The sequence below is a fragment of the Bacillus paralicheniformis genome (assembly GCF_001042485.2).
GTDB classification, from domain to species: Bacteria; Bacillota; Bacilli; order Bacillales; family Bacillaceae; genus Bacillus; species Bacillus paralicheniformis.
In genome coordinates this window covers 1-55,740 of sequence record NZ_LBMN02000034.1, presented here as the reverse complement: position 1 = coordinate 55,740, position 55,740 = coordinate 1, and the positions used below count along the sequence as shown (strand labels likewise).

Annotated in this window: 58 protein-coding genes, 2 tRNA genes and 1 pseudogene; 1 reads left to right on the top strand and 60 read right to left on the bottom strand. The window is 44.9% G+C overall.

Annotation, left to right across the window (positions count from 1 at the left end):
* Nucleotides 1-284 precede the first annotated feature (284 nt).
* The 47 genes and pseudogenes from lysS to metG all read right to left on the bottom strand — a co-directional run bounded on the left by lysS (nt 285) and on the right by metG (nt 45,222).
* A complete protein-coding gene (gene lysS, locus ACH97_RS16845; protein WP_026578986.1) occupies nt 285-1,784 on the bottom strand; it encodes a lysine--tRNA ligase in 1,500 nt (499 codons plus the stop codon).
* Nucleotides 1,785-1,868: 84 nt separating this feature from the next.
* The gene (gene dusB / locus ACH97_RS16840; protein ID WP_020449833.1) at nt 1,869-2,870 is read right to left on the bottom strand and encodes a tRNA dihydrouridine synthase DusB; all 1,002 of its coding nucleotides are present in this window, start codon (nt 2,868-2,870) and stop codon (nt 1,869-1,871) included.
* Nucleotides 2,871-2,886: 16 nt separating this feature from the next.
* Nucleotides 2,887-3,096 (bottom strand): helix-turn-helix domain-containing protein, encoded by a 210-nt coding sequence (locus tag ACH97_RS23090; protein WP_031304995.1) that lies wholly within the window; start codon nt 3,094-3,096, stop codon nt 2,887-2,889.
* Entirely contained in the window at nt 3,048-3,548 is a 501-nt protein-coding gene (gene folK / locus ACH97_RS16835; RefSeq protein WP_020449832.1) for a 2-amino-4-hydroxy-6-hydroxymethyldihydropteridine diphosphokinase, read from the bottom strand. Before folK ends, ACH97_RS23090 begins: the two co-directional genes overlap by 49 nt.
* Nucleotides 3,545-3,907 carry a dihydroneopterin aldolase gene (gene folB / locus ACH97_RS16830; RefSeq protein ID WP_023855968.1) on the bottom strand — a complete coding sequence of 121 codons (363 nt, stop codon included), beginning with the start codon at nt 3,905-3,907 and terminating at the stop codon, nt 3,545-3,547. Before folB ends, folK begins: the two co-directional genes overlap by 4 nt.
* Nucleotides 3,900-4,757: a dihydropteroate synthase gene (gene folP, locus ACH97_RS16825; RefSeq protein ID WP_020449830.1), complete on the bottom strand. Its 858-nt coding sequence runs from the start codon at nt 4,755-4,757 to the stop codon at nt 3,900-3,902. The genes folB and folP overlap by 8 nt, the downstream gene beginning before the upstream one ends.
* A gap of 5 nt (nt 4,758-4,762) precedes the next feature.
* The gene (pabC, locus tag ACH97_RS16820) at nt 4,763-5,632 is read right to left on the bottom strand and encodes an aminodeoxychorismate lyase (protein WP_020449829.1); all 870 of its coding nucleotides are present in this window, start codon (nt 5,630-5,632) and stop codon (nt 4,763-4,765) included.
* A complete protein-coding gene (gene pabA, locus ACH97_RS16815) occupies nt 5,629-6,213 on the bottom strand; it encodes an aminodeoxychorismate/anthranilate synthase component II (RefSeq protein WP_020449828.1) in 585 nt (194 codons plus the stop codon). Before pabA ends, pabC begins: the two co-directional genes overlap by 4 nt.
* Nucleotides 6,210-7,640: an anthranilate synthase component I family protein gene (locus ACH97_RS16810; RefSeq protein ID WP_041817136.1), complete on the bottom strand. Its 1,431-nt coding sequence runs from the start codon at nt 7,638-7,640 to the stop codon at nt 6,210-6,212. The genes pabA and ACH97_RS16810 overlap by 4 nt, the downstream gene beginning before the upstream one ends.
* Nucleotides 7,641-7,837: 197 nt before the next feature.
* Complete coding sequence (gene cysK / locus ACH97_RS16805) at nt 7,838-8,761, bottom strand: cysteine synthase A (protein ID WP_020449826.1); 924 nt, start codon at nt 8,759-8,761, stop codon at nt 7,838-7,840.
* A gap of 75 nt (nt 8,762-8,836) precedes the next feature.
* Nucleotides 8,837-9,727 (bottom strand): peptidyl-prolyl cis-trans isomerase, encoded by an 891-nt coding sequence (locus tag ACH97_RS16800; RefSeq protein WP_020449825.1) that lies wholly within the window; start codon nt 9,725-9,727, stop codon nt 8,837-8,839.
* 52 nt (nt 9,728-9,779) lie between these two features.
* Nucleotides 9,780-10,649, bottom strand: coding sequence for an Hsp33 family molecular chaperone HslO (gene hslO / locus ACH97_RS16795; protein WP_020449824.1), 870 nt, complete (start codon nt 10,647-10,649; stop codon nt 9,780-9,782).
* Between the two features lie 11 nt (nt 10,650-10,660).
* Nucleotides 10,661-11,437, bottom strand: a complete 777-nt coding sequence (locus ACH97_RS16790; RefSeq protein ID WP_003178242.1) for a type III pantothenate kinase — start codon at nt 11,435-11,437, stop codon at nt 10,661-10,663.
* 200 nt (nt 11,438-11,637) lie between these two features.
* Nucleotides 11,638-13,557: an ATP-dependent zinc metalloprotease FtsH gene (gene ftsH, locus ACH97_RS16785; protein ID WP_020449823.1), complete on the bottom strand. Its 1,920-nt coding sequence runs from the start codon at nt 13,555-13,557 to the stop codon at nt 11,638-11,640.
* A 96-nt stretch (nt 13,558-13,653) separates the two neighbouring features.
* Entirely contained in the window at nt 13,654-14,193 is a 540-nt protein-coding gene (gene hpt, locus ACH97_RS16780; RefSeq protein WP_003178236.1) for a hypoxanthine phosphoribosyltransferase, read from the bottom strand.
* Entirely contained in the window at nt 14,177-15,607 is a 1,431-nt protein-coding gene (gene tilS / locus ACH97_RS16775; protein WP_020449822.1) for a tRNA lysidine(34) synthetase TilS, read from the bottom strand. The genes hpt and tilS overlap by 17 nt, the downstream gene beginning before the upstream one ends.
* A gap of 102 nt (nt 15,608-15,709) precedes the next feature.
* The gene (locus ACH97_RS16770; protein ID WP_020449821.1) at nt 15,710-16,744 is read right to left on the bottom strand and encodes a protein kinase domain-containing protein; all 1,035 of its coding nucleotides are present in this window, start codon (nt 16,742-16,744) and stop codon (nt 15,710-15,712) included.
* Complete coding sequence (locus tag ACH97_RS16765) at nt 16,713-17,450, bottom strand: vWA domain-containing protein (protein WP_020449820.1); 738 nt, start codon at nt 17,448-17,450, stop codon at nt 16,713-16,715. The genes ACH97_RS16770 and ACH97_RS16765 overlap by 32 nt, the downstream gene beginning before the upstream one ends.
* Nucleotides 17,451-17,526: 76 nt before the next feature.
* On the bottom strand, nt 17,527-20,016 hold the full coding sequence (gene spoIIE, locus ACH97_RS16760; protein WP_020449819.1) for a stage II sporulation protein E: 2,490 nt from the start codon (nt 20,014-20,016) through the stop codon (nt 17,527-17,529).
* Between the two features lie 210 nt (nt 20,017-20,226).
* Nucleotides 20,227-20,298 (bottom strand) — tRNA-Glu (locus ACH97_RS16755).
* Between the two features lie 10 nt (nt 20,299-20,308).
* Nucleotides 20,309-20,382, bottom strand: a tRNA-Met gene (locus ACH97_RS16750).
* A 150-nt stretch (nt 20,383-20,532) separates the two neighbouring features.
* On the bottom strand, nt 20,533-20,931 hold the full coding sequence (locus ACH97_RS16745; RefSeq protein ID WP_003178226.1) for a S1 domain-containing RNA-binding protein: 399 nt from the start codon (nt 20,929-20,931) through the stop codon (nt 20,533-20,535).
* A 79-nt stretch (nt 20,932-21,010) separates the two neighbouring features.
* A complete protein-coding gene (locus tag ACH97_RS16740) occupies nt 21,011-21,388 on the bottom strand; it encodes an FtsB family cell division protein (protein ID WP_020449818.1) in 378 nt (125 codons plus the stop codon).
* Between the two features lie 16 nt (nt 21,389-21,404).
* Nucleotides 21,405-22,031: a spore cortex biosynthesis protein YabQ gene (gene yabQ, locus ACH97_RS16735; protein ID WP_020449817.1), complete on the bottom strand. Its 627-nt coding sequence runs from the start codon at nt 22,029-22,031 to the stop codon at nt 21,405-21,407.
* The gene (gene yabP, locus ACH97_RS16730) at nt 22,028-22,336 is read right to left on the bottom strand and encodes a sporulation protein YabP (RefSeq protein ID WP_011197470.1); all 309 of its coding nucleotides are present in this window, start codon (nt 22,334-22,336) and stop codon (nt 22,028-22,030) included. The genes yabQ and yabP overlap by 4 nt, the downstream gene beginning before the upstream one ends.
* A 76-nt stretch (nt 22,337-22,412) precedes the next feature.
* Nucleotides 22,413-22,676 carry an RNA-binding S4 domain-containing protein gene (locus ACH97_RS16725; protein ID WP_020449816.1) on the bottom strand — a complete coding sequence of 88 codons (264 nt, stop codon included), beginning with the start codon at nt 22,674-22,676 and terminating at the stop codon, nt 22,413-22,415.
* A gap of 6 nt (nt 22,677-22,682) precedes the next feature.
* A complete protein-coding gene (gene yabN, locus ACH97_RS16720; RefSeq protein WP_020449815.1) occupies nt 22,683-24,152 on the bottom strand; it encodes a bifunctional methyltransferase/pyrophosphohydrolase YabN in 1,470 nt (489 codons plus the stop codon).
* Nucleotides 24,142-25,734 (bottom strand): putative polysaccharide biosynthesis protein, encoded by a 1,593-nt coding sequence (locus tag ACH97_RS16715; RefSeq protein WP_020449814.1) that lies wholly within the window; start codon nt 25,732-25,734, stop codon nt 24,142-24,144. Before ACH97_RS16715 ends, yabN begins: the two co-directional genes overlap by 11 nt.
* Before the next feature lie 224 nt (nt 25,735-25,958).
* Nucleotides 25,959-26,495, bottom strand: a complete 537-nt coding sequence (gene spoVT / locus ACH97_RS16710; protein WP_020449813.1) for a stage V sporulation protein T — start codon at nt 26,493-26,495, stop codon at nt 25,959-25,961.
* Between the two features lie 137 nt (nt 26,496-26,632).
* Nucleotides 26,633-30,166 carry a transcription-repair coupling factor gene (mfd, locus tag ACH97_RS16705; RefSeq protein WP_020449812.1) on the bottom strand — a complete coding sequence of 1,178 codons (3,534 nt, stop codon included), beginning with the start codon at nt 30,164-30,166 and terminating at the stop codon, nt 26,633-26,635.
* Between the two features lie 64 nt (nt 30,167-30,230).
* Nucleotides 30,231-30,461, bottom strand: a complete 231-nt coding sequence (gene fin, locus ACH97_RS16700) for an anti-sigma-F factor Fin (protein WP_003178210.1) — start codon at nt 30,459-30,461, stop codon at nt 30,231-30,233.
* A 56-nt stretch (nt 30,462-30,517) separates the two neighbouring features.
* Nucleotides 30,518-31,084 carry an aminoacyl-tRNA hydrolase gene (pth, locus tag ACH97_RS16695; protein WP_020449811.1) on the bottom strand — a complete coding sequence of 189 codons (567 nt, stop codon included), beginning with the start codon at nt 31,082-31,084 and terminating at the stop codon, nt 30,518-30,520.
* A gap of 116 nt (nt 31,085-31,200) precedes the next feature.
* A complete protein-coding gene (locus tag ACH97_RS16690) occupies nt 31,201-31,827 on the bottom strand; it encodes a 50S ribosomal protein L25/general stress protein Ctc (protein ID WP_020449810.1) in 627 nt (208 codons plus the stop codon).
* Nucleotides 31,828-31,907: 80 nt separating this feature from the next.
* Nucleotides 31,908-32,858 (bottom strand): ribose-phosphate diphosphokinase, encoded by a 951-nt coding sequence (locus tag ACH97_RS16685; RefSeq protein ID WP_020449809.1) that lies wholly within the window; start codon nt 32,856-32,858, stop codon nt 31,908-31,910.
* A gap of 20 nt (nt 32,859-32,878) precedes the next feature.
* A complete protein-coding gene (gene glmU, locus ACH97_RS16680; RefSeq protein ID WP_020449808.1) occupies nt 32,879-34,249 on the bottom strand; it encodes a bifunctional UDP-N-acetylglucosamine diphosphorylase/glucosamine-1-phosphate N-acetyltransferase GlmU in 1,371 nt (456 codons plus the stop codon).
* 301 nt (nt 34,250-34,550) lie between these two features.
* Nucleotides 34,551-34,844: a septation regulator SpoVG gene (gene spoVG, locus ACH97_RS16675; protein ID WP_003178198.1), complete on the bottom strand. Its 294-nt coding sequence runs from the start codon at nt 34,842-34,844 to the stop codon at nt 34,551-34,553.
* 180 nt (nt 34,845-35,024) lie between these two features.
* The gene (gene ridA, locus ACH97_RS16670; protein WP_020449807.1) at nt 35,025-35,402 is read right to left on the bottom strand and encodes a 2-iminobutanoate/2-iminopropanoate deaminase; all 378 of its coding nucleotides are present in this window, start codon (nt 35,400-35,402) and stop codon (nt 35,025-35,027) included.
* Nucleotides 35,400-36,253, bottom strand: a pseudogene (gene purR, locus ACH97_RS16665) (pur operon repressor); the annotation flags it as partial. The gene ridA and the pseudogene purR, both read right to left, overlap by 3 nt.
* Before the next feature lie 56 nt (nt 36,254-36,309).
* Nucleotides 36,310-37,179, bottom strand: a complete 870-nt coding sequence (ispE, locus tag ACH97_RS16660) for a 4-(cytidine 5'-diphospho)-2-C-methyl-D-erythritol kinase (protein ID WP_025809574.1) — start codon at nt 37,177-37,179, stop codon at nt 36,310-36,312.
* Between the two features lie 295 nt (nt 37,180-37,474).
* Nucleotides 37,475-37,660: a small, acid-soluble spore protein, alpha/beta type gene (locus ACH97_RS16655; RefSeq protein ID WP_003178189.1), complete on the bottom strand. Its 186-nt coding sequence runs from the start codon at nt 37,658-37,660 to the stop codon at nt 37,475-37,477.
* A gap of 156 nt (nt 37,661-37,816) precedes the next feature.
* Nucleotides 37,817-38,077 (bottom strand): biofilm formation stimulator Veg, encoded by a 261-nt coding sequence (gene veg / locus ACH97_RS16650; RefSeq protein WP_003178187.1) that lies wholly within the window; start codon nt 38,075-38,077, stop codon nt 37,817-37,819.
* Nucleotides 38,078-38,301: 224 nt separating this feature from the next.
* Complete coding sequence (yabG, locus tag ACH97_RS16645; RefSeq protein WP_023855980.1) at nt 38,302-39,183, bottom strand: sporulation peptidase YabG; 882 nt, start codon at nt 39,181-39,183, stop codon at nt 38,302-38,304.
* 159 nt (nt 39,184-39,342) lie between these two features.
* A complete protein-coding gene (gene rsmA, locus ACH97_RS16640) occupies nt 39,343-40,221 on the bottom strand; it encodes a 16S rRNA (adenine(1518)-N(6)/adenine(1519)-N(6))-dimethyltransferase RsmA (RefSeq protein WP_020449803.1) in 879 nt (292 codons plus the stop codon).
* Nucleotides 40,214-40,774 carry a ribonuclease M5 gene (rnmV, locus tag ACH97_RS16635; RefSeq protein ID WP_020449802.1) on the bottom strand — a complete coding sequence of 187 codons (561 nt, stop codon included), beginning with the start codon at nt 40,772-40,774 and terminating at the stop codon, nt 40,214-40,216. The genes rsmA and rnmV overlap by 8 nt, the downstream gene beginning before the upstream one ends.
* 167 nt (nt 40,775-40,941) lie before the next feature.
* Nucleotides 40,942-42,138 (bottom strand): G5 and 3D domain-containing protein, encoded by a 1,197-nt coding sequence (locus ACH97_RS16630; RefSeq protein WP_020449801.1) that lies wholly within the window; start codon nt 42,136-42,138, stop codon nt 40,942-40,944.
* Between the two features lie 244 nt (nt 42,139-42,382).
* Nucleotides 42,383-43,150, bottom strand: a complete 768-nt coding sequence (locus tag ACH97_RS16625) for a TatD family hydrolase (RefSeq protein ID WP_048350204.1) — start codon at nt 43,148-43,150, stop codon at nt 42,383-42,385.
* Between the two features lie 83 nt (nt 43,151-43,233).
* Entirely contained in the window at nt 43,234-45,222 is a 1,989-nt protein-coding gene (gene metG / locus ACH97_RS16620; protein ID WP_020449799.1) for a methionine--tRNA ligase, read from the bottom strand.
* Between the two features lie 507 nt (nt 45,223-45,729).
* Between metG and ACH97_RS16615 the strand changes: the two genes are divergently transcribed.
* Nucleotides 45,730-46,020, top strand: coding sequence for an AbrB/MazE/SpoVT family DNA-binding domain-containing protein (locus ACH97_RS16615; RefSeq protein ID WP_085959887.1), 291 nt, complete (start codon nt 45,730-45,732; stop codon nt 46,018-46,020).
* 49 nt (nt 46,021-46,069) lie between these two features.
* On the opposite strand, the gene rsmI is transcribed toward ACH97_RS16615, so the two are convergent.
* The 13 genes from rsmI to ACH97_RS23080 form a co-directional block, all read right to left on the bottom strand.
* Nucleotides 46,070-46,945, bottom strand: a complete 876-nt coding sequence (gene rsmI, locus ACH97_RS16610; protein ID WP_041817399.1) for a 16S rRNA (cytidine(1402)-2'-O)-methyltransferase — start codon at nt 46,943-46,945, stop codon at nt 46,070-46,072.
* Complete coding sequence (locus tag ACH97_RS16605) at nt 46,920-47,213, bottom strand: GIY-YIG nuclease family protein (protein ID WP_020449797.1); 294 nt, start codon at nt 47,211-47,213, stop codon at nt 46,920-46,922. Before ACH97_RS16605 ends, rsmI begins: the two co-directional genes overlap by 26 nt.
* Nucleotides 47,200-47,943: a tRNA1(Val) (adenine(37)-N6)-methyltransferase gene (locus tag ACH97_RS16600; RefSeq protein WP_020449796.1), complete on the bottom strand. Its 744-nt coding sequence runs from the start codon at nt 47,941-47,943 to the stop codon at nt 47,200-47,202. The genes ACH97_RS16605 and ACH97_RS16600 overlap by 14 nt, the downstream gene beginning before the upstream one ends.
* A gap of 64 nt (nt 47,944-48,007) precedes the next feature.
* Nucleotides 48,008-48,370 carry a DNA replication initiation control protein YabA gene (gene yabA / locus ACH97_RS16595; protein WP_020449795.1) on the bottom strand — a complete coding sequence of 121 codons (363 nt, stop codon included), beginning with the start codon at nt 48,368-48,370 and terminating at the stop codon, nt 48,008-48,010.
* Between the two features lie 14 nt (nt 48,371-48,384).
* Nucleotides 48,385-49,212, bottom strand: a complete 828-nt coding sequence (gene ricT, locus ACH97_RS16590) for a competence/sporulation regulator complex protein RicT (RefSeq protein WP_020449794.1) — start codon at nt 49,210-49,212, stop codon at nt 48,385-48,387.
* Nucleotides 49,213-49,214: 2 nt separating this feature from the next.
* Nucleotides 49,215-50,204 carry a DNA polymerase III subunit delta' gene (holB, locus tag ACH97_RS16585; RefSeq protein ID WP_020449793.1) on the bottom strand — a complete coding sequence of 330 codons (990 nt, stop codon included), beginning with the start codon at nt 50,202-50,204 and terminating at the stop codon, nt 49,215-49,217.
* Nucleotides 50,205-50,215: 11 nt separating this feature from the next.
* Complete coding sequence (locus ACH97_RS16580) at nt 50,216-50,656, bottom strand: YaaR family protein (RefSeq protein ID WP_020449792.1); 441 nt, start codon at nt 50,654-50,656, stop codon at nt 50,216-50,218.
* Between the two features lie 11 nt (nt 50,657-50,667).
* Nucleotides 50,668-50,997: a cyclic-di-AMP receptor gene (locus tag ACH97_RS16575; protein ID WP_003178156.1), complete on the bottom strand. Its 330-nt coding sequence runs from the start codon at nt 50,995-50,997 to the stop codon at nt 50,668-50,670.
* A gap of 74 nt (nt 50,998-51,071) precedes the next feature.
* Nucleotides 51,072-51,710, bottom strand: a complete 639-nt coding sequence (gene tmk, locus ACH97_RS16570; RefSeq protein ID WP_020449791.1) for a dTMP kinase — start codon at nt 51,708-51,710, stop codon at nt 51,072-51,074.
* Nucleotides 51,707-53,149 carry an aminotransferase class I/II-fold pyridoxal phosphate-dependent enzyme gene (locus ACH97_RS16565; RefSeq protein ID WP_020449790.1) on the bottom strand — a complete coding sequence of 481 codons (1,443 nt, stop codon included), beginning with the start codon at nt 53,147-53,149 and terminating at the stop codon, nt 51,707-51,709. Before ACH97_RS16565 ends, tmk begins: the two co-directional genes overlap by 4 nt.
* Nucleotides 53,150-53,288: 139 nt before the next feature.
* The gene (locus tag ACH97_RS16560) at nt 53,289-54,482 is read right to left on the bottom strand and encodes a toxic anion resistance protein (protein ID WP_020449789.1); all 1,194 of its coding nucleotides are present in this window, start codon (nt 54,480-54,482) and stop codon (nt 53,289-53,291) included.
* A 16-nt stretch (nt 54,483-54,498) separates the two neighbouring features.
* The gene (locus ACH97_RS16555; RefSeq protein ID WP_020449788.1) at nt 54,499-55,116 is read right to left on the bottom strand and encodes a 5-bromo-4-chloroindolyl phosphate hydrolysis family protein; all 618 of its coding nucleotides are present in this window, start codon (nt 55,114-55,116) and stop codon (nt 54,499-54,501) included.
* A gap of 212 nt (nt 55,117-55,328) precedes the next feature.
* The gene (locus tag ACH97_RS23080) at nt 55,329-55,520 is read right to left on the bottom strand and encodes a sigma factor G inhibitor Gin (RefSeq protein WP_020449787.1); all 192 of its coding nucleotides are present in this window, start codon (nt 55,518-55,520) and stop codon (nt 55,329-55,331) included.
* Between the last annotated feature and the right edge of the window lie 220 nt (nt 55,521-55,740).

The window sequence follows — 55,740 nt, the reverse complement described above, 5'->3', positions numbered from 1 at the left end:
ACTACGCACATTCGCATGTACGATTTATTTAATGAATTAACAGGTACGTTTGTCTTGTTTAGTTTTCAAAGATCATTATTAAAGCGACTTTTGTATTATATCCAATCTCGGATATTAAGTCAAGAACTTTTTTTAAGTTCTTTTTTTCTTTCGCCGCCGTTTTGCGGCAACGAATAATAATATACCACCGTATTTATGATTGTGCAATACTTTTTTGAGAAAAAATTTAATTTGTTTTAAATACGCAGCAGCCGCTTGTTACACGGCTGCTGCCCAAATGTCATTTAACGATGTCTCATTTGCGGGAATAGTAAAACGTCCCTGATTGAAGGAGAATTCGTCAAAAGCATAATCAGTCTGTCAATGCCGATTCCAAGACCGCCGGTAGGAGGCATTCCGTACTCCAGTGCTTCGACAAAGTCTTCATCCATCATATGCGCTTCATCGTTTCCTTCTTCACGTTCTTTTAATTGAGCTTCAAAGCGTTCTTTTTGGTCGATAGGATCATTTAATTCAGTAAATGCATTCGCGTGTTCACGGCCGACGATAAACAGCTCAAAACGGTCTGTAAATCGAGGGTCTTCAGGGTTTTTCTTAGCAAGCGGAGAAATCTCCACAGGGTGTCCGTATATAAAAGTAGGCTGAATCAACGTTTCTTCAACTTTTTGCTCGAAGAACTCATTAATGATATGTCCTACTGACATGCTTTCAGAAATTTCAATTCCGTGTTCTTTCGCGAATGCTCTTGCTTCTTCTACCGATACTTCTTTCCAGAAGTCTACACCGGTGGCTTCTTTAACAGCATCGACCATATGAAGTCTCTTCCATTCAGGCTTGAGGTCAACTTCATAATCTCCGTATTGAACGGTTGTAGTGCCAAGCACTTCTTGTGCAATATGAGCGATAAGGTTTTCCGTCAAGCTCATAATATCTTTATAGTCAGCATAAGCTTCGTAAAGTTCGATCATCGTAAATTCAGGATTGTGCCGTGTGGAAACTCCTTCATTTCTGAATACACGTCCGATTTCATAGACTTTTTCCAATCCGCCGACAATCAGCCTTTTCAAATGGAGCTCGATAGCGATCCTCATGTAAAGCGGCATATCAAGCGCATTATGATGCGTAATGAACGGACGGGCAGACGCTCCGCCCGGAATCGCGTGCATCGTAGGCGTCTCAACTTCTAAGTATCCGTGGTCATCTAAGTATCTTCTCATCGATTGAATGATTTTGCTGCGCGTAATAAACGTATTTTTGCTTTCCGGGTTTACGATCAAGTCCAAATAACGCTGACGGTAGCGCTGTTCGATGTCTTTTAATCCGTGATATTTGTCCGGAAGCGGACGAAGTGCTTTTGTTAATAAATCAAAGGATGTAGCTTTGACAGACAATTCGCCAACATTCGTTTTAAACATGACGCCTGTAACGCCGACAATGTCCCCGAGGTCAGAGCTTTTAAACCATTCGTACTGCTCTTCACCGACACTGTCTTTCCTGACATAGATCTGAATCTGGCCCTTTAAATCCTGAATGTGCGCGAATCCCGCTTTTCCTTTTCCACGCTTTGTCATCATCCGGCCGGCAATCGTCACTTCAATTGCTTTTTCCTCTAATTCTTCTTTTGAGAATTCATTATATGATTCAATGAGATCAGTTGATTGATGGGTGCGGTCAAAACGCTGCCCGAAAGGATCTTTCCCGTTTTCTCTCAATTGATTCATTTTATCGCGTCTGACTTGCAGCTGGTCGTTTAATTCTTCATGGTTATGCTCTTCATGACTCATCATATATCACTCCGTTACTTTTAGTCTTTCAGGAAAAAAGCAGAAAAACTGCCAGTGAAAACTGGCAGTGAGCAGAGGTCGGATTTATCCTACTTTTGCATCCTGAAGCTCTTTTGCCTCGGCTTCAATCGTAAACGCGTCTAAAAGCTGAACGAGCTCATCCCTCGTTTCGCAATGATTAATTTCATTCCGGACCTTTGCGTTTCCTCTTATGCCTTTTAGATACCAGGCTGCGTGCTTTCTCATTTCGCGAACCGCAACATTTTCGCCTTTCAGTCCGATTAATCGGTCAAGGTGAAGTTTGCAGACAGACATTTTCTCACGCACTTTCGGCTCATCTTTCAATTCGCCTGTTTCTAAATAGTGAACCGTACGGTAAATCATCCACGGGTTACCCAGCGCTGCACGGCCGATCATGACACCGTCAACCCCTGTTTCATCAAGCATGCGTTTTGCATCTTGCGGAGTTTTGACATCACCGTTTCCGATTACCGGTATTGAAACGGACTGCTTCACTTCTTTGATAATATCCCAATTTGCCGTTCCTTCGTACATTTGCACGCGGGTCCGCCCGTGAAGAGCGACCGCTTTTCCGCCTGCGCGCTCTACAGCTTTCGCATTCTCAACGGCAAAGATATGGTCTTCATCCCAGCCCATTCTCATTTTTACGGTCACCGGCTTGTCAACAGCCTCCACTACTGCAGAAACCATTTCATAAATTTTATTCGGATCAAGCAGCCATTTGGCTCCTGCATCACATTTTGTAATCTTTGGCACCGGACATCCCATGTTTATATCAATAATATCCGCAGTTGTGTTTTGGTCAACAAACCTCGCCGCTTCGACAAGCGTTTCTTTTTCGCCGCCGAAGATCTGCAGGCTGAGCGGTTTTTCACGTTCATCGATATAAAGCATTCCCATCGTTTTTGCATTATTGTAAAGGATCGCTTTATCGCTGACCATTTCGGCGCAGACCAAACCCGCTCCGAATTCCTTAACCGTCAAGCGGAAGGCGGAGTTGCAGACACCGGCCATCGGCGCAAGCACAACCCTGTTTTTTAATTCTATATCACCGATTTTAAACATTTTTAGTCCTCCTTTCTTATTCTTCTGATGGAGATAATTCCTCCACTGTTATATTTAAAGTATTGGCTACATCCCTGAGCATGCTCTCCGACGGCATACGATTCCCGCGTTCTACTTCACCAAGCACAGAAACGGATATACCCAATGCTTTTGCAAACCCTTCTTGAGTATAACCCTTCAGCTTTCGATATGCACGAATTCGTCTACCCCAGATTTCTGCTTCCATACTCTTACACCTTCTTGATTTTTCGCATGATTGACAGCTCCCTCAAGCTCGGGATAAATCTCCAGCAGCGGGATGAGCACAAACAAACGTTCATGCATTCTAGGATGAGGAACGATAAGTTGCTCTGTCTCAATATTTTCACGATTATACAACAAAATGTCAAGGTCTGCAGTTCTCGGCCCCCATCTGATGTCGCGTTTGCGGCCGAGTTCTTTTTCAATACGCTGAGTCAAATCAAGCAATTCAAACGGTGAAAGAGATGTTTTAACAGCTGCAGCCATGTTTAAAAATAGATCTTGGTCTGTATACCCGACAGGATCTGTTTCATAAATCGACGAGATGTCTGTCACCTGTACAGACGGATGTTGATGGAGGAGAGAGACAGCTTTTTTTAAATATTCTTCCCGCTGGCCGATATTCGAGCCGAGCGCTATATATGCCGAATTGTTCATTGTCGTTTCCTCGTCATCTCGATGGCCACCGATTTATAGTGTCCCGGTATAGGCGGGTCAGGCTTGACGACTTTGACCGTGCATTCCTGAACCGCTTCAAAATGCTTCAGCACTTTTGCGGCAATCGTTTCTGCGAGGGTCTCCACAAGGTTGACCGGCTCTCCCTCCACAACCTCTTTGCACAGCTTATACAAATCAGCATAATTAATGGTGGCATCAATACGATCCGTTTTTCCGGCTTCGCTTAAGTCTAGAAATGCTGTCAGATCAACGCGGAATCTTTGGCCAAGTTTGTTTTCTTCTTTGAAAACACCGTGATATCCGTAAAACTCCATGCCCTCTACATACACTTTATCGATGATAAACGCCTCCTTTATCAATCATGGCATCCATCATTTTTGCCATCCTGGAAATTTGCTTGACGTCATGCACCCTGACGATATCGCACCCTTTTTGAATACCGAGGCATACCGTCGCGCCCGTGCCTTCCGCCCTCTCCTCAGGCGGCAGATCCAGAACGCGGCCGATAAATTTTTTGCGTGACGTCCCCAATAAAACCGGGTATCCGAGTTCGCTGAATTTCTCAAGCTGGTTCATGACCGCCAGATTGTCATGATACGTTTTGGCAAAGCCGATACCCGGATCAAGTACGATGTGATGATCTTGAACGCCTGCTGATTTTGCAATGCTCACACATTCCATCAAATCAGACAGCATGTCCGGGATCAAGTCCTTATAATTCCGTTCCTCGCGGTTATGCATCAAGATAATCGGCACATTATGAGCGGCCGCAACCCGGGCCATGTCATGGTCTGCTTTTGCTCCCCAGACATCATTGATAATCGCTGCACCGGCCTTAAGGGCTTCATCCGCCACTTTTGCTTTATAAGTGTCAACAGAAATCGGCACGTCGATTTCCTGAACAAGTTTTTCAATTACAGGTATGACCCTTGACAGCTCCTCATCAAGAGAAACCTTTTCCGCCCCCGGCCTCGTTGATTCTCCTCCGATATCAAGGATATGGGCGCCGTCTTCGATCATTTGCTTTGCATGAATAACGGCGCGGTCGATGCTGTTATATTTTCCGCCGTCTGAAAAAGAATCGGGCGTCACATTTAAAATCCCCATGATCAATGTTTTATCTTCATAAGACAATGTGTATTGCTTTGCGGTCAACTTCTTTGAACGCACCGCTGTTTGAAGCGCCATATCCTTCACCCTTTAATTGAAATATAGTCTTTTGCTGCTTTTCTATCGTTAGTGTATGCCTCTTGCAGACGTTTCGACAAATTTCCATCCTTTCCCGGAAATTGAGTGCTGCCGATTCTCCGGAATGGAACGATTTCCTGAACGGAATTGGTCATCCATGCTTCGTCCGCAAAGAGAAGCTCCTTTAAAGGGTATACCCCCTGCATAACTTCGATTCCCATATCTGCAAGGCGCTCGATGACATAACGCCGGGTGACGCCGCCTAATATGCCGGTATCAAGAGAAGGTGTATACACACAACCGTCTTTTTCCCAAAAAATGTTGGAAATGATCCCTTCGGCTACAGCTCCGCCTTCGGTAAGAAAAATCCCTTCTTTGGCAGCGTCTGGTCCGAGCTCTCTTTTTCCGAACAGATTATTTAAAAAGTGATGTGATTTCAAGCGGAACGGACCTTCTGGCGTATTGCGTCGGACCTGTAAAATGACACCCTCCTTTTCAACCGGAACCGATTCAGGATGAAAAGGATTCATCATCACCATAACACCGGGTTTTTTGTATGAATCAGGAAAAAGACCTGAGTCACCGGGACCGGCAGATATATTTAACCGGACCTTGGCATCCAGATTTGGGGGCTGATTCAACTGAAGCAGCCTGTCAAGAATGGCAAGCACTTCGCTTTTTGTCAGCTCAAGCTCAATTCTCAGCTGTTCCAAAGCGTTGTTCAGTCTGTCCATATGCCAGTCTAAAAGGAAGGGCTCCCCTTCATAAAGGCGGAACGTTTCAAATACCCCGATTCCGTATAAAAAACCATGGTCAAAAGGAGAAAGTCTTGCTTCCTCCTCCTTCACATATTGACCGTTCAGGTAAATGATCATGTGTTCACTTTCTTTCGGTAAGTCTCAATAAAATTCTTCAGCATTTCTTTTCCGGAGGCAGTCATAATCGACTCCGGATGGAACTGAACGCCTTCAATAGGCAGTTCTTTATGCCTGATGGCCATAATCTCCCCTTCTTCCGTCCAAGCCGATGTCACAAAACAACCGGGCAGCGTATCCGGTTTGACGATCAACGAATGATACCTCGTGGCCGTGAGCGGATGTTCCAAGTCTTTAAAGACCGTCAACCCGTCGTGCAAGATCTCGGAAGTTTTCCCATGCATTAACCGTTCCGCCCTGACGACATCGCCTCCGAAAACCTGGGCGATCGACTGATGTCCGAGACAGACCCCGAAAATCGGTATCTTCCCGGCAAAATGGCGGATCACTTCAAGGCTGATCCCGGCCTCATCCGGACTGCAAGGACCGGGAGATATCATCAAAAAGTCAGGCGACATATCCTCTATTTCCTGAAGCGTGATCTCATCGTTCCGCTTGACGACTAACTCCTCGCCAAGCTCACCTAAATACTGAACCAAATTGTACGTAAATGAATCGTAATTGTCGATCATTAGAATCATATCTCAGCTCTCCTCTGCTCTTTTTTCTCTTCTTCACTCAACTGCAGCGCCTTTTTCATCGCCAGGGCCTTTTTAATTGACTCTTTATATTCATGCTTAGGGTTGGAATCGATGACGATTCCAGCTCCGGACTGCATGAACGCCTGGCCCGCTTTCACATATATCGTTCGGATAACGATATTAAAGTGCATATCCTGATTATATCCGAACCATCCTATAGAACCAGTATAAAGCCCCCGTCTCGTCGGCTCAAGCTCCTCTATAATTTCCATCGTTCTAACTTTCGGCGCTCCTGTAATCGTACCGCCGGGAAACACGGCATGGATGACATCCACGGCATCGCATTCGTCCCTTAGTTCCCCGCACACATTAGAGACGATATGCATGACATGGGAATACTTCTCAATCACCATGAATTCATCGACCCTGACCGAACCGTACTTGGAGACCCTGCCGAGGTCATTACGCTCTAAATCAACGAGCATCACATGTTCGGCGCGCTCTTTTTCATTCATGATCAGTTCGTTCGCGAGCGCTTCATCCTCCGCTTCATCCGCCCCGCGGGATCTCGTCCCGGCAATCGGTCTTGTCTCAAGCCTGGTGCCCTTTTTCTTAATGAGCAGTTCGGGCGACCCGCAGATGATTTGAAAATCCGGGGTTTCCAAGTAGGACATGTACGGCGAAGGGTTGATTTCTCTTAACATTTTGTATACCTCATAAGGAGGCGCAGACAGGCGCTCCGACTGGCGAACAGAAAGGTTCACCTGAAATACGTCGCCGCTTGCAATGTATTGCTTCACCTTCTCAACGGCCTGAGAAAAGCCGGCTTCTGTAAATGAAGCTGCGAATGACGGGCTTTTATTATCATTTGTTTGATGACCGCCAGCGGTCTTCGGATGTTCCGTCTTCCACATTTGCTCAAGCCTGTCCAGTTTCTCTTCCGAAGCGGCCGGCGATTCTTCAACGGTGTGGGTAATCACCCAAAGCTGCTGCTGCTTATGATCATAGACGGCTATATCATCAAATACGAGAAAGAATAAATCCGGCGTTTGCAGATCATCGATAGACAGGATTTTGAATTTCTCAATATATCGGGCATAGTCATAGCTTAGAAAACCGACAGCCCCGCCCTGAAAGTCGGGAAAATCTGCAACCGTCTCCGTTTTCAGCGTTTCAAACCACTGAGAAAACTGCTGAAACGGATCCCCCTCTTTGAATATGATGTCCCCTTTGTATTGAATCGTCGTGATGCCGTCTTTCCCTTTTGCTATTGCGACAGGGTCGAGCCCGGCTATGCTGTATTCTCCGCCTCTCGCACTTTCGAGCAGAACGCGGTATTGCTTTCCTTTCGACAGGCTTTCAAATTGCTCTAAAAACCGTTGATTGGAAAATGGGAACGCTCTGGCTACAGGCCTTCGTTGTCTCATCATATCATTCCTCTGCCGTTAGTCTAATGTCCTTATTGTAATGCATATCTTTTTTCTAGGAAAAGAGAATTTCATTTCCAATATAGAAAAAAGTCCTTGAGCATGTTCACTCAAGGAGACCGAGCTTTTAAAAGGCTTCGCCCGCGAAAAACAAAAGGCCGCCGACATTGTCGGCAGCCTTCTGTTTCAACTGGAGCCTATTCAAATTGATAAAGAGGCGTGCTTAAGTATCTCTCTCCGTTACTAGGAAGAACAGCGAGAACTTTTTTGCCTTTCCCAAGCTTTTTAGCGACTTGAAGAGCAGCACAGATCGCAGCACCCGAAGAAATTCCTCCGAGAATTCCTTCTTCTCTCGCCGCTTTACGGGCAAATTCAAAGGCTTCTTCGTTTTTCACTGTGATGATTTCATCGTAAATTTCCGTATTCAAGATTTTCGGAACGAATCCCGCTCCGATTCCCTGAATTTTGTGCGGACCTGGTTTTCCTCCGGAAAGAACAGGAGAATCAGTCGGTTCCACCGCGAAAATCTTGATGGACGGATTTTTTTCTTTCAGGACTTCTCCGGCACCTGTTATCGTTCCGCCGGTTCCGATACCTGCAATGAATGCATCTAAACCGTCTCCGAATTGTTCGGCGATTTCTTTTCCCGTTGTGCGGCGGTGAACTTCTGAGTTCGCAGGGTTGTTAAATTGCTGAGGCATAAAATAGCCGTGCTCCTCAGCCAGTTCTTCCGCTTTTTTAATCGCGCCTTTCATTCCTTCAGCACCCGGAGTCAGCACAAGCTCAGCTCCATATGCACGCAGAAGGTTGCGGCGCTCAGAACTCATTGTATCAGGCATAACAAGAATCGCTTTGATGCCCTTCGCTGCAGCGACCATGGCAAGTCCGATTCCCGTATTTCCGCTGGTCGGTTCAATCAGTGTATCTCCTTCTTTCAGAAGGCCTTTCTCTTCAGCATCTTCTATCATGGCAAGCGCAATCCGGTCTTTTACGCTGCTTCCAGGGTTCATATACTCCAGTTTCACATATACTTCAGCACTGTCTTCATCAACTAGTCGATTTAATTTAACGACAGGTGTATTTCCGATTAAGTCATAAACAGAGTTTGCAACGCGAACCATTTGAACACCTCAATTTCCGAGTAATTTTATTGGGATTATATCTAATTTATCAATATCAAAATATTTTGTCAATCTTTATTTTTTATCGTCATAAAACCAAGATACTTTCGCATCTTTCCAAAGTGTCTTCACCGAAGCTTTGTCGCCTAATTGATCCATCGCGATCTGCCTTCTGATTTGATTTTTCACTTCGCTGTAAGTGAAAGCTTGCCCCGGGAGCTTTTCTTTGAGCTGGATGATTGCATAGCCTTGGCTCGTTTTAATCGGTTCATCCACCCATTGATTTTCCTTTAGCTGCTCAGCTTTCTCTAAATATTCGGCCGGAATGTTTTCGTGCTGATCATTGACGAACCCGAGGTCGCCGCCGTAAGGAGACGTATACCGGTCAATCGAATGTTCAGCCGCGGCCGCTTCAAAGCTGGATCCTTCCTTCAGCTCTTTAAGAACTTGTTCTGCTTCGTCTTTATCTTTGACAACGATATGCTTGAGGCGATAAGAATCATCGAATTTATATAAGTCCTTATTTTTGTTATAGAATGACTTCAATTCGCTGTCAGAAATGACAATATCTTTTGTCAGGAGCTCTTCTAGAAGAATATTATGCTTGATCTGCTCTTTCCATTCTTTTTCTGTTGTGGCTTCGTCTTCGTAGAAGGAATTGTATACAGCTTTAATCAGCAGAAATTCTCTTTCAATGTCTTCATCAGACACTTTGATCTTATTTTTTTCGGCCATTTGGGTAACAACGCGGTCGTTGATCATATCTTCAAGCGTTGATTTTCCATAGCGCTCTTCCATTTCGCTCAGCCATTCTTCACGCGTGATGCCGTTTTTTCCGATATGTGCAATGACTTCTTGAGCGGACGGTGAAGAAGCAGTCTGCGATTTCGTCAAAACATACGCGATCACGATACAGTTGACAAAGATCGCACCTAAAATAATCGGCCAAAGTGTTCTTGATTTCAATATGGTGTCTCCCCTTTCCCCATTGTAAAAGACCCGCTACTGCATAGCGGGCTTATATTTCATCTCGAAGCGCTTCAAGCTCTTCCTTTGTAAACAGATACTTTTCATTGCAAAAATGGCATTGAGCCTCAGCTTGGCCATCTTCATCAATCATCTGTTGAATTTCATCTTTGCCAAGACCGATGATGCCTCCTGAGAAACGCTCTTTTGAACAATTGCATGTAAACCGGACAGGAACGGTTTCCAGTATTTCCGGTTCTTCTCCCAATACCGCAGCCAGCACTTCCTCAGGTGTCAAACCTTTCTGAATCAGCTTTGAAATGGGCTCCACTTGAGAAAGGTTTGTTTCAAGCTTCGTGATTGTTTCATCGTCCGTGCCCGGCAGCAGCTGAAGGATAAATCCGCCTGCAGCTAAAATCGTATTGTCGGGGTTGACGAGCACCCCTACCCCCACCGAAGAAGGAACCTGTTCAGAAGATACGAGATAATATGTAAAATCCTCGCCGATTTCTCCGGAAACGATCTCAACCTGGCCTGTAAATAAATCGCGGAGACCGAGATCTTTTACTACGCTTAGTGTGCCGGACGTACCGACGGCTCTTCTGACGTCCAGTTTGCCGTGTTCATTTAAGTCAAAATGAACGTGCGGATTGGACACGTAGCCCCTGACATCTCCTTTTGCATTTCCGTCAGCGACAATCGCGCCGATAGGTCCGCCTCCTTCAATCTTGACGGTAAGCTTGTCTTCGCCTTTCAGCATGGCACCGAGCATGACAGCCGCCGTCATCGTTCTTCCTAAAGCGGCGGAAGCGGTAGGCCATGTGTTATGCCTTCTTTGGGCTTCATGAATCGTTTCTGTTGTATTCGCTGCATATGCTCTCACTTTGCCGTCATATGCGATGGCTTTCACTAAATAATCCATACCTCATCCTCCTATACACTTTCAACACGATTCCGTTCATAAATAAGCTCTAGTCCCTTCAATGTAAGGAACGGGTCAACGATATCGATGCAGTCCGATTCGTCTGCTATCAAGGAAGCAAGACCTCCCGTCGCAATGACTTTCGGATTTTTCTTGGACTGCCATTTCATCCGTTTGACAATGCCTTCAACCTGTCCGACGTAGCCGTAAAGGATTCCGGACTGCATCGCGCTGACCGTACTTTTGCCGACAATATGATCGGGCCGTGCAATTTCAATTCTGGGAAGCTTGGCAGCTCTCGAATAAAGCGCTTCAGTTGAAATCGTGATGCCCGGCGCGATCGCACCGCCCATGTACTCCTTGCGCTCGTTAATATAACAGTACGTCGTAGCGGTTCCAAAATCAACGACAATCAGGGGGCTCCCATAGAGATGAATAGCCGCCACTGCATTTACAATGCGGTCTGCTCCGACTTCTTTCGGATTATCGTATTTTATGTTTAATCCTGTTTTCATTCCCGGACCGACAATCTGAGGCTCGATCTGAAAATATTTAATACACATTCTTTCGAGGGAGAACATGATCGGAGGTACAACTGATGAAATAATAATTCCTTCGATCTGGTCAAACATCAGTCCGACATAATCAAATAAAGAACGAAGAAGCATGCCGAATTCATCTTCCGTTTTATGGCGGCTTGTCTCAATCCGCCAATGATATTCGAGCTCTCCTTCGTGGTAGATGCCAAGGACGGTGTTTGTATTTCCCACATCTATAACAAGCAACATTCTGATCACCACTTTTGACTAGTTTCTCTTACTTGGGCATAAAACATTCTACCATCATACAATACACGATGCCGATTCTGTTTGTAAACGAATCAAATCGTAGTGAACAAAGATTTTCCAAAGAGGTTTTTTAACCATAAAAAAAGAAAACTGCCAAAAGCAGAGCTTGGCAGTTTTCCTGAAGAGGCGGAAATAAGTCGTTATTCTTTCTCATCCTCGTTTTTTTCTTCGTCATCTCGTTTATTGATGTTGACTTTCACATCGTCTGTCTTTTCCTGATCATCCGAATATGTGCGATCAGGAAGTCTTCCGTGCTCAGACAAATGTTTGATTTGCTCAGCGTCGAGCGTTTCAACTTCCAGCAATGTTTGAGCGATCAGCTCAAGTTTGTCGCGATTTTCAGTAAGGATTGTTTTTGCACGTTCATAACATTCCTTAATGAAGCGCTGAATTTCTTTATCGATTTCATACGCAATCGCGTCGCTGTAGTTTTGGTCATTGTTGAAATCGCGTCCCAAGAACACTTGCCCGCCTTGCGATTGTCCGAATTGAAGAGGACCGAGCTTTTCAGACATACCGAATTCAGTTACCATTCGTCTGGCAATGCCTGTAGCGCGCTGGAAGTCGTTATGGGCACCCGTGCTGACCTCACCGAAGATGATCTCTTCAGCTACACGGCCTCCAAGCAAGCCGACGATCTTATCGAGAAGTTCGGGTTTGGTTTGGAAATAACGGTCTTCCTTAGGAAGCATAACGGCGTATCCGCCCGCTTGGCCGCGCGGTACGATCGTTACTTTATGCACCATATCCGCTTCATCCAAGACAAGTCCGATTACAGTGTGTCCCGCCTCGTGATAAGCCACGATATTGCGTTCTTTTTTCGAAATGACCCTGCTTTTCTTTGCAGGTCCGGCGATGACGCGGTCTGTCGCTTCATCGATGTCTCGCATATCGATCTTTTTCTTATCTTGACGCGCTGCTACGAGAGCCGCTTCATTTAAAAGGTTTTCAAGATCTGCACCTGAGAATCCAGGCGTCCGCATCGCGATCGCTTTTAAGTTTACGGATTCATCAAGAGGCTTGTTTCTTGCGTGTACTTGAAGTACAGCTTCACGGCCTTTAACATCTGGGCGGTCAACTGTAATTTGACGGTCAAAACGTCCCGGACGCAGCAATGCAGGGTCTAAAATATCGGCGCGGTTTGTCGCAGCGATAATGATGATTCCTTCATTGGCGCTGAATCCGTCCATTTCAACAAGAAGCTGGTTGAGCGTCTGTTCACGTTCATCGTGCCCTCCACCAAGACCTGCTCCCCGCTGGCGTCCGACAGCATCAATTTCATCGATGAAAATCAGACACGGTGCATTTTTCTTAGCGTTTTCGAATAAGTCGCGAACACGTGATGCACCAACCCCGACGAACATTTCAACGAAGTCAGAACCGCTGATGCTGAAGAAAGGCACCCCTGCTTCTCCGGCACAAGCTTTCGCCAGCAATGTTTTACCGGTACCCGGAGGTCCGACCAAAAGCACGCCTTTCGGAATCCTTGCTCCGAGTTCAGCGAACTTGCGGGGATCCTTGAGGAAATCAACGACTTCCACAAGCTCTTGCTTTTCTTCATCCGCTCCTGCCACATCTTTGAATTTGACGCGCTTCTTTTCTTCTGTATAGAGCTTCGCCTTGCTTTTTCCAAAGTTCATAACACGGCTTCCGCCGCCTTGAGCCTGATTAAGCAGGAAGAAGAAAAGAATGAAGATAATAACAAAAGGGATGATGGTGGTAAAGAACGTCATCCATCCATTTGCTTCCTGTGCAGGTTCTACTTGTATCTTCGTTTTTTTCACTTGATCAATGATTTGATCTGCCCCTTTTCCTTCAGGAACATGGGTCAGGAAATATTGATCTTTCTCATAGGTCGTCAGCTGTCCCCGAACCTCGTACACGCCCCTGACAGGCTGGATGGAGACATTTTCAACCTTCCCTTTATCTAGGTTTGAAACAAAGTCACTATACGTCATATTTTCTGTTTTCGGATTTGCGGTTTGGAAGTAGCTCACAACTCCGATCACAACTAATAAAATAAGTAAATAAAAAATGGTATTACGGAAGACCCGATTCATTCCTTACCTCCTCCCACAGTAAGCACAACTATGTTCAATAGTATCATAGAAAATCGTTCCAATACAACAGATATCCCTTTCGCTAACAAGCCCGAATCAGCTCTCATAAACCGCAGGTTTCAGCACTCCGATGTACGGAAGGTTACGATAGCGTTCAGCATAATCGAGACCATATCCGACAACGAATGCATCGGGAACTTCAAAGCCGACGTAATCCGCTTTGATATCCGCTTTTCGTCCGCTTGGTTTATCAAGAAGGGTTACGATCTTAATCGATTTTGCTTTGCGGTATCGGAAAAGCTCTACAAGATAACTCAAGGTCAGCCCACTGTCGATGATATCCTCAATAATTAAGATGTCACGGCCCTCTACAGATGTGTCCAAATCTTTAATGATTTTTACCTCTCCGGAAGAAACCGTTGAACTGCCGTAGCTTGATACATCCATGAAATCCATTTCCAAATATGTATCAATATGCTTCAAAAGATCAGCCATAAACGGCATGGCTCCCTTTAACACACCGATTGCCAGCGGAAACTTGCCGCTGTACTCTTCTGTCAGAGTTGCGCCCAGCTCCTTGACTTTCTTTTGGATCTCTTCTTCTGAGATCAAGATATTTTCAATATCCTGTTTCATTCTTTGCTAGCCCCCTACACTTTTCATGCTGTCTATATTGTAATACAATGCGATCATTGTTTGTAACATCAAGTTCCTCAAAAATGGTTTTTTTCAGACCAGGTATCCAAATAATGTTTCCAACCGCGTCTGTTACAATGGGCCAGCTGTCTCTTTTCGCAAGAGGCACTTTTTCATCAATAAATATATCTTTAACCTTTTTTGAGCCGTTCATCCCTTTAAGTTTGATTCGGTCTCCGTTTTGCCTTGTCCGTACATAAAGGGGGAATTGAACCTGCTTGGGACTTGTTGCAAAAACATCGTTTCCTTGCAGCTTCCGGGTTGAACCGGGTCCGCTCACATGAAGGGAGGAGCCGTCGGGAAGCTTCAGTTCTTCTTCGTCTGCCCCGCTTATTTCATAATGATAGGAAACATTTTCACATTGTAAACGCTGAAATGTAAACAAACATGTATGATAAGATTTTGCAACTTTTAGCCCATTCGGAAAATCAAGGGAACCGGATGGTCCACCTTGTGAAATCCAATCCAGAAACACTTGAATATGATGGGCTGAAAACGCTGATGGAACGTTTTCATAAAGATAGTTTAATATTAGATGAACTCCCCTTCTTTGTAAAGGCATAGGGAGCGCAAGAAGCCGATCGATGCTGATTTCGACACCGGAACTTGACTTGCTTGTGATTACTGTATTCATTTTGTCTTTCGTTAATGCCTGTAAGTATAATTCGTCTTCTGTCAGGAATTCACTGACGGATTGAAACCTTTTATGGACATCTTCCGACTCTTTCTTCAGAAAAGGGAGAACATGGTGCCTGAACCGGTTCCTTGTGTAATCATCCTCACTGTTGCTCGGATCGGTTCTATACGGTATTCGATTCTCTTTGCAGTAAGCCAAAAGATCATCCTTTGACAGCCTTAGAAACGGCCTAAGCAGCCAGCCGCTGTCAAAACGGCGCTTTGGCTGAATTCCAGCAAGCCCGAGCCCGACAGTGCCTTTTGCCATCTTCATCAGCATCGTTTCCACCTGATCATCGCCATGATGAGCCAGAACCAGGTATTCAGCCCGGCGCCTTTTCATTAATTCTTGAAAAAACGCATACCGGCATTCTCTCGCAGCAGCCTGTTTATTCAGATTGTTTTCCGCGGCAAATGTCTGGACATCGATTTGCACCGCCTCGCATTGTATGCCTTCCGCCTCGCAGTAGTCCTGAACGAACCGCATATCATGCTCAGACTCTTCGCCTCTGAACATATGATCGACGTGTGCGGCAATCAGCGTCGCCGAGGCAGGAACCGTACGTTGCAGAGCATGCAGCAGCGCCATCGAATCAGGCCCGCCGGAGACGCCTGCAACCAGTGTCGCTCCATCAAATGACAGTTCGTATTTTCTCATGAAATCTTCAATACTTTTCACAATGTCCTCCCACTAAGAGCAGGGTGTATTTCAAAAGATATAAATATCCTAACACTTTCAATCGGTCCCTGCAAAGAAGAGCTATCCGCCAGCAAAGCAGAGCTAAATAAAAAAGAGAACGATATACGCAAAGTAAAGGGCAAGAACGCTTACGACGATCAGCAGCGTTTCAAAAACACCGCCGGATTTAGAACTGTTTCTTTGCTTTCTGCGCCCGCTTCTTAACATTTGCTGCTGAGGCGTCCCCCGCTTATGCCGCGGGCCTTGAGACGGGGCGGATGCCGATGAAGAGCGGGCGGTTCTCGACTGGCGGCTGCTTTGCATTCTGGCCGGCCGTCCGATTGCCAGGAGGTCTCCCTTCATTTCATCAGCTGTTCGATAGCTTCCTTTTAAAGCAGAAGCAAGAACCGGCTTATACCGCTTTAAAAACGGCTGTCCGTCGATGACTGACATAAGCTGTTCCTGAGGTCTTGCTGTCTTTTTAAATTCTTTTTTCACCGCACAGTTCACCATAATCATGGCGACTGAAAACAGATCATACGAAGGCTCAGCCTTACGGGTTCCAAATTCCCAATAGCCTCTGTCAAAAAACTCTGTATATTCCTTGATTGCCCGGCCTTCTTTTGTCGTCCCGCCCACATCAATGCAGCGGATTTGCGGCGGCGGGCCCGTCACGATTAAATTCTCGGGCTTTAAATCTCCAAACACCCATCCTTCGCGATGAATGGCCGACAAACTTGAGAGAAGCTGGCTGATTAGCACCGGTATCCATTCCTCGCCTTTTTCGTTTACATATCTTAAAAGAAGCGGACCTTCAATATATTCCATGACATAAAATGAAAGTTTTTTGCCCGCACCCGCAACCATCATGTCATCCACATCAAAAAAAGAAGGCCCCATTGCTTTTGCCTGGGCCTTTGAGAAAGATTTCAGAACATTCACTTCCGAGGTAATGGACAGGCTGTCATCGCTCACTTTTAATGCAACGCGGCCCTTTCCCGAATCGGCCAGATATACAACGCCATTCGCCCCTTTTCCAAGCTGTCTGATGATCTTGTAGGAATGATTGTTCCACTTTCCAACAACGGCTGCACCCGGCTTTAGACTAGCCGCCAAACTCGTCGAAGTGTTTTTCATCGTCTTCTAACATTCTCCTTCTTGAGCCGATTTTGTTAAAATGCTGAATCGCCTCTCGTATTGCGGGTCCTGTCGGCGTAATGCCGCCGGCTGAAAGCTTGGAAAATATTGAAGAAAGAGATTCAAACTTCGGGGTCCAATCAAGCACAAGCTCGACCTCTTGTTTTTTCCCGGGAAATATAAGCATCGCAAATTCATTTTCGCCGATTCTTGAATTGAGACTGATGGAAAGGTCTATCAATGCTTCTTTAACAGTCGGCAGCTTCGGATTCATGCTCGCGCTTGTATCGACAAGAACCAATACATGAAGATGTACGGTCTCGCCGAGCTCATCTACGACTTCCATAACTTCACCGCGTTTATCAGGAGGCAGTTCATCCATTTCGGTATGCTTGCCGAGAATTTGTTTGAGCTCACTATTGACAACGCCTTGAAGGGTTTGCGTCATCGCCTTTTTTGTCACCATTTGAACAGTCTGCGACAGCTGCGACGCGTAAACAACCTGGTGAACTCCCCCGCCTGCGAGGGCGATCCCTTCAACTTCTTTCATCGCCTCCTGATCCATTTCATGCTCGTCCATAATCCCAATCACATTCACGGTAATTCCCTGCTCCTTCGCAAAGGCGGCCATGGCCTGCGGGTCTTCGCCGCGGTTTGAACAGCCGTCCGTCAAAAGCAGGATTTGATTCAAGTGCCCCTTTTTCATCGTTTTTATTCCTCCTGGACAAAGATATCTTGATTTAGTTCCATCATCGCCAGAAGAAATTTGATTTATACGAAGGCTAAGAAATCTCTTGATTCTTTTGGAAAAAAGACGGCGCCGGAATGGAGGCCCACTTTGGCGTATTATGGTCCAGCTTGATAACAATCACCGTCATATCGTCCTCAATCAGACCCGACCTTGTCCGAATCACTTCTTCCATGATCAAGTCGGCGATTTCCTGCGGCTCCTCGGTTTTCAGAGATTTCAATTTACGCTTCATCCACAGATCATGATTTTCAACATGTCTAGGCCCTTCAAAGATTCCGTCGCTCATCATGATCAAAAGGTCTCCCGCTTTTAATTGCTCGCTGACTACATCAACATCGAATTCTGTAATGATGCCGATCGGCAGATTGCTGGCCTGCACTTTGATAATCTGATCGCCTCTTTTAATAAAGCTCGGGGTGGAGCCGATTTTCAAAAACTTGCAGCTCGCATCCTGAAGATCGATGACCGATAAATCCAATGTCGAATATATTTCATCTGTCGTCCTTAATGAAAGAATGCTGTTGATCGTTTTAATCGCCACTTTTTCGTCGATGCCCGACTGAAGAATCTTTTCCAACAGCTTGATCGTCTCATTGCTTTCAAAATGGGCCCTTGCGCCATTTCCCATACCATCGCTGATGGCGGCCGCATATTTGCCGGTGCCGAGCTCCATCATATTGTAGCTGTCGCCGGAGACAAGCCCTCCTCCTTTTGCTGCATGTGCGGCTCCCGTCACCACCCTGTATGACTTCGCCGAACCGAAAGCAACATGACAATATCCATTCGGATGGCCGGCGCACTGTTCCGCTTTGACGATAATTTGTTCTTCCAAAATATCGGACAGCATCGGAGCGATGATTTTTTCACACTCCCCGTGGCCGTTGCAATACGGGATACTCATTTCGATATCGATATTTCCCTGCTCTAGGCTGTAAATTTCGACTTGTTGAATTTCAATGCCGAAATGCTGCAGCGCATCCCGAATTTGTTCTTCTTGAATAAAATGCTGCTCCCTCTCCCTTTTTATTTCCCGAGAAAAGTCCGCCATGACCTGAGAAACCCCGAGCAGTTGCTCTGCGACGAGACGCCTGCTGTCATGCACCTTTTGTTTTAATGTCTGGTTTGCCCTAAAATGAGACAGCTCGTCTTCCATCAGCGCTTCTACTTGCTTTGATTTGGAGCAGTGCTGATGAAACTCCTTTTTCAGCTTGCGGTTTTTAAAATATTGCTTTTCTTCTGTTTCCTGCATAACTCGTTTCATCAAGTCATATGTTTTATCAAAGTTCTGAACCCAGCACTTGTTTTTTTTATAACAGGACTGGCAGGAGTGTTCTGTTACAGTGCTCAAAAACAGATCGATCTCTTTTTCTTTTCCTTCATCATCCGGAACCGAATGATAAAAGGTAGCGAAGCTTTCGGATAATGCGTGAAAAACACTCGAAAACTGATCGACCTTCTGCGCGGTGACATCGCGGATTTTTCTTGCATATTGCTGCTGTTCCTGAGCGTGTTCAGTCGTTCCCGGTATATACTTAGCCACTTTTTTCGTAATCGACTGAGGGGTTAAAAGGAACAGACCGATTGCAATCAGTGATTCATAAAGCGTCGGCACAAGTTCAGCTGAACCTTCTCCGTACAGAGAAATCAATAGAGATCCGATCAATAAGCCGACCGCAGCACCGAACTTTTTTCCTTCTTTTAACAAACCGCCGAGAAGGCCTGAAAAAGCCAGCAGGCTCATCTGATATAAATTGCCGATATTTGAAAGGCTGAGGATCAGCCCGGTCACAACACCGACTGTACAGCCGATGCTCGCGCCCCCGATGAACGCGAAAGCGAGCACGACATAACGGGCCAATATCAGTTCAGCCTGCATGCCTTGAAAAGAAACGCCTGTCAAACCTGTGAGAACAGAAGCGATTAAAATCATAAAACAAATGATCTCTTCAATTTTCAGCGACTGTTTCGCCCGCTTTGATGTAACAATCGGCAGGCTTTGCAAAAAAATCAGTGTGAGGATAAACGATAACCCGGCTTCAACAAAAGCCATAATATAGTGATAACCCGAAACCGTTCCGTATTCGGCATATACGAATCCGCATCTTGTCACAGCCATCGCTAAAAAGACGACGACAGGCAGCGTTCTGACGCGATCTTTTATAATAAGAGACGTCATTTTGGAACATATCGCAAATGCAAACAGAGCCGCAAGCACGAACAGCGAATGCTGAGGCGATATGCTCAGAGCCCCGGCAAGAAGTGCCAGGCATGCAAGAAAAGCTTTATCTTTTTTAATTAAAAGCATCGCTCCGAAAAATGGAAGGGCAAAGGGAATGACCTCTGACAGAATGAAGGCTCGTCCCAATAAAAAACCGATGATCATATAGATCAGCCCTTTATAAAAAAAGAGGGAATATAAATGCTGCATTACAAGCTTCGTCGTGCTGCCAATCCATGAATACAATTTTTGAACAACAGGTCCAGCTATTGGGCTGTTCACTCTTCTTTCCGCTTTTTCCATGCTCTCATCTCCCACTCGTTTATTCGTTGCTTGCCATTATAACGAAAGATGAAATAGGATTTTGTCAAAAGAAGGTAATGAATTCAAAGAACTGTTCGACGCTTTTTGTAGCATGCTTCAATCACTCTTGATAAGTCGAGTCCATTCCCGTTATTTTGCGTATTTTTATGCAGCAAAAAAACCGGCTTCAGAAGAAGCCGGTTTCCGGAATGACCCGTACGGGATTCGAACCCGTGTTACCGCCGTGAAAGGGCGGTGTCTTAACCACTTGACCAACGGGCCTTCATATAAGTAGCGGCGGAGGGGATCGAACCCCCGACCTCACGGGTATGAACCGTACGCTCTAGCCAGCTGAGCTACACCGCCATGTTGTTGATTTCTTTTAACGCACAAGTTCTATAATACAAAGGATTGTCCTATCCGTCAATAGAAATTTTAATAAAAATTTTATAAGACAATAAAAAGGCATCCGTTGGGATAAGACGAATGCCTTTCGTATATATAGAAAGCAGCAAGTTAACCTCTTCTTGCTCCGCGCCCTCCACGTTTTGATTCCGTGTTGCGTTTTAGAGACGATAAGCGATCTTCACTGTCTTTTAAAAACTTATTCATTTTCTGTTCAAACGTTTCTTTAGAGCGGAAATCATTTTTAGGTCTCGCAGGTCTTGATGATTGAGGACGGTCTACAGCCTTTTTGATCGACAAGCCGATTTTCCCATCTTTCTCAACATTGATGACTTTAACTTCTACTTGATCACCAACCTTCAGATGATCATTAATGTCCTTCACGTAGTTATCGGCTACTTCGCTAATATGAACAAGACCTGTTGATCCTCCAGGCAGTTCAACAAACGCTCCGAAATTTGTAATACCTGTTACTTTCCCTTGCAACTTGCTGCCAACTTCAATCGACATAAAAAAAGTGCTCCTCCTTAGACTTAAAAAAGATCATTTGTTTAATTATACATAAAGAAAAAAATAAGTGTCAACAAGGCTACTTGCTCTTATCTTCAAACTTGAAGATGATTTCGCCATCTTTTGAGAGGTAATAATCCTTTCTGGCAAGCTCTGCAACGTAGTCCTCATCCTTTAATTTCACAATCTCATCTTTCAAATCCGATTTTTTTGCTTCCAGTTGTTCCAATTGTTTCAAAAGGTCTTCTTTCTTCTCTTGCTTCGCGCTGATATCCGAAGTCTGCGACCAAAGAGAACTGACAATCACAATCGCCGACAGCAGCACAACGGCGCCGAAAACCATCAACCGTCTGTATAGACCGCGTCTTTTTCTTTTCAGCTGCTGCTGTTTTCGCTCCATCTGCTCTTTGTATTCGTTCTGTATTTGCGATATGTTGCGTCTCATGGGATCATTCATTCCAGACGGCCTCCCCTCATTTTTTTAAAAGTTTTGCCTTAATTGTTATGAATAGTTTCTTCCCCTTTTCGAAAAATCCTGCTCCTTTTTGCAAAAAGCGTCTCAACAATCCCCGAACCGGGGCGGGAAGAAGCCTGCAGCATTGATATAGTATAAAATAAATCGGATATCCTGCAAATTTTAATATCTTATATAAACATACCGCAAAAAAACGAAAAAGAACATAGATATTTCTCATTGTAAAAAGAATGATGGCAAAAATAGCTTGAAACGTCCATACAACAGGCCGAAACACCATCATCTGCATCATCTTTGAGACCAGCCTGGAGATGAATATGAAAAAGGAAATCATCCATTCCAAAAGCTTGATATAGATCTGCTTAAAAAGGCTTTGATAAGCGGCAAATCCAAGCATGACCGCCAGAAAGATATAAATTCGGAATTCCCCTTCATTCACGCTCAGCAAAACATAGAAAAAAAGGAGACCTTGTACCACCCAAAACAAAAAGTCATGGAGAAACAACAGCCACCTTGCTGTTTTCGAGCGGACAACGAAACGGGTGTAGGTGTCAAGGGAAGCGCCAAGCCATGCCCCCATTCCGGCCATGGCCAGCATCGTATAGAACTGAGTGGTCAGCGTCATTTAAACAACTTGCTAAAAAATCCTTTAGCTTTCTCCCCCTGCTGCTCATCCAAATAGACGAGATCAAGCACTCTTCCCTTGATGGAGACAACGCCTTTTTCCACATCGAGATTCTTCATCTGCAGGTTTTCGCCTCTGACTGCCAGCATGCCCATGACCGTCTCAAGTAAGAATTCCTCATTGTCAAAGCTCTCGACCTGTTTGACACCGGATATATCCAGCAGCTTGCGGCCCTTCATCGTCACATTATGTTCAGGACCAGATGCCCCGCCGGAAGGGTTGTGCTGATCATAATATACATTCATCGATTCATCCCCCATATCCTCATACTAAAGATTCGATACTGCATTGTATGAGACGGGGGATTTTTTTAGAACAAGCCTATTCTCCTCCCAGCTTCTCTTCTTTGAGAACGGTATACATATCAGCGGCTTCTTCTTTTTTTGTCGTATCCTTCAATTCATTGACTTTGACGGTTACAAGCTTTTGGCCAAAACGCACCGCAAGCTCGTCTCCCGCTTTGACAACAGAGGTTGCTTTCGCCTGCTGGCCATTGATCGAAATTCTTCCCTGGTCAGCCACTTCTTTTGCAAGCGTCCGTCTTTTAATCAGCCTTGATACTTTGAGAAATTTGTCGAGTCTCATCACTTGTCAGCTCCTTTCAATGTCTTTCGCTTCATTCCACAATTCGTCCATTTCTTCAAGCGTCATACTTTCCAGATCCTTGCCCATGCGCTTTGCAGATTGTTCAATATGCGTGAACCTTCTGTAAAACTTGGCATTTGTCATCGCCAGGGCTTCTTCCGGTTCAATTTTATAAAACCGGCCGATGTTGACGAGAGCGAATAAAAGGTCGCCGAACTCTTCTTTCATTTTTTTGCTGGACTGTTCGGCTTCGGAAATTTCTGAAGAAAATTCTTTCATTTCCTCGTGAACTTTATCCCAAATATCCTGGACATTCGACCAGTCGAATCCGGTCTTTGCCGCCTTTTTCTGAAGCTTGTTCGCTTTTGACAAAGCAGGCAGCGGCTTTGGAATGTCGTCGAGAAGGGATGGATCGTCCGCTTGTTTCTCCTGTTTCTTGATCTCTTCCCAGTTTACCATGACGTCGGCCTCATCACGAACAGATACTTCTCCGAAGACATGCGGATGCCTTCTGATCATTTTTGCCGTAATGCCGCGAATCACATCGTCAATTGTAAAAAGACCGTCATCCTCGCCGATCTGCGCATGCAGCAGAACTTGGAGCATCACATCGCCGAGCTCCTCAACAAGGTGGTCGGGATCTTCTTCATCAATCGCCTCGAGCACCTCATAGCATTCTTCAATTAAGTATTTTTTGAGCGATTCATGGGTTTGTTTCCGATCCCACGGGCAGCCGTCCGGTCCGCGCAGCTTCCTGATGACGCTGCGGAACATCGAAAATTCCTGGTACAGAACCTCCTCGTCTTTGACCGGCGGAACGTAGACGCTCGTTAAATTATTGATACCGACACTTCTGTCCAATTCGTAAAGAGGCACTGTCCGAATGTCTTGCATACTGCTTCCGGCCGCTGTGACAATGACGACTTCATAGTCATCAGGGAGCTTTTCCATCAACGTCAGTTTGACCTCTGATGCCGTCATTTGATCATATACCTGGCAAATAATCAAATGATGACGGAGCTCGACTTCGTCAGCGGAAAACCGGACGGCGTCGACAAACTGAAACCCGTCAATCGGATCGATCTGCAAAGCATTTAATGTCGCATCAATAAAGCTGTGGCCTCCCTCGACAACGACATCGGCCTGATGAGCGCCCCGCCTCTCAAGCAAAAGCTGAACCGTTTTTTCAGCGACGAACGGATGGCCCGGAACGGCATAGAGCACATCGCGCTGCTTCGCCTCCTCAAACAGCCGCTCTACGATCTCCTCGTAAACATCTTCGAATTGATCATGCTTTTCATAGACCTCATCAAAAAAATGAATCTCAGCTATTTCTTTTTTCAGGTCTTCTATTAACGGATGGTCTTTCGTCCTGACATAAAGAACCTCCGCTTGTGTGAGCCGTTTATATACACCGAGGGTTAATTGATTCATATCGCCTGCCCCCAGGCCGACTACCGTGATTTTACCGGCCATGTCTGCCGCCCCTTTCTCGTTTTATTGTCAGGAGCTTGCTGCCAAAAGGTACAAGCTCAAGTTCTTTTTCTGAAAACACGCGTAATGTGAAGATACCGGACAAAAAGACAATGCCGCCGACGAATACGGCGCTAAGACTTTCCGCCGCCGCGATCCATCTGTTTTCATGAGGTATGGCCGCTTCAAAAGCAAAAAGCCACACCGCCAGAGCGGCCGACATGATCACAGCCGACAGCAAAACTCCCGCTATCCTGTATTCCGGCAACTTGATCCAGCCTTTCCTTTTCAGCTGAAAAAAATTGAGTCCAGCGACAGCAGCGAATGACATCATAGTCGCAAAAGCGGCGCCGGAAATGCCGAAACCGGGGATCAGGAACTCGTTCAATACGGCTTTCACAAAAAAGCCGCAGCAGACGGAAACAGCTGGAAGACATGTATTGCCGAGTCCTTGCAAAACAGCAGTCATCGTGATCGCCAACGATGCAAACAGAATCGACACGCTGAAAATCTGCAGCGCAGCCGTTCCATCGCTGTTCTTAAACAGCATGACATTCACCGGCTCCAAAATGCATATCAGACCGGCGGCTGCTCCAATGCCGATGACGAAGCTCATTTTTAGCGAATAACGGATCTTTTCCTCCAGAACCGCCGTTTCTCCATTTTTCTTCGCTTTTGTAAGGGACGGGACAAGAGCTGTCGCAATGCTCGCAGCAAAAACGGTTCCAAGCTGCAAAAGCGGCTGTCCTCTGTCATACACCCCTTTTGTATGTTTCGCCTGAAGTTCGTCCATTCCTTGTCCGGCCAGCAATGAATACAAGTTCAATGCGTCGACGAGCTGGATGAGAATCAGCATGAGGCCGGCCGTGCAAATCGTAACCGAATGCAGACACAGCTGTTTCAAAATATCGCCTGTACCGGCCTCTATCCCGGCGGCAGCGGGTTGCTTTTCACGCTTGGCCCAAAACACGGCGAGAATGAAAAACGCCGCAAGGCCGCCGACAAGGGAGCCAAAGGCAGCCCCTGCCCCGGCGTCATATAAGGAAAAGCCGTTTTTGACGAGCCACCACGTCAAAATGAGGATCGCCCCGACCCGGAGTGTCTGCTCTCCAATTTGAGAAAGTGCCGTCGGAAGCATCCGTTCGCCTCCTTGAAAATAGCCTCTAAGCAAAGACACGAGCGGCAGCAGCAAATAAGAAAACGACACGGCGCGGATCACCCCGGCAAGGGCGGGATCACCCATAAACCCTGCGATGGCTTCGGCTCCGGCAAACAAGAGAAGAAAAAAGCCAAGGCCCACGACCGACAAAAAAAACATAGACACCCGGAGAATTTTTGCCCGGTTTGCCGTCCCGTAATCATTCAACAACTTTGAAATGATGACCGGGAACCCGGAGGTGGCAAGCATCACAGATATTCCGATCATCGGATACACCTGCTGAAAAATATAAAAACCGACATCTCCAACTATATTTTGAAAAGGCACTCTATATACAGCGCTTAATATCTTTGATAATATCCCCGCCAATGATAAAACAAAGGCGCCTTGCCAAATCCATTGTCTTTGGCCTTTTAAAAACCCCATTCCTTTAAGCTCCTTCCAATGCGCTTTCTCTCAGCTTTCTAAAAAGCGCACGAAACGTGCTTATTATACCATATTCAAGACTCATACCCCGCCTGCAACTGTGAACTAAAAAAGAACAGCCCAAAAGGTGCTGTTCCAACTGCTGATGCTGATTCAAGCTGAGAAAAACGCTTTCGGCATTCCAGCTCGTTCGAGCAGGAATGTCAAAATAAAAGGAATGAGACCTATTGTTCCATTTGACGGGCCAAAAAACCAGCGGCGGTTTCAACCGCTTTATGTTCCACTTCTCCGATTGACTGGTCTTTCGAAAAAATGACAACCGCTCCGATCGGATCGCCGTTTGCAACAATCGGACCGACGGTATAAGAAGCAACCTCTTCGTCAATACCATCAATAAGCTGAATTGTCTTGGCGTCTCCTTCCAAAACAGAATTTCGCTGATCCATCGCCTTTTCGACCATGTCGCTGATCGATTTGTTTAAATAGTCTTTTTTAGACCCCCCGGATACTGCGATATACACATCCCGGTCGCAAATCAGCACGGAATGGCCCATGCTGTCATAAAGCGCATCAGCATACTCCTTTGCAAAGTCGCCGAGCTCGCTGATCGGAGAATATTTTTTTAAAATAACCTCCCCATCCCGGTCCACAAATATTTCCAAAGGGTCTCCTTCACGAATGCGCAAAGTTCTGCGGATTTCCTTCGGGATCACGACCCGGCCTAAATCATCAATTCGACGTACGATACCAGTTGCTTTCATCTCTGCTGCCTCTCTTTCATTTGATGATATATCTGGTGGATATAAACAGAGCTGTGTACTTATGTAACACTCTCCACTCTTGATTGGTTTTAGTATCCTTCACATCAAATGTAATATACGCGAGAAACAACAAATTTTTATGATGAAGCGATCGTTTGCTTTTTAACGTTTTGAAGGCCTTTCAATATTTCGAGAAGCGTTTCCAGCCACTCTTCCGGATTTCGGTTTTTCACTTGAATCGAAATTTTCAATTTCTTTCCTTCCATCCCGAGGCCGATCTGTCTGCCGTACTTACTGCCGAGTTCAAACAGTTTTTGGCCGTCTATTTCGGCACTAGCTTTTTCGTCAATCGTCAGTCTGACGGCGTCTTTATCCTGCTTGATCAGCTCGACGCGTTCGGTGATGGCATATACCTTCGCCTCTGCGATGGCGAATAAATATTCGACTTCTTTCGGGTATTCGCCGAAGCGGTCGATCATCTCGTCTTGAAGCTCGCTCTTTTCTTCAATGGTTGAAATCGCTCTGAACCGTTTATACATATCTATTTTTTGCTTGCCGTCTGTCACATAAGTCTGCGGAATATATGCGTCAAGCTCCAAATCGATTTCCGGTTCAAATTTTTCAGCTTGCGGTACATCTCCCTTGCGAGCTTCTATTGCTTCCTTGAGCATTTGCGAATATAAATCAAAACCGACAGAATCAATGAACCCGTGCTGCTGCGCACCTAAAAGGTTTCCGGCGCCGCGGATCGTTAAATCGCGCATCGCGATTTTAAATCCTGACCCGAGTTCTGTAAATTCTTTAATCGCCTGAAGCCTTTTTTCGGCCACTTCCGTAAGGACTTTGTCCTTCCGGTACGTAAAGTAAGCATAAGCTACACGGTTTGAGCGCCCGACACGGCCCCTCAGCTGGTACAGCTGGGAAAGCCCCATCTTATCTGCGTCAAATACAATTAGGGTATTGACGTTTGGAATATCAACGCCCGTTTCAATAATCGTTGTGCTGACGAGCACATCCGATTCTCCCTCTAAGAAATTCAGCATGACCGATTCGAGTTCGTTTTCTGTCATCTTCCCATGGGCATACGTCACCTTGGCATCAGGCACAAGCATCGAGACTTCTTCCGCTTTTCTTTCAATATCCTCCACCCGGTTGTACAAGAAGTAAACCTGACCGCCCCTGGCCAGCTCGCGTTCTATCGCTTCTCTGACTAGGGCCCCGTTGTATTCGACAACGTACGTCTGTACAGGGAAGCGGTTTTCCGGAGGCGTTTCAATGACTGACAAATCTCTGACACCGAGCATGGACATATGAAGGGTTCGAGGTATCGGAGTTGCCGTTAACGTCAAAACGTCGACATTCGCTTTAATGCGTTTAATTTTTTCCTTGTGCGTGACACCAAACCTTTGTTCTTCATCGATGATAAGCAGTCCAAGATCTTTGTACACGACATCCTTGGACAACAGCCTGTGAGTGCCGATTACGATGTCAATCGTTCCGTTTTTTAAGCCCTTGATCGTTTCATTTGCTTCTTTTCTCGTCCGGAACCGGCTGAGCAAACCGATATTAATCGGGTAGTCCTGGAAACGTTCCAATATCGTTTCATAGTGCTGCTGTGCGAGGATCGTAGTCGGCACGAGGATCGCGACCTGTTTTCCGTCTGCAATCGCTTTAAAGGCGGCGCGGATCGCCACTTCCGTTTTACCGTAGCCCACATCGCCGCAAAGGAGCCGATCCATCGGTCTTTCTTTTTCCATGTCTCTTTTAATCTCATGGATCGATCTCAGCTGGTCCTCTGTCTCCTGATAAGGAAATGCGGCTTCAAACTCACGCTGCATTTCATGGTCGGGAGAAAACGCGTAACCTTTGCTTGCTTCCCTTTCGGCATAAAGCTTGATCAAGTCATCGGCGATATCCTGGACAGAGCTTTCAACCTTTTTCTTAACCCGTTTCCATTCGCTTCCCCCGAGTTTATAAAGCTTCGGCTCTTTGCCTTCGGAACCGACGTATTTTTGCACCTGATCAATTTGGTCAACCGGTACGTAAAGCTTGTCGCTTCCCTGGTAGTGAATATTCAGGTAATCCTTATGAATGCCGTTGATCTCCAGCGTTTCAATCCCTAAATACTTTCCGATACCGTGGTTCACATGGACGACATAATCGCCGATCTGAAGCTCCGAGTAGCTTTTGATCCGTTCGGCATTGGTCAGTTTTTGTTTGCGCGCCTGCTTTTTGACACGCTTTTTAAACAGTTCTTCTTCGGTAATGACGGCCAGCTTGATCATCGGAAGTTCAAAGCCGGATTGAAGACCGCCTTCCATAATGTAAATCTGGCCTTGGGCAAGCGCTGCATCCTGGTCGGCCTGGGCGGCTTCGATCTCATAATCGGACAATACAGACGCAAGTTTTTCGACGCGTTCTTTGCTGTCCCCTAGAAAAACCGTTGTATATTTCGATTTCTTAAACCGTTCAATCTCATTTTTGAGCACATTCATTTGTCCGTGAAAGCTCTGCATTTGCTTGCTTGAAACATTGACGATGTTTTGCGGACTGGTGTGCTGCACATGCCTTAAAAACAGCGAGTAATACAAAATCGGGCGGGACTGTTTTGAAATGAGGCTGTGAAAAGGAAATGACATTGCTGTATCATGAAGGATTTTCCCTTCTTCCAGCAGGCTCGTAATCCATTCTGCCTCTTCCTTTTGAAGCTGGTCTTCCATTTCATGAATACGGCTGATCTCATCTAGTATCAGCAAAGTATTTTTCGGGAAATAATCTAGTAAACTAGCAGGCCTCTCATAGAAATAAGAAAGGTATTTAACCATTTCCTGGCCGATATGACCTTCCTTGAGCCGCTCTTTATCTTCCGCTATATTTTGATCGAGAATTTCCTTTTGTTTATCAAGCTTCAGCTTTTTAAGACTGTTGGCAAGACCTTTATCGATTTGTTCAAGCGCTCTTTGCCGATCTTCATCCCGCACGATCAGTTCCTTCGCAGGGCCGATCGTTACTTCATCGCGCGTTTCCAGTGAGCGCTGATCATCCGTATTGAATATACGAATCGAGTCAACTTCTGTATCAAACAATTCAATCCGGACAGGGTTTTCTTCGGTCAATGAATAGACATCGATAATCCCCCCGCGAATACTGAATTCGCCTGGAGCCGCCACCATATCCGTACGCTCATACCCCATTTGAACAAGCTTCTGAAGCAGCTGTTCCGGGTCGATGTCGCGCCCCGTCTCAATGCGAATCTGACTGTTTTGCCATACTTCGACAGGGGGCAGCATTCTTCTGACGGCTGCTGCCGGAGCAATAACGATAGGCGTTTCACCGCTTGCAAGCCGATTTAAGACATCAAGCCTTTGCGAGCGCAGCTCAGGGCTTGCCACCGCAATTTCAGAAGAAATCAATTCGTTGACAGGATATAAAAGGACAGGCTGATCTTTTATCAGCCCTGTCAAGTCATCTGTAATTTTTTGAGCCTGATAAAGGTTATGCGTAATTAAAAATACCGGCCGTCTCGTTTCTTTTGTAAGAGCGGCTGTAAATAACGACCGGGCAGATCCGGAGAGCCCCGCAAGCAGCTGTTCCTTCAGCCCTTCGTTCAAGCCGTTGACGATGGATTTAAAATCATCGCTTTTTGTGATATAGGATTGAATATTGTTCAAATGAGCCCCTCCTCTCTTCCTCAAATAGAAAAATGCTTTGGTCTAGTCTCTACACCAAAGCTATTTATTGAATAAACGAATGATATTGGTGATAATCCGGGTTTCGCTCAAGCGCTTCTTGACAATCTTCACATATCGTCTTCACGTGTAAATCCCCATTATCCATATAAGAAATCATATCGTTTCTTTCATCGTTTGTTAAGTGGTTAAAGCCTAACTGTTCACTGTTTACATAAGAATGATCAAGACTTCCGACTTTAACGCCGCAATGCCGGCAATAATAATGTAAAGCCATAAAGGAACCTCCATACCGAGTCTTTTTAAAACTAGTATGTTCCGTTCCCTTCTGCCTTATACCTTAGCATTAAATTCATTCATGACTTCTAAAAAAGGTTTTTCCAGAGAAGCTTCACAGGCCTTGGCCGATTGTCTGACGGCCTCTTGTATCACCGGCTCTTCTTCATCTGTAAAAGCGCCAAGCACATAATCGACGATTTTCATGCCGTTGACCGGACGGCCGATTCCGATTCTGATCCGGTTAAACTCAGTTGTTCCCAGATGCTGAATCATCGATTTGATGCCGTTATGGCCTCCTGCGCTTCCTTTCGTCCTCAGACGGATTCTTCCGGTCGGAAGATCCAAGTCATCGTAAATCACTTTCAAATTGTCAACAGGGATCTCATAATAGTCCAAAAGCGGCCTCAAACATTCTCCCGATAAATTCATATATGTAAGCGGCTTAACAAGTAGAACCTTTTTGCCGGAAACAAATCCGATTCCGTATTGACCGTTGAACTTTGTTTTATCAAGCGGAATGTTCCACTCTTTTGAAAGCTCGTCGATCGTCATAAATCCTACATTATGTCTCGTATTTTCATATGTTTTACCCGGATTGCCCAATCCTGCAAACACAAGCATTATTCTATATCCTCCCTTAAGCAAAACCCTGCCTCAGCATACTGAGGGGGAGCATCCTAATTTCCCCTCATTCTAGCACAAAAGACGTAACCGCGGGAGGATTACGTCTTACGTACTTATTCTTCTTTTTCCTCTTCAGTGCCTTTTTCTGGTTCCTCAACGTCTTGAGCGGCTGATTCGGCTTCCGTTTCTTCCTGCTTTTGAGGAGGAAGAATGGATGCAACAACTTCATCAGGCTCATGGTTGTATGAATAATCGCCTTTAGACGGAATATCGCCGACGGTTAGAACATCGTTGACTTCGAGACTGGAAATATCGACCTCGATCGTTTGCGGAATGTTCTTCGGCTTCGCTGTGACAGACAGCTCGTAAAGCGGCTGCTGAAGAACACCGCCCTGTTTAATCCCCTCTGCTTCACCCGTAAGGTTTACAGGAACCGTCGCCTCCATTTCCGCTTCCATATCAACCACTTTAAAATCGGCATGTACAATTGAATCTTTTAATGGATCCGTCTGCAGCTCAGTCACCATAACAGAGTGCTGGTCTCCGTTTATATCCAAGTTGATAATCGTATTTTTGCCCTCAGCTCGCAAAATTTTTAAAAGCTCAATACTGTCTAACGCAACGGATTTGTTTTCCAGGTTTCTTCCGTAAATGACACCCGGCACATACCCGGATTGCCGGATCTTTCTTAAAGAAGACCGTCTGGAATCCGTTCTTTCTTCCGCTTTTAAAATTGCCATGTTCAGCACCATCCTATCGTTAGATTGGTCTTTCTAAAACCATACCCATAACGACAAAACTTTAAACCAGAATCAGCAAATTAATCGAACAGGAAGCTGACAGATTGTTTTTCATGCACACGAATAATCGCTTCTGCCAGAAGCGGTGCAACAGAAAGCTGCTTGAACTTCGCGATTTTCTTTTCTTCAGGAAGCTCAATGCTGTTGGTCACAACGAGCTCTTTAATTTTCGAATTGTCGATTCTTTCGATCGCCGGACCGGAAAGAACCGGATGTGTACAGCATGCATACACTTCCTCTGCGCCGCTTTCGACGAGCGCATTAGCCGCAAGCGTAATCGTTCCTGCCGTATCAATAATATCATCAATTAAAATGGCTGTTTTCCCTTCAATATGTCCGATGATATTCATAACCTCGGCTACATTCGGCTTAGGTCGGCGTTTATCGATAATCGCAATCGGCGCTTTCAAGCGGTCCGCCAATTTGCGGGCACGCGTCACACCGCCGTGGTCAGGGGACACGATCACGACATCCTTGAAATTTTTCTCTTCAAAATAATTACCTAAAATCGGAACACCCATTAAATGATCGATCGGTATATCAAAGAAACCTTGGATTTGCGGCGCGTGAAGATCAAGTGCAATCACACGGGTAGCTCCGGCGGTTTCCAGCAGGTTTGCCACCAGTTTGGCTGTGATCGGCTCACGGGAACGGGCTTTACGGTCCTGACGGGCATAGCCGTAGTAAGGCATCACGATATTAATCGTTTTCGCCGATGCGCGTTTCAGCGCATCTACCATAATCAAAAGCTCCATAATATGCTCGTTCACCGGTGCGCTTGTCGATTGGATGACATAGCAGTCGCAGCCGCGGATGCTTTCTTCAATATTAATTTGAACCTCACCGTCGCTAAAGCGTTTAACAGAACTCTTTCCCAGCTCAACTCCGACGATATCTGCGATTTCCTTCGCAAGACCCGGATTTGAGTTTAAAGAAAAAATCTTCAAATTGTCGTCTTCATATTTAGACATGGTAAACCTCCGATTTAGGATTATTTTTTGTGTATGTTCTCAGCGTAGTCTTCTTTGTTGACTTGTCTTGCTCTGGCAATAGACAAAGCCCTGCCTGGTACATCGTCGGTAATCGTTGAACCCGCAGCTACGTATGCGCCTTCGCCGATTGTCACCGGAGCGACCAAATTGGAGTTGCAGCCGATAAATGCCCCATTTTCAATCTTCGTTTTGAACTTATGTTTCCCATCATAATTTACGGTAATCGACCCGCAGCCGAGATTGACATCCGTTCCGATTTCCGCGTCCCCTATGTAGCTTAAATGAGATGCTTTGCTGCGATCACCAAATTCCGATTTTTTCACTTCGACGAAATTCCCGATCCTTACCTCATTGCCGATCTTTGAATCGGGTCTGATATGAGCAAACGGTCCAATTGTAACATCGTCACCGACTTCACTGTTCACGACAACGGACTGCTTAATAACCGTTCTGCTGCCGATCGTACTGTTTTCGAGTTCGCTGTTCTGTCCGATGACCGCGTCCTCACCGATGACAACCCGCCCTTTAATAACGGTGCCGGGATAAATCACGGTATCTCTGCCGATGACGGCTTCCGGTGAAATATATGTGTTGTCGGGGTCGATTAAGCTTACGCCGTTTCCCATGTGGCGTTTATTGATCCGCTGCTTCATATAAATTTCCGCTTGTGAAAGGGCGACTCTGTCATTGACTCCGAGCGTTTCCTGGAAGTTGCCAGTCTGATAAGCGGCTACAGTCTCACCTTGATTTTTCAAGATCTCAATGACATCCGGAAGATAATATTCCCCTTGTACGTTGTCATTGGAAACCTGCTCGATCGTTTGAAAAAGAGCTTCGTTGTCAAAACAATAAGTTCCTGTGTTAATTTCTTTGACAAGTCTTTCCTCGTCTGTTGCATCTTTATGTTCGACAATTTTTGCAACATCGCCGTTTTCATTGCGAATAACGCGTCCGTAGCCTGTCGGATCCTCCGCTACAGCGGTTAAAATCGTCACTTTTGCTGCTTTTTTCTGGTGCTCATTGAGCATGGCTTCCATCGTTTCGGCAGTTAAAAGCGGTGTATCTCCGCAAATGACGATAGTCGTTCCTTTTTCGCTTCCAAGAATCGACTTGGCCTGCTTAACGGCATGGGCTGTTCCGAGCTGTTCAGCCTGCAGGGCATATTCGCTTTTTTCCCCGAGGTGTTTTTTGACATCTTCGGCTCCATGTCCAACTATTGTGACAAGTTTTTCTAATGATAGCTTGCGAGCTTCGTCGACAACATGCTCGACCATAGGTTTTCCGCAAACCGGATGAAGAACTTTATAAAGCTTTGATTTCATTCTTGTTCCTTGACCAGCTGCTAACACAACTGCAAACCGCTTATCCATGTATTGGCCTCCATTATCCCTATTATCCATAGAAAAATATATCCTAAATATGAGTTGATTTCAAGCAAGCCAAAATGAGAAATCGGAAAATCAAGACAGCATATTTTGGATATTCAGAGTATATTTAGGATTCACTGATCAGGGAGACAAATTGATTCCTTCGGGATGGGATTCTCAAACCGCCATATGTTTTACCTCCTGTTTCTGTTATACGCAATCACAAACCATATATTGTCATTTTATTATGATAAGATTATTTTTTTTCAAAACAAAAAGGGCTTATCCATAAGCCCTTCTTTTTTTAAGAAGCTCCAGCTTCTTCATATTCTATTTCCTCAACGTCACCCAAACGATGATATTCATTTAACACCGCGTCCTGAATTTTTCCGCGGGTGCTTGAGTTGATTGGATGAGCGATATCACGAAATTCTCCATCAGGTGTACGCTTACTTGGCATCGCAACGAAAAGACCATTGTTTCCATCAATTACACGAATATCATGCACTACAAATTCGTGATCCAGCGTGATGGATGCAATCGCTCTCATGCGACCATCGGTATTCACGCGGCGTAATCTTACGTCGGTAACTTCCACAGTAGTTCACCACCTTTTCCCAATATAAAAACATTAGTGTAACTATTCAACGGTTTTTTTTGTTTTCCTGCATAATTAAAAATATTTTTGTAATATTGGGATAAAAAAACACTGAATTGACAAATTTTCCAAACAAAAAAGATGATTTTGGAGACCAAAACCATCTTTTCGGAGTTTTTTCTATTTTACTAATGCGACGACTTCTATTTCAACGAGCGCGTCTTTCGGCAGCCTTGCCACCTCAACACATGATCTCGCCGGTTTGTGGGTATCGAAGTACTGTCCGTAAACTTCATTCACCTCTGCGAACTGATTCATATCCGCCAAAAACACAGTTGCTTTGACGACAGTCTCCAGAGAGGCGTTCGCTTCTTTCAGCACGGCTTTTAAATTGCGGAAAACTTGATGCGTCTGTTCTGTGATGTCTCCAGTCACCATTTCACCCGACGGGGTCAGTGGAATTTGCCCTGAACTGTAAAACATATTATTGACAACAATTCCTTGTGAATACGGTCCGATCGCCGCCGGTGCTTCTTTTGTCTGAACAACCTTTGTCATCTCAAACTCCCCATTTCCTATTCATTGTCTGCAAAAAAACGCTGAAAGTTTCCGTTTTGGATTTCCACCTTTTTTTCCTTCATATCAATTTCAGAAAGAGTCAAAAGGGACATGTACTCATCGACCAGCCGCTCCTTGACTCCCTGAGCCTCCACAAGAACACCGATGCCTGCTACATGGGCATTGAATTCCTCGAGAAGATTGATCATACCGTTGATCGTTCCTCCCGCTTTCATAAAGTCGTCTATAATCAAAACGCGCGAGCCCGTCTGCAAGTTGCGTTTTGCAAGAGACATCGTCTGAATGCGGTTGGAAGATCCAGACACATAGTTAATGCTGACCGTTGAACCTTCAGTTACCTTATTGTCTTTTCTGACGACCACCGTCGGCACATCAAGGTAGCTGGCTACCGCATATGCCAGAGGAATTCCTTTTGTCGCCACCGTCATCACGACATCGATCTCCCTGTCTGAAAAAGCTGAAGCAAAAATCTTGCCGGCCTTCGTTAATACAGAGGGCTTGCCAAGGATATCGGTTAAATACAAATATCCGCCGGGCAATATCCGTTCCGAATCGATCAATGACTCACCGAGCGACTTTACAAATTCCTCCGCTTCATCGCGTTTTACCTTTGGAATGTATTTAACGCCGCCTGCTGCTCCCGGCACGGTCTGAAGCGTCCCGATCCCCTGCTGCTCGAAGGTCTGCTTAATAATGGTTAAATCTTCACTAATGGATGATTTAGCAGATTGATACCGTTCTGAAAAGAAGGTTAATGGCACTAAGACATGCGGATGGGTCAACAAATAATTTGTCAGATCCACCAATCTGCCGCTTCGACGAAACTTCATGCACTTACCTCCAAAATCCGAATATTTTTAAAAATAATATAACTTAACATACGGATTTAATCAAGTTCATTTTGTTCTCCGATCATCCGCACCGCATAAACCTGATCGCAAAACCCTCTTAATCCGTTATAGATTCTTTGTACTTTTGATTCGTATTGAACCAATCCGAACACAGTGGGGCCGCTCCCGCTCATCAGCACAGCATCGGCGCCAAACCGCTTCATTTGATTTTTGATCATCGCGACTTCGGGATGCATATTCAATGTAACAGATTCGAGAACATTGCCGAGTTTGTCGCACATTTTTTGAAAATTCTTCTCTTCGATCGCAGAAATCATACCTTGAACATCCGGATGTTCAATCTCATCGACTTTCAGCTGCTTGTACACTTCTGCAGTTGATACGCCGATCGTCGGCTTTGCCAGCACAACCCAGCAGTGCGGCGGAGTCTCGATATGACGGATTTTCTCTCCTCTTCCCGTTGCAAGAGCCGTTCCTCCATGTACGCAAAAGGAGACATCAGATCCGATCTCAGCGCCAAGCTCAGCCAGTTCATTCATCGAAAGCTTCAAATCCCACAGCCGGTTCAGCCCTCTGAAGACGGCAGCCGCATCGCTGCTTCCTCCCGCAAGCCCCGCAGCAACGGGAATCACTTTCGTAATAAATATAGAAACACCTTTTTTAATGCCGTATCGTTCTTTCATGAGCATTGCAGCCTGATAAGCAAGGTTTCGCTGATCGTCGGGAACAAAGCGGTTATGCGAGGAAACCGTTACTTTATCTTCTGCCAGCTCGGTTAATTCAATCCGATCCGCCAAATCAATTGTCGTCATGACCATCTCTACTTCATGATACCCATCTGGACGTTTGCGGCGAACGTCGAGCGACAAATTAATTTTAGCCGGCGCCTTCTCTAAAATACGCAATCCATTCACCTACTTCTCCATCTAAACATAAGTATCCACATTGTAACATATTTTGAAGTACAGGACGTACAAATGCATGCGCCCGCGCAGGACGCCGCGCCTTTAGCATGCGGTCATCCTTACAAGTACAAATGCATGCGCCCGTGCAAGACGCCGCGCTCTTAGCATGCGGTCATTCCCGCAGATCGCGATTGCCCCCTTCAGCGAATCCTCAAGGCGTTTGCAGCACCTGATCGGCTGAATGCAGATCAATGAAAAAAACGGAGGACAGAAGCGCCCTCCGTATGTCACTGTTTTAATGATTTTGCTGGTTTTGAGCCATATGCTGTTCGGCTAATTCAATGGCCCTCTTCACCATGTTACCGGCGTCTCTGGCCCGAATTCCGCCCCAGCCCTCGGTTTTTACCGTGTCGTAAAATCCAAGATCCTTAGCCAATTCATTTTTGAATTCCTCTGACATGATGCTTCGACGTCTGCCCATGCGAAACAGCCCCTTTCAAGTATCATACCATCCGTCTGACTCATCATAAAACAAGTGACATGTATTAGCTTTGCTCGATTTGGGCAGAACTTCCCCGAAAAATTCTGGATAAAAAAAGGCAAAACAAAAAGCAGCAAACATAAAGTCCGCTGCTTATTAAAGGGCTACTGAGCTGGTTTTATCATCAGAAAATCTCAATTCAACCGTCTCAGTAAGAATATCCGCATAACTGTATGAAACTCTTTCAAACGAATTCTCGTCTTGGTCTAGTTGTATCACAAAAACAGAAGGGTACGTCTCAGCTAAAATGCCCGAACGCTCAATCGTTTTTCGGCGGCCACCGTTTGCTTTTAACGTCAGCCTTTTTCCCAAATGTCCATCAAGCGATCTTTTAATATCGGACAACGTTTTCGCCATTGCATCCACCTCACTATATTCAGTATACACCAGAAGCCCATTTTTGTCAAATAAAATTTAAATTATATCAACGTTCATAAGCCTCTGTCAATAAAATATTTGTGACAAATTATACGCCGACTTTCCCTTATTTTCCTCATTTTTCGTTTCATTATGTATGTTTTTTTAAAAAAAGGTAAAAACATTCGGCTGTATGGCAAAAACCCGCCATCCGGCGGGCTCGTTTAATCGTTTTCTTTTGTTTTATATGGCATTCCGATTCTCAATACGCCTCGCGTCTCAATGCCTCCGAGTCCCTTTTCCCTCGTCAGGGTGTTTCTGAGCACTTCCCAGACGTTAATGCGGTCCATAAACGGAGTGAAGCTGATTTTTGCGACTATATAGACCGGATCAAGCGCATGGATGTTGACTCTTGACGGAGAGCTTGCAAAATTTGCACCGGCTCTGATCAGTGATTCAAAATGGGACTGGCATGCGCCTGCAAAAATGACAAGCTGATCAAGATGGGGAATTTTTTTTCTCGCTTTTTGAACGGTTTCGATAAAATCTTTTGAATGCCTGTAGGCATCCAGATTGTTAATATCACCCTTCTGCTTAGAATAGGCATCGTGTCCGGTGATGACGAGAAGATCCGGGCGGTACTCATCGATCAGTTCCTCGATGACCGATGACATTTTCTTTTCATAACAATGAATGCCGTATACAGGAACCCCGATCTTTTCATAGAGCGCCAGACATTTTTTTAAATAAGCCGAATCCCCGTCTAAATGAAGGACTCTTCCAGGCATATGAAAGTACTGCTGTTGATTGTTATATTGGTTTGTGGCGCGGTACTCATGTTTATTGTGAAGGAGTTTGTAATCCTGGCGGAGAAGATCGAGGGATTCCTTCATTCTCGATTCTTCTTCCCGCTTTCTCATCTGCCGCTCAGCCTCGCGGACCATCTCCAAGTCCGTTAAATATGCGTCAGCGATTAATCTGACCTCATCTCCGTGCAAAACGGCCACAGGTTCTCCATTTGCCGATTGATCAATTCGTATAATTCGAAATAAGATATCTCTTCGATAAGATTTTCTGACGACCATATCGCCTATTTTAAATTGCATGCTTTTCACTCCACACATAGACTAAGCCCCATCCTGATGAATATAAAGCAATGAAAAGTAAAGGTGCTTCTTTAGCCTATGTGCCCGCCCTTCAAGTGGTGAACGGATGACAAGCCTGATCAGGCTTAAAGCCCGGCTTCAAATAAAAAAAGCCCTCCATTAAAGAAGGACTGCTCTCAAGCGGTCAGATAAGACGGCGAACTCTTCAATGCTCAGCGATTCTCCGCGTCGTTTTCCGTCGATTTGTGAATCCTGAAGCGCTCTTTCAATTTTTGATTTATTCTCTTTGCCATTCGGCAGGTTGTTAACGAGGTTGTTGAAAAGCGTTTTTCGGCGCTGTGCAAAGCTGGATTTTACGACTTGAAAGAAAAAGGCTTCATCTTGAACCGCGACAGCCGGTTCTCCCCTCAGCGTCAGCCTGATGACCGCGGAATCCACGTTAGGCTGAGGGACAAATACAGTCTTTGGCACATTCATGACCGTTTTGGCTTCGGTATAAAACTGAACCGCGATGGAAAGGGACCCGTATTCCTTTGTAGAAGGTTTCGCAGCCATTCGGTCCGCCACCTCTTTTTGAAGCATGACGACGATCCCTTTCAGCGGCAGATTTTCTTCTAAAAGCTTCATGATGATCGGAGTCGTGACGTAATACGGGAGGTTGGCGACAACCATCACCTCATCGCAGTCTTGAAACTGCTCGTCCATTACCGCCCGGACATCGGCTTTCAGGACATCCTGGTGAATGACAGTCACATTATCATACGGAGAAAGCGTATCTTTTAAAATCGGCAGGAGCCTTTGGTCGATTTCGAAGGCCGTCACTTTCTTCGCACGCTTTGCCAGCTGCTCGGTCAATGCCCCGATCCCCGGACCGATTTCAATCACGCCGGTACGCTCCGTCACTCCCGCATGGTCGACAATTCTGTCCAATATGTTCGTATCAATCAAGAAGTTCTGCCCCAGGCTTTTTTTGAATGAAAATCCGTATTTATTGAGAATTTCCTTAGTTCTAATTGGGGTGGCGATATCTTTATTCATGCTCTTCCTCCCGCAGCACAACATCCAGTGCGCTTAAATAATCACTCTTTTTGATCTGAAACATTTGCAGCCGCTTTTGAAGCTGTTTCCCATTTGTATAGCCGATATTCAATATCTCGCCGAGCCGCTCCCGCCTTTGTTTTGCCAGAGGGCCCCCGATCAGGCCGGCTTCGATTAAATCCCGAGCCTCAATCTCAGGTTCCGTCGCCTCCATTTCCTCCTGAACGGTTTTTAAGCATTCGCGGATTGCCTCAAGCGAAGCATGTTCAACACCGATTCCGCGCTTATTTTTAGGCTTTGCCAAATGCTTGGGTAAAAATGCATGCTTGCAGCCGGGGACTTTTTCTGCAATCGTTTTTCTGATTTTTTCCCCCGGGAAATCAGGATCGGTTAAAATAATGACCCCGCGCGTTTCCTGGGCAAGCCGAATCCGTTTGATGACGTCTTCCCCTATGGCAGATCCGTTCGTTTCAATCGTATCAGCATCAACAGCCGATTTGATTTTTGCTGTGTCATCACGGCCTTCGACAACAATGATTTCTTTAATCTTCATTTCTTCCTCCGTATAGTGAAAAACCTTTTATTACATTTTTAAAATTATTGAAACCTTTTTGTAATAAAACCGTCTAATTAATTAGAAAACAAGATGGATCTATTATAACCAAAAAAACAAAGGGCGCAAAATCCCTCTGCTTATATAAGAAGCGTAATAAATGATATTTAGTTCAACACCTTGATTTTAACTCTTTTGTTACCCCAGCGGTAAGCTGTAGACTTACTCGGAAAGAATACATCGATTTTACGGCCTTTGATGGCTGAGCCTGTATCGGCTGCAACCGCGTAGCCATATCCTTCTACATGTACTTTAGAACCCAGCGGAATGACGCTCGGATCGACAGCGATCACTTTAGCACCCGGATTATTTTTCAAGTTAACGCCGGTCGCAGTGTGGCCAGAGCATCCGTTGCAGCTTGCCGTATAAGCTGTAGAGGATACATAAAATTCTTTTCCTGAGGATTGATTTCCGCGCGATACATTCGCGCTGACTGTAGCCACTGCGGCTTGCTTTGTACCGACAGCAATAATTTTGGCTTTGCTTTCAGCGGCTGTTTCCTCTTTAACCAGTTCTCTGGAAACTTCCTTGCCGTTTTTCATAACAACGGCATAGTGCTTTTTAAGCTTGCCATGTTTACCGTCCCGTACAACTTTTTCTTTCCCTTTTTCAAGTGAATCGTCCTCTTTTTTGCGGACTTCAAAAGGGATGTTCTCTTCCACTACATCGGTGACTTTTTTGATACGAGTAATGTGAATCGCCTGATCTTTTGTCAGCTTTTTATCAAGCGCAGGCTTAACTTCATCATCGCCTTTTATGCTGATCTTATGATGTTTTAAAAAGTCAGCGACCGTAGTCGAAGTCGTCCATATATCTTTATCTTTACCGGCATCCTTTACGGTTACTTTAAAAGCCCTTTGCAAAGTCAGCTTCATGTCTTTCGTTATTTCTTTATCAACTGAGGGTTCAATTTGATCGTGTTCCGCCAACTCTAGATTTAAATCTTTCAGCAGTTTGCCGACAGTACCCGCTGTTGTCCAGATTTCTTTTTCCTGTCCGTCGACCGCGAAATGAACAGGTTTTGCGGCAACATACTCAACATTCGTGTTCGCCGTTAATTTTGTATCTTCAGCGGGAGAGATGTGATCTTCTTTCCTCGTCTCGATGTCTAAGCTTTTCAGCAGTTCACCTACGGTTTCCGCATTCGTGCGAACATCCTGCTTTTTCCCGTTTATCGAAATGGTGACTTGCTGTTTAGCGAGCTCATGTGCTCCGTAAGCAGTTCCGCTTCCTGCGACAAGCAGTCCAGCAGCAATCAGTATCCATCTGCTTTTGCTAAGCTTTACGGAAAACAGCTTTTTCATTTTTTGTATGATGAAAAACGCCTCCTTCTCCTCGGGGAGATTATATAGAGTATCTACAAGCCTGTCAACCCTCCTCTCTATTTCTCCGCAAGCCCGCCATCTCTTTTATTATGGGAAAACCACCTCATAAAAGAAAGAAAGACTTGTCGACAAAGATATCCTATGAGTGCAAACAGACATGTAGAACTTTTTAGAACCGTCCCCCGAAGAGACAAGCTTGAACAAGGCTCGATATCAAATCGTGTCAGCTGATGCCGAAAAGTTTTTTTGCATTTTCTGTGGTGATGGCCGCTATTTCTTCATAAGTCATCCCTTTCAATTCAGCAATCTGTTCGGAGACAAGCTTCACATAGCTTGGTTCATTCCGCTTTCCTCTGTATGGATGCGGCGTTAAATACGGGCAGTCCGTCTCAATTAAAAGTCGGTCATTTGGTATTTGTTTGACCACTTCCTTCGGCTTTTTGGCATTTTTAAATGTGACGGGACCGCCGAAAGATAGGTAGAAATTCATATTTATGCACTCTTGTGCAATTTCGGCGCTTCCGGTATAACAGTGCATGATCCCGCCGACTTCCTCGGCCCCTTCTTCCCGCAAAATAGAAACGACATCCTCTGTTGCATCACGGTTGTGAATCACGATTGGCAAGCCGACTTCTTTTGCCAAAGCAATCTGTTTTCTGAACACCTCTTTTTGAACGTCCTTCGGCGACTTATCCCAATGATAATCAAGTCCCATTTCACCGATCGCCACAACTTTTTCATGGGCAGAGAGGTCTTTGATCCAAGCCAAATCTTCATCGGTCATATCAATTGCATCAACCGGATGCCACCCGATGGCAGCATAAATAAAATCGTATGCTTCAATCAATTCCATTGCGCGCTTAATCGTCGGACGATCGAATCCCACAACAACAATGTGCTCCACTTTTTCTTCCTTTGCCCGAGCAATGACTTCTTCCAAATCCTCATTAAATTGCTCGGCATTTAAATGTGCATGTGTATCAAATAACATCAAAATGCCACCTTTTTTAGATATTGTCGAAAAACAAAAGGTGTTCGACGAAATGTTACACGTGGAACACCCTTTGCCAACATTTATTTGATTCGCGTTCCGTTTGATAATGAACTGTCTACCGCTGCAAGCGACAGAACGCCGTTGTCTTCTCCAGCCAATATCATGCCTTGAGAAAGTTCTCCTCTTAGTTTGACCGGTTTTAAGTTTGTTACACAAATGACTTTCCGGCCGACAAGCTCTTCAGGTTTGTAGTGCTTGGCAATTCCTGAAACGACCTGGCGTTTTTCAAAGCCCAAATCAAGCTGAAGCTTTAACAGACGGTCCGCTTTTTTGACGGGTTCGGCATGGATGACTTCAGCCACTCTCAGCTCCGTGCTCATAAAATCGTCTATCGTGATTTCCGGAAGCCTTTCAGTTGCTTTTTCCTCTTGTTTCGGTTCTTCTTTTGGAGCCGTTCCCTGCATTTTTGATTTGATATAAGCGACTTCATCTTCCGCTTCAAGACGCGGGAACAACGGTTCTCCTTTTTGAACTTTGACCGATTTCAGCTGGCCGAAGCTTTTAATGCTGTCCCAGGTTTTCAATGACGCATCCGTAACACCGAGCTGTGCAAAAATCTTTTCAGGCGTCTGTGTTAAGAACGGCTGCAGCAATACAGCAGTGATGCGCAACGACTCTGCCAAATGGTACATGACCGATTGAAGATCTTTTTCTTTGTCCTTATCTTTTGCCAGTACCCATGGGGCTGTCTCGTCAATGTATTTATTCGTTCTGCTGACAAACTGCCACAATGAAGAAAGCGCTACAGAAAACTCCATATTTTCGATCGCCTGTTCGTACGCTTCAATTGTCTTTTGTGAGAATGATGACAACTGTTCGTCAAAAGCGGTAACCGGGCCTTCGTATGACTGAACCCGGCCGTCAAAGTATTTGTTGACCATGGCGACCGTTCTGTTTAACAGGTTGCCTAAATCATTCGCTAAATCATAGTTAATCCGCTCGACAAATCCTTCCGGTGTAAATACGCCGTCAGAACCGAACGGCACTTCGCGGAGAAGATAATAACGCAATGCATCAAGTCCGTATTTGTCGATTAATGTGACTGGATCGACCACATTTCCTTTTGATTTAGACATTTTTCCGTCTTTCATCAGCAGCCATCCGTGGGCAAAAACTTTTTTCGGCAGCGGAAGGTCCAATGCCATCAGCATAATCGGCCAGTAAATGGTATGGAAACGGACGATCTCTTTACCGACAAGATGAACGTCTGCCGGCCAATATTTTTGATAATTTTCATCGTTTGCCGTATTAAAGCCAAGTGCCGTAATGTAATTAAACAGCGCGTCTATCCAAACATAGATGACATGCTTCGGGTTGCCGGGCACTTTTATTCCCCAGTCGAACGTCGTCCGGGAAACAGCCAAATCCTCAAGACCCGGTTTAATAAAGTTGTTGATCATTTCATTTTTGCGGGATTCAGGCTGAATGAATTCAGGATTTTCTTCATAGAAAGCGAGCAGCCGGTCCGCATATTTTCCCATGCGGAAGAAGTAAGATTCCTCTTTGATTAACTCAACGGGATGGCCGCTGTCAGGACTTTTTCCTCCGATTACCTCGCCTTTTTCGTTTCGCTCAACATCAACGAGCTGGGTTTCGGTGTAAAACGTTTCGTCAGGTATGCTGTACCAGCCTTCATATTCATCAAGATATATATCACCATTGTCAAGCAGCTTCTGAAAAACCTTTTCGATCACGTTTTTATGACGTTCCTCTGTCGTCCGTATGAAATCGTCATTGGATATGTCGAGCTTTTTCCAAAGCTGCTGAATGTCTTCTGCCGCACGATCGACCAATTCCTGCGGAGTAATATTTTCCTTCTCCGCCGTTTGCTGGATTTTTTGTCCGTGCTCATCTGTACCTGTTAAGTACCTGACATCAAAGCCTCTCAGTCTTTTATACCGAGCCATCGCATCACCGGCAACGGTTGTGTAGGCATGTCCAATATGTAGCTTTCCACTTGGGTAATAAATGGGTGTAGTGATGTAAAACGTATTTTTTTCTTGCGGCATGATGGAACCTCCCAATTAAAATGTCAAAAAACTCCCGCCCAAAGGACGAGAGCGGCATGTGTATTCATTCAGTATATACTCAATATATAATCCCTCTTTATATGATACCATCTTAGCCTTCAAGTTCAAGAAAATATACATTGTCGATCCATCATGAATACGGTCGATTACAAATTTTTTAACAGAAAGAAATATTATACTTCGACAAAAAAATGCTTTCATTGTCGAATAATGTCGTATATAATCGATATGAGGAAAAACCTTAGTTCGAAAGTCTTGATTTAAGGGCTTTTTTTTGATTGATCCTACTGTTTTATCATCTTCATTTCCCTTGTTACATCAGTTCTTCCAAGGTCTTTTGACTATATGATCTAATTTTTACAAACAATAGAAAAGAAAATGATTGACGTTTATTGGAAACCTTGTTATGCTAGGACTGTAAGGATTTTGTCGAATAATGACGAAGATAATAAACACCTATAAAAATAACAATCTTTCGGGAGGAGAATGAATATGAAATCTACAGGTATTGTACGTAAAGTTGATGAGCTAGGACGCGTGGTGATTCCGATCGAACTTCGCCGTACGCTTGGAATCGCGGAAAAAGACGCTCTTGAAATCTATGTAGATGACGAAAAAATCATCTTGAAAAAATATAAACCAAACATGACTTGCCAAGTTACAGGTGAAGTTTCTGATGACAACCTTAAACTTGCAGGCGGTAAATTGGTTCTTAGCCCTGAAGGCGCTGAGCAAATCATTAACGAAATTCAAGCACAACTTCAATCTCAAAAATAATTATTTTGATTATACAAAAACCGCTCTTGCCGAAGCAAGGGCGGTTTTTTTAGTTTTGAATATGATAAGCGTCATAAATTTTCCGTTTCGGAACGCCGCGGTCTACCGCGGTTTTTTTAATGGCTTCTTTTGAATGATATCCTTCGCTGATATAATGCTCGACATGTTCTTTTTCTGAAAGGTGCTCCCACCAGAACGACTCTTCGATCGTTTCTTCACGGCTTCCCTCGATCACAAGGCAAAACTCTCCGCGCACCTGTTCCTGTTCAGCCCATGTGAGTGCTTCTTCGATCGAACCTCTGATAAACTCTTCAAATTTTTTCGTGAGTTCCCTTGTCAATGCGATTTGCCGGTTGCCGAATACCTCTCTGATGGCTGACAAGGTTTCTTTCAGCCGATGCGGGGACTCGTAAAAAATCATCGTCTCGTGTCTGTTTTTCAAAGCCTCGAGCTGTTTTTTCCTTTCCCGTTTGTTACGGTCCAAAAAACCGAAAAAGAAAAACGGCTGCGGCGCAATGCCTGAGGCTATCAGTGCGGTCAAAGCAGCATTTGCACCGGGCAAAGGCACGACATAGCCGCCCATTTCGATAAAATCGCGGACGATTTCAGCCCCGGGGTCAGATATTGTCGGCATTCCGGCGTCACTGACCAGCGCGACATTTTTACCTTCTTTCAGCCATTCCAAAATTTTGTGTCCGCTGCTTTCTTTATTGTGTTCATGGTAGCTGACAAGCTGTGTCTCGATTTCGTATACATGGCACAATTTCTTCGTCTGCCTCGTATCCTCCGCAGCGATAATGTCCGCCTCTTTCAACACAGAAACCGCTCGAAATGTCATATCCTCCAAATTGCCGATGGGTGTCGGAACGAGATATAACATGCCCATGTCTGATTTTTGGTCAAAGCTCTTTTGCCGGTTGATAATCAACACCCTCCCGTCTTTTTTCTTCTATATAACGTTCTTTGTTCTTTCTCGATAATTTTTTAAAATAGTATTCGGCCTGCATCGCCTCTCGCTTTGTTGAAAAGCATTCTGCATAATGGAGTTTTACCGGCAGCCTTGCCCTCGTATACTTCGCACCTTTCCCGTCATTATGGGTTTTCAGGCGCTTCTCGATATTGTTTGTATAGCCGGCGTACAAGCTACCGTCCCGGCACGAAAGCACGTAAAAATAATGGCTACTCGTCTCCATATAAAATCTTCCTTATTTCAGGTGTATATTGATCTTGTTCATCATATACGAATAAAGGAGGCAGAATTTTCAGGTCAGGCCGGCCGTCTTTTATTCCTTCCACTAAAATGGTGTTGGCCTCTTTACTTTTTTTCGGGTAAACAAACTGGACGCGCTTCGGCTCGATTTGGAAGGCCTTCATCAATTCAAAGATTTCGAGCAGCCTCCCCGGCCGGTGAACGAGCGCGAGTTTGCCGCCCTGCTTTAACAGCTTGCTGCTGACGCGAACGACGTCTTCAAGCGTGCAGTAAATTTCATGTCTGGCAATGGCCAGATGTTCATTTAAGTTTTGCTCCGTTTTTTGCGGCGTCTTGAAATAAGGAGGATTGCATGTGACGACATCAGCTTTATTATATCCGAGCACCTGCGGCATATTGTTCAAGTCGTCCCTGATGAGATGAATCTGTTTTTGTAGGTTGTTGTATTCCACGCTGCGGAGAGCCATGTCATACAGCCTTTCCTGAATTTCCACCCCGGTGATGGCGGCTTTTGTGCGGGTGCTGAGAAGCAGCGGAACAATCCCGTTCCCTGTGCACAGATCAATGATGTTTCCTTTTTGTATCGGAACATATGCAAATTTCGACAGCAGAACGGCGTCTAAGGAAAACGCAAAAACTGTCGGGCTTTGCACGATTTTCATATCTTCTGCAAGTAAATAATCCAGTCGTTCATCGTCTTTTAATTGAATCATGTCTTTTCCCTTTCCTAAACACATTGTACCGTTAAAAAGGCTTCCGTTCCGCCGGAAGCCTTTCTTATTTTTTATTTAAGAACGAGAGGCAGAACAGGCAGTCTCCTTCTTTGCGAACACTTCCGTAATGGATGTTGCAAATATGGAAACCCTCCTGATACAGGCGCGCCAAATTATCATGGCCTTCTCCAATATCAGCATGCCCTGTCTTTTCTGCTTTTATCTCTTTTTCATCGGATTTTGCGTTTTTTAGCCTTTGATCCGTTTCTTCCAGCCTCTTGCGCAAATGCTCGTTTTCAAGCTGTAAATGATTGTTTTCTTCAATCATTTCCCCGATATGCTGCTTGAGATCTCCAAGCTGGCGGTAAAGGGACCCGATTTGTTCTTCTAAACTTATCACTGTATCAAACAATTCTTTTTTATCCAAGGTTTCACACCTCGTTAATCTGTGGTTTGTGCAGATACGACACCTTCTTGCAACAGCTCATCCCACGTATATTCAACGACTTTGTCACAGTCTGTCAGTTCAACTTGGAGAATGCGTTCAAGAATATTCAAGCCGACGACTTTTGCCGGGCCGTTGGACGTGGCGATCACTTCCCCAATATCCGGAAGCTGTTCTTTTGCTGTTTCGTATTCATCGTTTTCATATTTCAGACAGCACATCAGCCGTCCGCATAGTCCGGAAATCTTCGTCGGATTCAGCGACAGATTTTGATCCTTTGCCATTTTAATAGACACGGGCTCAAAATCACCTAAAAATGTGGAACAGCAAAGCATTCTTCCGCACGGTCCGATGCCGCCCAGCATCTTCGCTTCATCCCTGACGCCGATTTGCCTCAGTTCGATTCTCGTTTTAAAGATTGACGCCAAATCTTTGACGAGTTCTCTAAAATCGACTCTTCCGTCAGCCGTAAAATAAAAAATGACTTTGTTGCGGTCAAAAGTGAATTCCACATCGACCAGCTTCATCTCAAGGCCGTGCTCGTTAACCTTTTTCTGGCAGACATCAAAGGCGGACAGCGCAGCTTCTTGATTCTCTTCAACGATCAGGCGGTCGCGCTCATCCGCAACTCTGATCACTTTTCTTAAAGGCAGCACGACATCGTTCTCGTCTACTTTCTTGTTGGCGATGACAACCTGCCCGTATTCAACACCGCGAACCGTTTCGACGATCACACAGCTGTCTTTATCTATCTGAAATCCGTTCGGATCGAAATAATATATTTTGCCCGCTTTTTTAAAACGGACACCAATAACGTTGTACAAGCTTATCCCTCCTGCAGCATTAAAACCAAGTGCTCCATTAATCCTTGAGCATTCACATTGGAATAAAGCCGTTTTTTTGCTTCTAAAACAGCAAGTATCTGGTTTGTCACTCTTTGTTGTGTTGTTTGCAGCGCATGCTGTTTTAATGATTGGAATAAGTCCTGAAATAGTATTTTATCTTCATGTCCCAACTGAATGGACAACACGTCGCGATATATAAATAAAAGCATATCAAGACCCATTTCTTGGTGGTCTTTCTCCTTGAAAAAGGGCATCCACTGATCTTGAATATAGAAAAAAGCATGTCCTTTTCGCTGGTGTAAGACTTCATACAATTTTATCACTTTCGCTCGCGACTCTGCAAACTGATCATTTCGACTCAATTCGAGCGCTTCCGATAAATTGTTTGTCATATTCGACAAAAGGGCAGCAATATTCGGTGAGACCTCTTGTTTGATCAGTTCCTTTTCAATTGATTCGGGCTGCAACGACTGAAAGGATAAAACTTGGCATCTCGATATGATCGTATCGAGCAATTTTTGCGGCTGTTCCGTTAAAAGAACAGCGATTGTATCGCTGCTCGGCTCCTCTAAAAACTTCAGAAGGCTGTTCGCCGCATTGACCGTCATTTGATCGGCATGGGAGATAATGTACAGCTTTTTATGCGATTCCAAACCGGTCTTTGAAAACTCTTCCTGAAGCGCCTGAATTTGTCCCTTTTTAATCGAAAGTCCGTCCGGATGCACGACGTGAACGTCCGGATGGTTTCCTGATTCAATCCGCTGGCAGTTCCGGCACGACTCACATGGCTCCGCCCCGTCTTCAAGGCAAAAAAAGCTTTTTGCCAGAAGGGTTGCCGCGTCTAATTTGCCCGTCCCTTTGCGCCCTTCAAATAAATAGGCATGGGCAAGCCGGTTTCTTTCTATACTATTTTGCAAAAGCTTCATGACCCGTGGCTGAAGCTTCTGCATTTCTGTCCAGGTTGTAGCCATACCATCACTCTCTATGTGTAAAGGTTTATCAGTAAACCCTTGATTTCGCCAATCTGTTCTAAAAGTTCGATAGAAGATTTTTCTTGGTCCATCAGGTCCTCTGTTAATTGCACAAGCTTTTCGTCCAGTTCTTTTACAATGCTCAATGTCCGGCTGTTTCCGTACAGATCGAAGCTTCTTGAATTCTCCACCGTCAGCCCGTTTTCAACGGTCTCTTTTACAAATCGTTTGATCAAGCCTTTGAATCTGGCCAAATCCTTGAAGTTCCTCGACTTTGATAAGCGTTTTCCGAACGCTTCAATATCTGTTAAAAGCATTGTCAACTGTTCAACTCGTAGCTTGCCGCTTTGTATATTCATCTTCTCTTTAAATGAAGCAGAAACGTTTTCTCCTCTTGCAGGCGGAGTCTGCTGTTTCTCTATCATTGTACGCAGTTCTTGACTTATTTTCATATCCTCAACCCTTAAAATTGATGGAATTGCTCGATCGGCAGTACAAAAACGGTTGCTCCGCCCACTTCAACTTCAACGGGATAAGGAACATATGAATCGGCATTTCCGCCCATTGGAGAAACAGGGGCAATCAGCTGATCGCGCTTGCTTCCGTTTTCTTTTATCAAGCTTAAAGCTTTGTCTACTCGAATATCATCTACACCCAACATGAAGGTTGTGTTTCCCGATTTCAAAAAGCCGCCGGTTGACGCCAGTTTAGTCACGCGAAAATTGTGATCGGTTAACGCCTTTAAAAGCCTATTGCTGTCTTGGTCTTGAACAACAGCGATAATTAACTTCATATGAAAAGCCCCCTTTTGGATGGAAACACTTAAGGATACTCTTGCTACCATTATAACAATGAATGGTAAACAGGTCACAACTGATTTTCTTTTAATGCTTCCTTAATGATGTTATTTACCCTTTTTAACACATGTTCAACATTCTGACTGGCATCCACGATCCGAAATCGGCCGGGAAACCGGTTCATAACTTCTTTATAGCCTTTTTGAACAAGCTGATGAAAATGGAGTTTTTCCAGATCAAGCCGGTTCTTCTCTCTGGCATGATTTATATTGATCCGCTTCATTCCCTCTTCCGGGTCGATGTCGAAATAAATCGTCATATTAGGCATCATATTGCCGATCGCAAATTGATTAACAGAAAATACTTCATCAATGCCGAGTCCCCTGGCATACCCCTGATAAGCAAGTGAACTGTCGATGAACCGGTCGCATAAGACGATTTTTCCTTTTTCAAGCGCCGGTTTTACTTTTTCGACAAGGTGCTGCCTTCTTGCGGCTGCATATAATAAGGCTTCTGTTTTCGGGTCCATAGCCGTATGACTTGGATTTAAAATAACCTCGCGAATTCGTTCAGATATTTCAATGCCGCCCGGTTCTCTTGTCGCGAGAACAGAATAGCCGTTTTTCGTCAATTGGTCTGCCGCAGCCTGAAGGATTGTCGTTTTCCCCGCACCTTCAGGCCCTTCAAAAGTAATAAATAATCCGTTCATGATTTCTCCTCTTCTATATATACAGTTAATTGCTTTTGTTTGAGCTGATTGCTGCCCTGAATGTGTACATTCAGGTCGACGAGCCGCGTCAGCCGGCTGATCGTCTCTTTTGTTATTCTCTCACCCGCCATAATCAACGGAATACCCGGAGGGTACGGTATGACCGGTTCCGCGCTTATTCTGCCCGCGGCTTCCGTAAAAGGAACCGATTCTTTTTTGAAGGCTGACAACTTGCTTTTCCGGTAAGGCAAAGCTGTGACTTTTTCAGAAGGGATTCCGATTCCGGCAGGATGATCGTGTTGAACAGCTGTATCTTTGATTTCTTTGCTGATTGTGCTGATCAGTTCCGGCGCAGGCTTGTTTTTTGCTTCAAGCGGCAGGATCAACAGGACTTGCCTTTCATCTGCCAATTCAGGATGGATGCCGTTTGCTTCAAATATGGATTTCAGTTCAAAACCGGAGTGGCCATACGCTGATCTGACAGACAGCTTAAGCGGATCTTGCTGGATACCGGCTTCAGCCGGCTCGACGATCTCGGCTCCGTTTATTTGAGAAAAGGCTTCTCTCATGTTGAGGAGCTCTTTCTCAATATCGGCTGTTCGATTTGTTTTCAAGATATTTTCGGCGTATGCCCTGGCTATATCCAAAGATGCCATGATTGGATAAGAAGGACTGCTGCTTTGAAGTACAGAGAGATAATATGCCAGTCTGTCCCTGTTCATCCTGCGGCTGTTAATATGCAGATAAGATCCCATTGTCATCGCCGGGAGCGTTTTGTGCGCAGACTGAACGACAACATCGGCGCCCGCTTTCAGCGACGACTGGGGAAATGGATGGCCCAGCACAAAATGGGCGCCGTGAGCCTCGTCGACTAGAACGGGAATGTCGTGTTGATGGGCCTCTTCTATGATCGGCTTCAGATCAACAGCATGTCCGTAGTAATTGGGATATGTCAGCACGATTCCTTTAGCGTGCGGATATTGTGAAATTGCATCTTTTGCCGTTTCGTACAGTATATGTGTGGGAACGGCCATCGCCTCATCAATTTCCGGCGTCAAAAAAACCGGATGGGCGCCTGAAAGTTCAATCGCATGAAATACAGACTTATGGCAGTTCCGCTGAACAAGTATCGTGTCACCCGGCTGACAAACAGCCATGATCATCGCCAGATTCCCGATGGTCGAACCATTGACGAGAAAAAAACTTTCTTCCGCGCCATAAAGCCGCGAAACTAAATCCTGCGCTTCTTTGATGACGCCTGATGGCTCATGCAAATCATCCAGAGCCGTCAGTTCAGTTAGATCAACTTTGAGAATCGTTTCGAAAAAGGTTTTCGCTTCATCAAAAAAGACATCTCCATTGTGATGTCCCGGAACGTGAAAAGAATAATGATGTCCTTCAGCATGGTTCACCAATGCTGTATATAAAGGTGTCTTCATATAACCGATCCTTTAGTCATCTTCTCTATTTTCTTCGTCACCCTCGTGCTCCCTGGTGACGGTATGACATTCTGCATTTATTATACCCTTCAAGGCGGATTACATAAAGGGCGGACGTTTTGGTAAATGTTTATCTTGCTTATGATAAACGGTTTTGGTTTTCTTTCATGTCCAGCAGCTTAGCCTTGAGACCATCTTCCATTGCCCTTATTTCTTCTTCTGCCTGAAGGCGCTTTGAACGGCCTTCTTCTTGAATTTTAAGCGTCTCCTCAAGCGTTCCGATCAGATTGTCCTGCACTTGTTTCAATGTTTCGATATCGATAAAGCCGCGCTCATTTTCCTTGGCAGTTTCGATCGTGTTGGCCTTCAGCATCTCGGCATTTTTCAAGAGCAGTTCGTTTGTTGTGGCTGAAACCTTTTTTTGAGCTTCTACGGCTCGGCGCTGCCTCAACAGAGTAAGCGCAATAGCAACCTGATTTTTCCAAAGAGGAATTGCTGTCATAATCGATGATTGGATCTTTTCCGCCAGCACTTGATTTGTGTGTTGGATCAAACGGATTTGCGGGGCGCTCTGCAGTGTAATTTGTCTGCTCAATGTTAAATCATAAACCCGCTTTTCCAGCCGGTCGGCAAACTGAATCATATCATTTACATCCTGAACGGCCATATGATGATGTTCTGTTTTCGATTTCTCTTTTAATTCGGGTATGGTTTGATGTTTTAATTCTTCAAGCTTCAGCTGACCGGCTGCAATATAGACATTCAGCGCTTCATAATATTCTTTATTTTTTTCATACAGCCGTTCGAGCATCTTATTATCATTGATCAGCGCGCTTTTGGAATGCTCAAGTTTTACGCTGATTCTTTCTATTTGGGCGCCGGTTTTTTGATACCTTGATAAGACTTCTTGAACAGAATGGGATACTCTTCCGAAAAAACGGGAAAAAAAGTTCCTTTTTTCAGTTTTCAATTCATCAGGGCTGACCTGTTCAAGCTTTTTCATTAGGTCGCTTAAGACCTGCCCAATTTCACCAATATCTTTTTTTTGGACGTGCTCAAGCATCTCGTGTGAAAAATTCAAGAGTTTGGATTGAGCTTGCGTTCCATACAGAGTCATGCTGTCATGTTGTTTTGGATCGATCTGTTCGGCCAGTTGGAATGCCTGCCGGCGTTTTTCTTCGGATAACGTATCAACCAGATTTACTTGCTGCCCGCGGTGTTCTTCCTCCATGCCGGAAACAGACTTTTCTCCTTGTCCAAAAGGATCGGAAAGCAAATCATCAATTTTAAGCTGTGCGCCAGTTTTGTGTAACGATGGTTTATATTCGCTCATTTTCAGCTTTCCTCCGTCAGCCTTTTTTCATTGAATGCTTTGCGACGTCCAGTTCAAACTCCAAGTGGTCAATGTCTGTTTTCAGCAAGTCATAAAGGTCGTCTTCCAATTGCTTGGCAAGCTTATCGATCATCATGCGTGTTTCGCTTAAAGAAACTTCAATCTTCGCATTACGTTTTGGCTGTGACGCCAAAAACGCATGCTTTTCCGTCAGTTCAACAATTGAATCAAGGCTTTGATAATAAAAGCGTTCAACCTTGTAAAAACGCTTTGGTTCGTTCTTTGTGATGCTGTAAATTTTTCTGACGATACGGAGAATTTCTATATTTTGTTTAATCGTTTGAATGTTTTTGACTGCGAACAAGGCTTTTCTTAACCGGGCGATTTTCAGCTTAGCTTCCCGCAGATTTTGCTTTATATAGGTATATTCCCGCCGTGTAAGCTGGTTTTCTTTTAAAAACAAATAGGTTCCGTACCATTTCCCGCCAAGATAAACGGCAACCCAGGTTCCGGCTGCATAAGCGGTAGACAGCAGAAAAGTCTGGTTAAGCGCGAAGAAGCTGGTGAACCAAAGGAGCACGGACAATGCACTTGCAGCAGTTGCACGAAGCATAAAATGAAGAATCGGTTTCATTACACCACTACTCCTAATATATAAATTTCTTTTTTTATGATAAATCGGTCGTTTCTTTATACTACTTTCTAATACGGATATCGGCTAAACAAAGTTTCAGCTCGAAAATCATGGTGTATAGCAAAAAAGACACCTTAACCGTGTCTTCATCACTTTCATTATACCTTTGATCCATACAGACTTAAAGGCTTAAAAAAAAGACCTAAAACGGTCTAAGAATATAATGGCGGTGTCCGGAGACTCTTTAATTTTTTGACATAGTCAGAGTACTCAGGATCTGATGTTGATGTAGATATAATCTTTTTCTCACAATCCGAACATAAAAATTTCGTATAAAGGTGAATGCCTTCGGTTTTATTTTCCTCACAAATGATACACGTTTCCCCATGATTAGACTTACTCATCCATTCCACCTCCATGGGTTTCAGTATGCCCAAAGAACAACATTTGTATACAAAATTAAGAATGTTTTTGAAGGTTAGATTAGTATATGTAGTCAGGAAAGGTTAGGTGTTTGTATCAATGAAGTTCCGACAAAAAAAGACCAGCTTATATAAGCTGGTCTTTTTAAGTGCTTGGCGGCGTCCTACTCTCACAGGGGGAAGCCCCCAACTACCATCGGCG

What these genes read in the sequence shown, in the direction of transcription:
- lysS (WP_026578986.1), bottom strand. Translation starts at nt 1,784, where the DNA reads ATGAGTCATGAAGAGCATAACCATGAAGAATTAAACGACCAGCTGCAA.
- dusB (WP_020449833.1), bottom strand. Translation starts at nt 2,870, where the DNA reads ATGTTTAAAATCGGTGATATAGAATTAAAAAACAGGGTTGTGCTTGCG.
- ACH97_RS23090 (WP_031304995.1), bottom strand. Translation starts at nt 3,096, where the DNA reads ATGGAAGCAGAAATCTGGGGTAGACGAATTCGTGCATATCGAAAGCTG.
- folK (WP_020449832.1), bottom strand. Translation starts at nt 3,548, where the DNA reads ATGAACAATTCGGCATATATAGCGCTCGGCTCGAATATCGGCCAGCGG.
- folP (WP_020449830.1), bottom strand. Translation starts at nt 4,757, where the DNA reads ATGGCGCTTCAAACAGCGGTGCGTTCAAAGAAGTTGACCGCAAAGCAA.
- pabC (WP_020449829.1), bottom strand. Translation starts at nt 5,632, where the DNA reads ATGATCATTTACCTGAACGGTCAATATGTGAAGGAGGAGGAAGCAAGA.
- pabA (WP_020449828.1), bottom strand. Translation starts at nt 6,213, where the DNA reads ATGATTCTAATGATCGACAATTACGATTCATTTACGTACAATTTGGTT.
- ACH97_RS16810 (WP_041817136.1), bottom strand. Translation starts at nt 7,640, where the DNA reads ATGAGACAACGAAGGCCTGTAGCCAGAGCGTTCCCATTTTCCAATCAA.
- cysK (WP_020449826.1), bottom strand. Translation starts at nt 8,761, where the DNA reads ATGGTTCGCGTTGCAAACTCTGTTTATGACTTAATCGGAAATACACCT.
- hslO (WP_020449824.1), bottom strand. Translation starts at nt 10,649, where the DNA reads ATGGATTATTTAGTGAAAGCCATCGCATATGACGGCAAAGTGAGAGCA.
- ACH97_RS16790 (WP_003178242.1), bottom strand. Translation starts at nt 11,437, where the DNA reads ATGTTGCTTGTTATAGATGTGGGAAATACAAACACCGTCCTTGGCATC.
- ftsH (WP_020449823.1), bottom strand. Translation starts at nt 13,557, where the DNA reads ATGAATCGGGTCTTCCGTAATACCATTTTTTATTTACTTATTTTATTA.
- hpt (WP_003178236.1), bottom strand. Translation starts at nt 14,193, where the DNA reads ATGAAACAGGATATTGAAAATATCTTGATCTCAGAAGAAGAGATCCAA.
- ACH97_RS16770 (WP_020449821.1), bottom strand. Translation starts at nt 16,744, where the DNA reads ATGAAAAACACTTCGACGAGTTTGGCGGCTAGTCTAAAGCCGGGTGCA.
- ACH97_RS16765 (WP_020449820.1), bottom strand. Translation starts at nt 17,450, where the DNA reads ATGAAAAAGGGGCACTTGAATCAAATCCTGCTTTTGACGGACGGCTGT.
- spoIIE (WP_020449819.1), bottom strand. Translation starts at nt 20,016, where the DNA reads ATGGAAAAAGCGGAAAGAAGAGTGAACAGCCCAATAGCTGGACCTGTT.
- ACH97_RS16745 (WP_003178226.1), bottom strand. Translation starts at nt 20,931, where the DNA reads ATGTCGATTGAAGTTGGCAGCAAGTTGCAAGGGAAAGTAACAGGTATT.
- ACH97_RS16740 (WP_020449818.1), bottom strand. Translation starts at nt 21,388, where the DNA reads ATGAATGATCCCATGAGACGCAACATATCGCAAATACAGAACGAATAC.
- yabQ (WP_020449817.1), bottom strand. Translation starts at nt 22,031, where the DNA reads ATGACGCTGACCACTCAGTTCTATACGATGCTGGCCATGGCCGGAATG.
- yabP (WP_011197470.1), bottom strand. Translation starts at nt 22,336, where the DNA reads ATGAATGTATATTATGATCAGCACAACCCTTCCGGCGGGGCATCTGGT.
- ACH97_RS16725 (WP_020449816.1), bottom strand. Translation starts at nt 22,676, where the DNA reads ATGAGACTCGACAAATTTCTCAAAGTATCAAGGCTGATTAAAAGACGG.
- yabN (WP_020449815.1), bottom strand. Translation starts at nt 24,152, where the DNA reads ATGGCCGGTAAAATCACGGTAGTCGGCCTGGGGGCAGGCGATATGAAT.
- ACH97_RS16715 (WP_020449814.1), bottom strand. Translation starts at nt 25,734, where the DNA reads ATGGGGTTTTTAAAAGGCCAAAGACAATGGATTTGGCAAGGCGCCTTT.
- spoVT (WP_020449813.1), bottom strand. Translation starts at nt 26,495, where the DNA reads ATGAAAGCAACTGGTATCGTACGTCGAATTGATGATTTAGGCCGGGTC.
- fin (WP_003178210.1), bottom strand. Translation starts at nt 30,461, where the DNA reads ATGGCTTTACATTATTATTGCCGGCATTGCGGCGTTAAAGTCGGAAGT.
- pth (WP_020449811.1), bottom strand. Translation starts at nt 31,084, where the DNA reads ATGCTTGTGTTTGCAGGATTGGGCAATCCGGGTAAAACATATGAAAAT.
- ACH97_RS16690 (WP_020449810.1), bottom strand. Translation starts at nt 31,827, where the DNA reads ATGGCAATTTTAAAAGCGGAAGAAAGAACGGATTCCAGACGGTCTTCT.
- ACH97_RS16685 (WP_020449809.1), bottom strand. Translation starts at nt 32,858, where the DNA reads ATGTCTAAATATGAAGACGACAATTTGAAGATTTTTTCTTTAAACTCA.
- glmU (WP_020449808.1), bottom strand. Translation starts at nt 34,249, where the DNA reads ATGGATAAGCGGTTTGCAGTTGTGTTAGCAGCTGGTCAAGGAACAAGA.
- ridA (WP_020449807.1), bottom strand. Translation starts at nt 35,402, where the DNA reads ATGACAAAGGTTGTTCAGACAAAAGAAGCACCGGCGGCGATCGGACCG.
- ACH97_RS16655 (WP_003178189.1), bottom strand. Translation starts at nt 37,660, where the DNA reads ATGGGCAGACGTCGAAGCATCATGTCAGAGGAATTCAAAAATGAATTG.
- veg (WP_003178187.1), bottom strand. Translation starts at nt 38,077, where the DNA reads ATGGCGAAAACGTTGTCCGATATTAAAAGATCGCTTGATGGACATTTG.
- yabG (WP_023855980.1), bottom strand. Translation starts at nt 39,183, where the DNA reads ATGCAATTTAAAATAGGCGATATGGTCGTCAGAAAATCTTATCGAAGA.
- rsmA (WP_020449803.1), bottom strand. Translation starts at nt 40,221, where the DNA reads ATGAATAAAGATATCGCCACCCCAATTAGAACTAAGGAAATTCTCAAT.
- rnmV (WP_020449802.1), bottom strand. Translation starts at nt 40,774, where the DNA reads ATGAAGATTAAAGAAATCATTGTTGTCGAAGGCCGTGATGACACAGCA.
- ACH97_RS16630 (WP_020449801.1), bottom strand. Translation starts at nt 42,138, where the DNA reads ATGAAAAAGCTGTTTTCCGTAAAGCTTAGCAAAAGCAGATGGATACTG.
- ACH97_RS16625 (WP_048350204.1), bottom strand. Translation starts at nt 43,150, where the DNA reads ATGTTATTTGATACACATGCACATTTAAATGCCGAGCAATTTAATGAG.
- metG (WP_020449799.1), bottom strand. Translation starts at nt 45,222, where the DNA reads ATGCCGCAAGAAAAAAATACGTTTTACATCACTACACCCATTTATTAC.
- ACH97_RS16615 (WP_085959887.1), top strand. Translation starts at nt 45,730, where the DNA reads ATGAATATGAAATCTACAGGTATTGTACGTAAAGTTGATGAGCTAGGA.
- ACH97_RS16605 (WP_020449797.1), bottom strand. Translation starts at nt 47,213, where the DNA reads ATGGAGACGAGTAGCCATTATTTTTACGTGCTTTCGTGCCGGGACGGT.
- ACH97_RS16600 (WP_020449796.1), bottom strand. Translation starts at nt 47,943, where the DNA reads ATGATTCAATTAAAAGACGATGAACGACTGGATTATTTACTTGCAGAA.
- holB (WP_020449793.1), bottom strand. Translation starts at nt 50,204, where the DNA reads ATGGCTACAACCTGGACAGAAATGCAGAAGCTTCAGCCACGGGTCATG.
- ACH97_RS16580 (WP_020449792.1), bottom strand. Translation starts at nt 50,656, where the DNA reads ATGAAAATAAGTCAAGAACTGCGTACAATGATAGAGAAACAGCAGACT.
- ACH97_RS16575 (WP_003178156.1), bottom strand. Translation starts at nt 50,997, where the DNA reads ATGAAGTTAATTATCGCTGTTGTTCAAGACCAAGACAGCAATAGGCTT.
- tmk (WP_020449791.1), bottom strand. Translation starts at nt 51,710, where the DNA reads ATGAACGGATTATTTATTACTTTTGAAGGGCCTGAAGGTGCGGGGAAA.
- ACH97_RS16565 (WP_020449790.1), bottom strand. Translation starts at nt 53,149, where the DNA reads ATGAAGACACCTTTATATACAGCATTGGTGAACCATGCTGAAGGACAT.
- ACH97_RS16560 (WP_020449789.1), bottom strand. Translation starts at nt 54,482, where the DNA reads ATGAGCGAATATAAACCATCGTTACACAAAACTGGCGCACAGCTTAAA.
- ACH97_RS16555 (WP_020449788.1), bottom strand. Translation starts at nt 55,116, where the DNA reads ATGAAACCGATTCTTCATTTTATGCTTCGTGCAACTGCTGCAAGTGCA.
- ACH97_RS23080 (WP_020449787.1), bottom strand. Translation starts at nt 55,520, where the DNA reads ATGAGTAAGTCTAATCATGGGGAAACGTGTATCATTTGTGAGGAAAAT.